Origin of the sequence: Streptomyces sp. NPDC058373, from assembly GCF_042723275.1 — a bacterium.
GTDB lineage: Bacteria > Actinomycetota > Actinomycetes > Streptomycetales > Streptomycetaceae > Streptomyces.
The window spans coordinates 57,672-114,541 of sequence record NZ_JBHXJE010000015.1; the positions used below are offsets into that span (position 1 = coordinate 57,672).

Annotated in this window: 44 protein-coding genes, 1 tRNA gene and 2 pseudogenes (1 of these 47 only partly in view); 21 read left to right on the forward strand and 26 right to left on the reverse strand. The window is 73.8% G+C overall.

The features are described from left to right. Positions 1-51: 51 nt before the first annotated feature. Positions 52-672 (reverse strand): hypothetical protein, encoded by a 621-nt coding sequence (locus ACFWMZ_RS12045; protein ID WP_383176814.1) that lies wholly within the window; start codon positions 670-672, stop codon positions 52-54. A 379-nt stretch (positions 673-1,051) separates the two neighbouring features. Between ACFWMZ_RS12045 and ACFWMZ_RS12050 the strand changes: the two genes are divergently transcribed. Then, complete coding sequence (locus ACFWMZ_RS12050) at positions 1,052-2,263, forward strand: CapA family protein (RefSeq protein ID WP_383201141.1); 1,212 nt, start codon at positions 1,052-1,054, stop codon at positions 2,261-2,263. A gap of 423 nt (positions 2,264-2,686) precedes the next feature. Beyond that, positions 2,687-2,762: transfer RNA gene (locus ACFWMZ_RS12055), tRNA-Arg, on the forward strand. 64 nt (positions 2,763-2,826) lie between these two features. On the opposite strand, the pseudogene ACFWMZ_RS12060 reads toward ACFWMZ_RS12055, so the two are convergent. After that, positions 2,827-2,946: pseudogene (locus ACFWMZ_RS12060) on the reverse strand (XRE family transcriptional regulator); the annotation flags it as partial. 100 nt (positions 2,947-3,046) lie between these two features. On the opposite strand from ACFWMZ_RS12060, the gene ACFWMZ_RS12065 reads away from it, so the two are divergent. Further along, a complete protein-coding gene (locus ACFWMZ_RS12065) occupies positions 3,047-3,406 on the forward strand; it encodes a hypothetical protein (RefSeq protein WP_383201144.1) in 360 nt (119 codons plus the stop codon). 25 nt (positions 3,407-3,431) lie between these two features. On the opposite strand, the gene ACFWMZ_RS12070 is transcribed toward ACFWMZ_RS12065, so the two are convergent. The 7 genes from ACFWMZ_RS12070 to ACFWMZ_RS12100 form a co-directional block, all read right to left on the reverse strand. Then, positions 3,432-3,698 (reverse strand): SCO5918 family protein, encoded by a 267-nt coding sequence (locus tag ACFWMZ_RS12070; protein ID WP_383176676.1) that lies wholly within the window; start codon positions 3,696-3,698, stop codon positions 3,432-3,434. Between the two features lie 53 nt (positions 3,699-3,751). Then, complete coding sequence (locus tag ACFWMZ_RS12075; protein ID WP_383201147.1) at positions 3,752-5,179, reverse strand: DEAD/DEAH box helicase; 1,428 nt, start codon at positions 5,177-5,179, stop codon at positions 3,752-3,754. A 284-nt stretch (positions 5,180-5,463) separates the two neighbouring features. After that, positions 5,464-5,667, reverse strand: a complete 204-nt coding sequence (locus ACFWMZ_RS12080; protein ID WP_383176670.1) for a cold-shock protein — start codon at positions 5,665-5,667, stop codon at positions 5,464-5,466. 865 nt (positions 5,668-6,532) lie between these two features. Next, positions 6,533-8,488 (reverse strand): glycogen debranching N-terminal domain-containing protein, encoded by a 1,956-nt coding sequence (locus ACFWMZ_RS12085; RefSeq protein WP_383201150.1) that lies wholly within the window; start codon positions 8,486-8,488, stop codon positions 6,533-6,535. After that, positions 8,485-9,912 (reverse strand): hypothetical protein, encoded by a 1,428-nt coding sequence (locus ACFWMZ_RS12090; protein ID WP_383201153.1) that lies wholly within the window; start codon positions 9,910-9,912, stop codon positions 8,485-8,487. The genes ACFWMZ_RS12085 and ACFWMZ_RS12090 overlap by 4 nt, the downstream gene beginning before the upstream one ends. Then, positions 9,909-10,709: a sugar phosphate isomerase/epimerase family protein gene (locus ACFWMZ_RS12095; RefSeq protein ID WP_383176664.1), complete on the reverse strand. Its 801-nt coding sequence runs from the start codon at positions 10,707-10,709 to the stop codon at positions 9,909-9,911. Before ACFWMZ_RS12095 ends, ACFWMZ_RS12090 begins: the two co-directional genes overlap by 4 nt. Before the next feature lie 127 nt (positions 10,710-10,836). After that, positions 10,837-11,883, reverse strand: a complete 1,047-nt coding sequence (locus ACFWMZ_RS12100) for a zinc-binding alcohol dehydrogenase (RefSeq protein WP_383201156.1) — start codon at positions 11,881-11,883, stop codon at positions 10,837-10,839. A 144-nt stretch (positions 11,884-12,027) separates the two neighbouring features. Between ACFWMZ_RS12100 and ACFWMZ_RS12105 the strand changes: the two genes are divergently transcribed. The 5 genes from ACFWMZ_RS12105 (at position 12,028) to ACFWMZ_RS12125 (ending at position 17,806) form a co-directional block, all read left to right on the forward strand. Continuing rightward, complete coding sequence (locus ACFWMZ_RS12105; protein WP_383176658.1) at positions 12,028-13,434, forward strand: ABC transporter substrate-binding protein; 1,407 nt, start codon at positions 12,028-12,030, stop codon at positions 13,432-13,434. Positions 13,435-13,667: 233 nt separating this feature from the next. Further along, on the forward strand, positions 13,668-14,648 hold the full coding sequence (locus tag ACFWMZ_RS12110; RefSeq protein ID WP_383201159.1) for a carbohydrate ABC transporter permease: 981 nt from the start codon (positions 13,668-13,670) through the stop codon (positions 14,646-14,648). Further along, positions 14,645-15,529 (forward strand): carbohydrate ABC transporter permease, encoded by an 885-nt coding sequence (locus tag ACFWMZ_RS12115; protein ID WP_383176652.1) that lies wholly within the window; start codon positions 14,645-14,647, stop codon positions 15,527-15,529. The genes ACFWMZ_RS12110 and ACFWMZ_RS12115 overlap by 4 nt, the downstream gene beginning before the upstream one ends. 122 nt (positions 15,530-15,651) lie before the next feature. After that, on the forward strand, positions 15,652-16,878 hold the full coding sequence (locus tag ACFWMZ_RS12120; protein WP_383201162.1) for an ROK family protein: 1,227 nt from the start codon (positions 15,652-15,654) through the stop codon (positions 16,876-16,878). 16 nt (positions 16,879-16,894) lie between these two features. Next, positions 16,895-17,806, forward strand: coding sequence for a Gfo/Idh/MocA family protein (locus tag ACFWMZ_RS12125; protein WP_383176642.1), 912 nt, complete (start codon positions 16,895-16,897; stop codon positions 17,804-17,806). 202 nt (positions 17,807-18,008) lie between these two features. On the opposite strand, the gene ACFWMZ_RS12130 is transcribed toward ACFWMZ_RS12125, so the two are convergent. Continuing rightward, on the reverse strand, positions 18,009-18,932 hold the full coding sequence (locus tag ACFWMZ_RS12130; protein ID WP_383201165.1) for a DUF2690 domain-containing protein: 924 nt from the start codon (positions 18,930-18,932) through the stop codon (positions 18,009-18,011). Further along, a complete protein-coding gene (locus ACFWMZ_RS12135; RefSeq protein WP_383201167.1) occupies positions 18,929-19,954 on the reverse strand; it encodes a peptidoglycan-binding protein in 1,026 nt (341 codons plus the stop codon). The genes ACFWMZ_RS12130 and ACFWMZ_RS12135 overlap by 4 nt, the downstream gene beginning before the upstream one ends. Before the next feature lie 325 nt (positions 19,955-20,279). On the opposite strand from ACFWMZ_RS12135, the gene ACFWMZ_RS12140 reads away from it, so the two are divergent. From ACFWMZ_RS12140 to ACFWMZ_RS12160, 5 genes are all read left to right on the forward strand, one after another. Next, positions 20,280-20,681, forward strand: a complete 402-nt coding sequence (locus tag ACFWMZ_RS12140; RefSeq protein ID WP_383176633.1) for a peptidoglycan-binding protein — start codon at positions 20,280-20,282, stop codon at positions 20,679-20,681. 499 nt (positions 20,682-21,180) lie between these two features. Next, a complete protein-coding gene (locus tag ACFWMZ_RS12145) occupies positions 21,181-22,731 on the forward strand; it encodes an alpha/beta fold hydrolase (RefSeq protein WP_383201170.1) in 1,551 nt (516 codons plus the stop codon). A gap of 139 nt (positions 22,732-22,870) precedes the next feature. After that, positions 22,871-24,967 (forward strand): NB-ARC domain-containing protein, encoded by a 2,097-nt coding sequence (locus ACFWMZ_RS12150; protein WP_383201173.1) that lies wholly within the window; start codon positions 22,871-22,873, stop codon positions 24,965-24,967. 3 nt (positions 24,968-24,970) lie between these two features. Then, positions 24,971-26,722 carry a hypothetical protein gene (locus ACFWMZ_RS12155; RefSeq protein WP_383201176.1) on the forward strand — a complete coding sequence of 584 codons (1,752 nt, stop codon included), beginning with the start codon at positions 24,971-24,973 and terminating at the stop codon, positions 26,720-26,722. 675 nt (positions 26,723-27,397) lie between these two features. Continuing rightward, on the forward strand, positions 27,398-28,978 hold the full coding sequence (locus tag ACFWMZ_RS12160; RefSeq protein WP_383201179.1) for an FUSC family protein: 1,581 nt from the start codon (positions 27,398-27,400) through the stop codon (positions 28,976-28,978). A 19-nt stretch (positions 28,979-28,997) separates the two neighbouring features. Here ACFWMZ_RS12160 and ACFWMZ_RS12165 read toward each other — a convergent pair whose 3' ends face one another. The 3 genes from ACFWMZ_RS12165 to ACFWMZ_RS12175 form a co-directional block, all read right to left on the reverse strand. After that, the gene (locus tag ACFWMZ_RS12165; protein ID WP_383201182.1) at positions 28,998-29,657 is read right to left on the reverse strand and encodes a GntR family transcriptional regulator; all 660 of its coding nucleotides are present in this window, start codon (positions 29,655-29,657) and stop codon (positions 28,998-29,000) included. Positions 29,658-29,747: 90 nt separating this feature from the next. After that, the gene (locus tag ACFWMZ_RS12170) at positions 29,748-30,626 is read right to left on the reverse strand and encodes an ABC transporter permease (protein ID WP_383201186.1); all 879 of its coding nucleotides are present in this window, start codon (positions 30,624-30,626) and stop codon (positions 29,748-29,750) included. Then, the gene (locus ACFWMZ_RS12175; RefSeq protein ID WP_383201189.1) at positions 30,623-33,286 is read right to left on the reverse strand and encodes a CocE/NonD family hydrolase; all 2,664 of its coding nucleotides are present in this window, start codon (positions 33,284-33,286) and stop codon (positions 30,623-30,625) included. Before ACFWMZ_RS12175 ends, ACFWMZ_RS12170 begins: the two co-directional genes overlap by 4 nt. A 116-nt stretch (positions 33,287-33,402) precedes the next feature. Here ACFWMZ_RS12175 and ACFWMZ_RS12180 point away from each other — a divergent pair, with 116 nt between their 5' ends. After that, positions 33,403-33,846: a GNAT family N-acetyltransferase gene (locus ACFWMZ_RS12180; RefSeq protein WP_383177220.1), complete on the forward strand. Its 444-nt coding sequence runs from the start codon at positions 33,403-33,405 to the stop codon at positions 33,844-33,846. A 9-nt stretch (positions 33,847-33,855) separates the two neighbouring features. Here the strand turns inward: ACFWMZ_RS12180 and tgmC are convergent, their stop codons facing one another. From tgmC to ACFWMZ_RS12195, 3 genes are read right to left on the reverse strand one after another with little or no spacing between them, the layout of a single operon-like run. Further along, positions 33,856-35,052 carry an ATP-grasp peptide maturase system methyltransferase gene (gene tgmC, locus ACFWMZ_RS12185; RefSeq protein WP_383177217.1) on the reverse strand — a complete coding sequence of 399 codons (1,197 nt, stop codon included), beginning with the start codon at positions 35,050-35,052 and terminating at the stop codon, positions 33,856-33,858. Then, positions 35,052-36,035 carry an ATP-grasp ribosomal peptide maturase gene (tgmB, locus tag ACFWMZ_RS12190; protein ID WP_383177214.1) on the reverse strand — a complete coding sequence of 328 codons (984 nt, stop codon included), beginning with the start codon at positions 36,033-36,035 and terminating at the stop codon, positions 35,052-35,054. Before tgmB ends, tgmC begins: the two co-directional genes overlap by 1 nt. 4 nt (positions 36,036-36,039) lie before the next feature. Beyond that, on the reverse strand, positions 36,040-36,306 hold the full coding sequence (locus ACFWMZ_RS12195; protein ID WP_383177211.1) for a putative ATP-grasp-modified RiPP: 267 nt from the start codon (positions 36,304-36,306) through the stop codon (positions 36,040-36,042). A 157-nt stretch (positions 36,307-36,463) separates the two neighbouring features. Between ACFWMZ_RS12195 and ACFWMZ_RS12200 the strand changes: the two genes are divergently transcribed. Both ACFWMZ_RS12200 and ACFWMZ_RS12205 read left to right on the forward strand, forming a co-directional pair. Further along, positions 36,464-37,831, forward strand: a complete 1,368-nt coding sequence (locus tag ACFWMZ_RS12200) for a Tat pathway signal protein (protein WP_383201192.1) — start codon at positions 36,464-36,466, stop codon at positions 37,829-37,831. A gap of 13 nt (positions 37,832-37,844) precedes the next feature. Next, a complete protein-coding gene (locus ACFWMZ_RS12205) occupies positions 37,845-38,129 on the forward strand; it encodes a DUF6087 family protein (protein WP_383177204.1) in 285 nt (94 codons plus the stop codon). A 7-nt stretch (positions 38,130-38,136) separates the two neighbouring features. Here the strand turns inward: ACFWMZ_RS12205 and ACFWMZ_RS12210 are convergent. The 6 genes and pseudogenes from ACFWMZ_RS12210 to iolC form a co-directional block, all read right to left on the reverse strand. Continuing rightward, a pseudogene (locus tag ACFWMZ_RS12210) lies at positions 38,137-38,753 on the reverse strand (nucleotidyltransferase family protein). A gap of 73 nt (positions 38,754-38,826) precedes the next feature. After that, positions 38,827-40,326, reverse strand: coding sequence for a CoA-acylating methylmalonate-semialdehyde dehydrogenase (locus ACFWMZ_RS12215; RefSeq protein WP_383177199.1), 1,500 nt, complete (start codon positions 40,324-40,326; stop codon positions 38,827-38,829). A gap of 14 nt (positions 40,327-40,340) precedes the next feature. Further along, positions 40,341-42,227, reverse strand: coding sequence for a 3D-(3,5/4)-trihydroxycyclohexane-1,2-dione acylhydrolase (decyclizing) (iolD, locus tag ACFWMZ_RS12220; RefSeq protein WP_383177196.1), 1,887 nt, complete (start codon positions 42,225-42,227; stop codon positions 40,341-40,343). Next, positions 42,224-43,081, reverse strand: a complete 858-nt coding sequence (gene iolB / locus ACFWMZ_RS12225) for a 5-deoxy-glucuronate isomerase (protein WP_383201195.1) — start codon at positions 43,079-43,081, stop codon at positions 42,224-42,226. The genes iolD and iolB overlap by 4 nt, the downstream gene beginning before the upstream one ends. Next, complete coding sequence (locus ACFWMZ_RS12230) at positions 43,078-44,061, reverse strand: deoxyribose-phosphate aldolase (protein ID WP_383177190.1); 984 nt, start codon at positions 44,059-44,061, stop codon at positions 43,078-43,080. Before ACFWMZ_RS12230 ends, iolB begins: the two co-directional genes overlap by 4 nt. Further along, positions 44,058-44,996: a 5-dehydro-2-deoxygluconokinase gene (gene iolC, locus ACFWMZ_RS12235; protein WP_383201213.1), complete on the reverse strand. Its 939-nt coding sequence runs from the start codon at positions 44,994-44,996 to the stop codon at positions 44,058-44,060. Before iolC ends, ACFWMZ_RS12230 begins: the two co-directional genes overlap by 4 nt. A 281-nt stretch (positions 44,997-45,277) precedes the next feature. On the opposite strand from iolC, the gene ACFWMZ_RS12240 reads away from it, so the two are divergent. Beyond that, positions 45,278-46,219, forward strand: a complete 942-nt coding sequence (locus ACFWMZ_RS12240; RefSeq protein WP_383177187.1) for a sugar phosphate isomerase/epimerase family protein — start codon at positions 45,278-45,280, stop codon at positions 46,217-46,219. Positions 46,220-46,410: 191 nt separating this feature from the next. Then, positions 46,411-46,602 carry a helix-turn-helix transcriptional regulator gene (locus tag ACFWMZ_RS12245; protein WP_383177184.1) on the forward strand — a complete coding sequence of 64 codons (192 nt, stop codon included), beginning with the start codon at positions 46,411-46,413 and terminating at the stop codon, positions 46,600-46,602. Between the two features lie 138 nt (positions 46,603-46,740). Here the strand turns inward: ACFWMZ_RS12245 and ACFWMZ_RS12250 are convergent, their stop codons facing one another. After that, entirely contained in the window at positions 46,741-47,823 is a 1,083-nt protein-coding gene (locus tag ACFWMZ_RS12250; protein ID WP_383177181.1) for a zinc-dependent alcohol dehydrogenase family protein, read from the reverse strand. A gap of 253 nt (positions 47,824-48,076) precedes the next feature. Between ACFWMZ_RS12250 and ACFWMZ_RS12255 the strand changes: the two genes are divergently transcribed. Then, complete coding sequence (locus tag ACFWMZ_RS12255) at positions 48,077-48,385, forward strand: heavy-metal-associated domain-containing protein (RefSeq protein ID WP_383201198.1); 309 nt, start codon at positions 48,077-48,079, stop codon at positions 48,383-48,385. Between the two features lie 118 nt (positions 48,386-48,503). Continuing rightward, a complete protein-coding gene (locus ACFWMZ_RS12260; RefSeq protein WP_383201201.1) occupies positions 48,504-50,804 on the forward strand; it encodes a heavy metal translocating P-type ATPase in 2,301 nt (766 codons plus the stop codon). 635 nt (positions 50,805-51,439) lie between these two features. On the opposite strand, the gene ACFWMZ_RS12265 is transcribed toward ACFWMZ_RS12260, so the two are convergent. Together ACFWMZ_RS12265 and ACFWMZ_RS12270 are read right to left on the reverse strand one after the other, a co-directional pair. After that, positions 51,440-52,729 carry a citrate synthase gene (locus tag ACFWMZ_RS12265; RefSeq protein ID WP_383177172.1) on the reverse strand — a complete coding sequence of 430 codons (1,290 nt, stop codon included), beginning with the start codon at positions 52,727-52,729 and terminating at the stop codon, positions 51,440-51,442. 198 nt (positions 52,730-52,927) lie between these two features. After that, positions 52,928-55,183: an ATP-dependent RecD-like DNA helicase gene (locus tag ACFWMZ_RS12270; protein WP_383201204.1), complete on the reverse strand. Its 2,256-nt coding sequence runs from the start codon at positions 55,181-55,183 to the stop codon at positions 52,928-52,930. A gap of 476 nt (positions 55,184-55,659) precedes the next feature. Here ACFWMZ_RS12270 and ACFWMZ_RS12275 point away from each other — a divergent pair, with 476 nt between their 5' ends. Continuing rightward, positions 55,660-56,870, forward strand: the 5' portion of a protein-coding gene (locus ACFWMZ_RS12275) for a glycoside hydrolase family 3 protein (RefSeq protein ID WP_383177166.1). It continues 643 nt past the right edge of the window; 1,211 of the gene's 1,854 nt are visible here — the first part of the coding sequence; its start codon is at positions 55,660-55,662; the stop codon falls past the right edge of the window.

Sequence of the window (56,870 nt, forward strand, 5' to 3'; positions counted from 1 at the left end):
CGTCGAGGAGCGCGGACCCGGTCCCGTCGGCCCGCCGCCGCGGGCGCGACCTCAGGCGTTCTTGAACGTCCAGATGTACGGGGCGGAGTCGCTGTCGACCGACCACTGGACGGTCAGCTCCTTCGCGGCCTCCGGCACCATGAAGGTGTCGCAGATGACGTGGCTCTCGCCGGCCTTCCAGTCCTTGATGTCGGAGTCGGACTCGCAGCCGGGGGCGTCGTCGGAGGCACCGATCAGGATCGTGCCGCGCGCGCCGTCGGCGTACACCTCGATCTCGTCGCCGACGTCCGGGTAGTCCGCCACCGGACCGCCGTCCTTGAGGGTGAACTCGACGTGTGCCACGGCCGGCACCAGGCCCTTGGCCTTCGCCGGGTCGGAGACGAGCTCCTCGGTGTCCTTGGCGGTGCCGACGTCGACCTTCTTGGCGACGATCTCGTACGTGACCTTGGCGTCGCCCTCCTCGAACTCACTGGTGGCCTTCTCGCCGGCCCCCAGCTCGCGGGTCTGCTCCTCCTTCTCCTTCTCCTTGTCCCGCTCCTGCGAGACCGACCCGCCCTTGTCGGTGGTGGCGGCCGCGCCGTCATCCCCGTCGGACCCGCCGCATCCGGTGAGGGCCAGCGCCAGCACGGCGGTGGGGGCGGCTGAGCGCAGCCACAGCTTCTTCTTCGACACGTACAACTCCCTGATAGGCACGGACTGCCACCCCCGCCGCGGCCACTCCCGGAGCACCCGGCGCCTGATTTCGCGCGGCACGCCCGCTTTGTACGGGACAGTCGGCGCACGAGACGTGACGGGGCGTGAACGGGCAGCCCGCACACCCTAGGCAGCCGGTGGACGCGATATGTCCGGCTCCCGCGAGAAGCGCACGACACCTCGACCGAATCCCCTCGGTCCGGGGGCTTCTACGGGAGCGCGTCCCCACTCCCACTCGGAGCGGTCCGCGGGTGACGCCACTGCTCCGTTGCGACGAGCCGCCGCCACCGGACGCGTGAATGCGGCCGGATCATCACATGAATGCGGATGTCACGCCCCCACACGTACGGAGCCGGCCATGCCCCCGCCCTTCCTTCGCCACCCCACCGCCGCCCTCACCGCCACCCTCGCCGCCTGCGCCCTCGCGGCCGGGTGCGCGGCGCCCGAGCCCGCGCCACCCGCGCCCACCCGGGGGGCCGCCGCTCCCCCGGCGCCGGAGCCGCGGCGGTTCACCCTGGTCGCGACCGGCGACATCCTCGCCCACGACGCGGTGATCCGGCAGGCGGCCGCCGACGCCTCGGGCGTGCCCGACCGGGACACGGGACCGGACCCGTTCGCGCCGGAGAACGACGGGCGGTACGACTTCGGGCCGATGCTGGCGGGCGCCCGCGACATCACCGGCGGCGCCGACCTGGCCGTCTGCCACCTGGAGACCATCGTCGGTGAGGACGGCGGGCCGTTCACCGGGTACCCCCTGTTCAAGACGCCGCCGCACGTCGCCCGGGCGATCCGCGGCGCCGGGTACGACACCTGCTCGACCGCCTCCAACCACTCCATGGACGACGGCGAGGAGGGCGTCCGCAGAACCCTGGACGCGCTGGACCGGGCCGACGTGGCACACACCGGCTCGGCCCGCTCGGCGGAGGACCGCGCCCGGCCCCTCCTGCTGCGTGCCGGGGACGCCCGGGTCGCCCACCTCTCCTACGTCCACTGGACCAACAAGGAGATCCCGCCCGGCAGATCCTTCCTCGTCAACGAACTCGACCCGGACCAGGTCGTCGCCGACGCCCGCGCGGCCCGCGCCGCCGGGGCCGACGTGGTGGTGGTCAGCGCGCACTGGGGCACCGAGTGGCAGGAGGCCCCCGACCGGCAGCAGCTCTCCTTGGCCCGGCGGCTCACCGCCTCCCGCACCAAGGGCCGCCGCGACATCGACCTCGTCCTCGGCACCCACGCCCACGTCCCGCAGGCGTACGAGAAGGTCAACGGCGCGTGGGTGGTGTACGGCATGGGCGACCAGGTCGCCGGGAAGATGACCGACCCGCGCGGCCAGCTCGGCTCCGCCGCCCGCTTCACCTTCACCGCGCCCCGGAAGGCGGGGGCCGCCTGGGAGGCGACCTCGGCGGAGTTCGTCCCGCACCGGATGGCCAACGACCCGCTGCGCCTGGTCAACCTCGCCCGCGCCACCGAGGCCGCCGCCCCCGACCCCGAGGACACCGCCGCCCTGGCGGCCGTCCGCAAGGCCGTGCTGGGCCGGGGCGCCGACCGCGACGGCCTGCGGATGGGGCGCTGAGGCTTCCCGCCGGGGGCTGCCCGGGTTCCGTACGGGGTGAGTCGCGGCGGCCGGCCGGGCATCCCGTACGGCATGGCGCCTTTCGCCCGAACCGGGGCGATCGTCGGCCGAGTTGACCTGATCGCCCGCCGTTTCCGATCATTCTCCGGACCGGAGCCCGACATCCGGCGCACGATTCGCCCCGTATGGCGGGAAAAGGGCAGAGATCCAGGTGACGCGGGTATAACGAGTGCACAACACCCGCCGCACAAGCCGCCAAAAGAACTGCGCGATCGCCACTCACCTGCGATTATCGCTGTGCTTCACCGAACCTCCACATCATGCCACGCGCGTGAAGCAACCGGGCCAGGCCGACCGGAGCCCTATCCTTGTGCCCGGCCGCACGCCCCCCGGACCACCCGGTGTCCGGGGCACACCGCACCGGCCCCCGTAGCTCAGTGGATAGAGCAGGCGCCTTCTAAGCGCTTGGCCGCAGGTTCGAGTCCTGCCGGGGGCGCCAGCGCCGCCACACCGAACGGGCGGCGTTCCAGGCGGGTCGGCTCGATCGCTCCCCCGCCTCATCCTCACCCGCGGGTGCCCTGGGCGTCGCAGTCGCCGCCCTCGCGCTGATGGCCGCGGCGGGCGTCGCGGTCGAAGATACCGAGGATCCCGCAGGGTCCGCCCGCGGCACCGAGGAGCCTGGGAGGGCGACGGCTTCTCCGCGGCGGCCCGTGGGCCGGTCAGGCCCTCCGCGGGCAAGCGTCGCTGCTCAGGGCGGGCGGTCGGGTATTAGGATCGGGTTTCATGTCGAAGACTGACGCACTGCTCGTTGACGTCGCCGCGCTGGTGGAGTCCGGGCGCAGCAACCAGATGTCTCTGACCGTGGTCACCGGAGGGGCCGTCGTCACGGGCCGGCTGGCCCCCGAAGCCGTGTGGCGCCAGCGGGTCTCGGAGGTTCTGGCGGACTCGGCCCAACTGGGCGAGTTCTCCACCATTTTCACGGCCGGGCCGCGCCAGGAAGGGCCTCCGACCCATCTCCACTTCCATGTGGCCCGCATCCTCCAGGGCACCGTGGGAATCCCGGAGACGGGCGGCATGTACCGCGTGGCGATCGAGGACGTCAGCGCCTGGACGGTGGGCGACTTCAGCTACTCCGACCACTGACCCGCGCCGCCCCCGGCCTGCGGCGTCACCCCGGGACGCCGGCGGGCGCGGCGTCCCGGGGGACGAGGCGGCAGGTGAAGCCGAGCCGGGCCATCGCCCGGAGGACTTCACCGGCGCTGAAGTCGCGGCGGTCCTGGCGCGTGAGGACCTGTCCGACCTGCTTCGCGGGGTAGCTGCGGCGCCCGATGATCACGGACTCACCGGTGACCGGCTCGGGCTTGACGCCCCGCATCGACTCCAGGACACCGCTTCGGGTGAGGTCGAACGGGAAGCGGGCGATGACACAGCGCATGAGGCCTCACAAGGTAAGGGGGAAGGGACAGCCGTGCGGGGGTGCGGTCCCGGTCAGGCCGCGGTGTCGAAGGCGGGGCGGCGGGCGGCCCCGCGCCGGGTGCGGGCGGGGGCGCCGCGCCTGCGCCGTTCGGTGACCGGCGCGGTGATCGTGACGGGGATGCCGGAGGGTGCCTGCGCGCCGGTGATGCGGTGGAGTGCCGCGTCGTCGGAGCGGAGCTGGGTGGTCTCGGGGACGATGCCCGCGGCCGCCATGAGGCGGGTCATGTCGCGGCGCTGAGGGGGCGTGACCAGCGTGACGACGCTGCCCGACTCGCCGGCCCTGGCGGTACGGCCGCCGCGGTGGAGGTAGTCCTTGTGGTCGGTCGGCGGGTCGACGTTGACGACGAGGTCGAGGTGGTCGACGTGGATGCCGCGGGCCGCGACGTTGGTCGCCACCAGCACGGTGACGTGCCCGGTCTTGAACTGGGTCAGGGTCCGGGTGCGCTGCGGCTGCGACTTCCCGCCGTGCAGGGCGGCGGCCCGCACCCCGTTCTCCAGCAGCTCCCGGGTCAGCCGGTCGACGGCGTGCTTGGTGTCCAGGAACATGATCACGCGGCCGTCGCGCGCGGCGATCCGCGTCGTCGTCCGCTGCTTGTCGGCTCCGTGGACGTGCAGGACGTGGTGGTCCATCGTGGTGACCGCGCCCGCCGACGGGTCGACGGAGTGGACGACCGGGTCGGTGAGGTAGCGGCGGACCAGCAGGTCGACGTTGCGGTCGAGGGTGGCGGAGAACAGCATCCGCTGGCCCTCGGGGCGTACCTGGTCCAAGAGCGCGGTGACCTGCGGCATGAAGCCCATGTCGGCCATCTGGTCGGCCTCGTCGAGGACAGTGGTCGCGACCTGGTCCAGCCGGCAGTCACCGCGGTCGATGAGGTCCTTGAGCCGGCCCGGCGTGGCCACGACCACCTCGGCGCCGCTCCGCAGCGCTCCGGCCTGCCGGCCGATGGGCATACCGCCGACGACGGTGGCCAGGCGCAGCCGCACCGAGCGGGCGTACGGGGCGAGCGCGTCCGTCACCTGCTGGGCCAGCTCGCGGGTGGGGACGAGGATCAGGGCGAGCGGCTGGCGGGGCTCGGCGCGCTTGCCCTCGGTGCGGGCCAGCAGGGCCAGGCCGAAGGCGAGGGTCTTGCCGGAGCCGGTGCGGCCGCGTCCGAGGACGTCGCGGCCCGCCAGGGTGTTCGGCAGGGTCGCGCCCTGGATCGGGAACGGGACGCTCACTCCCTGCGCGGTGAGCGCCGCCAGCAGCGGCGCGGGCAGGGCGAGGTCGGCGAAGGCCTCGACGGCGGGCAGGGCGGGGGTGACCGTCTTCGGCGGGGCGAACTCCCCCTGGGGCGCCGCGGGACGTCGGCCTCCCGAGCGGCGCGGGGCGCCGGACCGGGTCGGCGCGGACCCGCCGGTGCGGCTGCGGAAAGAGCGGTGGTTCGTACGTACGGGGTTCATGTGGAACCTTCCTTGACACGGCACGCGTCAAGGAGGTCCGGCGCCGGTGAGCGGCGGGGAACATCGCGAGAACGAGCCGAAGAGAATGCGGTGGAAAACCGTGCGGTGGAGATGCGGCGGGAGCGGGGAATATCGCGGGGATTTCCCCGGCGGATACCGTCCGCGAAATGTGCCGCGGTCATGTGCGGCGGAATGGCGGCGCCGTCACGCGAAGAGGGGAAAAGCGGAGCTGGGGCCCGCACCCCGAGGGATGCGGGCCCCAGCTACGACGTGCGCGCAGGTGGTCAGACCGGAACGATGTTCTCGGCCGTCGGGCCTTTCTGGCCCTGCGCGATGTCAAAGGTGACCTTCTGGCCTTCGAGAAGTTCGCGGAAACCCTGGTCGGCGATGTTCGAGAAGTGGGCGAACACGTCGGCGCCGCCACCGTCCTGCTCGATGAAACCGAAACCCTTGGCCGCGTGGAACCACTTCACCGTGCCGGATGCCATGTCATGTCTCCTTCGGGGCAGTACGCCGGGGCCCGAGAGGCACGGGCGCCGGGTCGCCGCAATGAGCCCCGCCCGGAGAACGACCGGAAATACCGAACGTGTGCGGCTGCTGGAAATACCGGCGAAAGCACTTCACGTTCCGGGAACCACGACTGCAACTGAGATCGACAGTAGCACGCCCTCACGCCATGCGTACGAAACGGAATTCTCGCCCGTTCGCTGCGGTAAAAACATTCCGCGCACCGGGCGCCAAAGCTTCCTTCGGCGGCCGTAGATATGGGTTCTGCCGCACGGGAACATGTGGAGGGGCCCTGGCGCCATTGGCACCAGGGCCCCGAAGGAACTGCTACACCATCTGCCGACCTTCGTACCGCGTCGGCCTTCTGTGTCCGCGTGCCCGTCCGCGAGGGGACGGGGAGTGCGGGGATCGCGGATGTATGACCGGAGACCACCTGCCTGTCGATGTCCTGCGGTACCCGGGCTCCGTACTGCCGCCCAGGCGATCCTGATGGCGTTCAATCCCTCCGTTCTTCCCTCGGTGTGCACTGCCCGTCGGGCAGTTCCTGCGTACTGCACTCGCTGAACTGCACTTGCTGCACTGCTGGTGGCGGCCCCTGATCACCGCGGGCCACCCGGTCCGGTCGTCAGTCCCGTCGCCGTCCTACGACAACCCTGGCTTCGGAACTCCACCACCGGACCGTCCTGCGTACTGCTGGTCCTGCTGGTACCGCTGCCCGGCAGTTCGTCTCTGCCGGGCCTTGCTCGATCTCGGCTACGACAGAAACCTTAACCACACCGGCCAGCAATGTCTACTTCGGCGGGGACAGGTTTCCGCGTGTCGGGCGAGGAGACTGTCGCCCGGCCGTCATCCCTGGCCGACCTCCCGCAGGCTCGCCAGCAGGGCCAGCGGTGTGGCGGCCGCCCAGGCCTGCGGACTGCACGCGTGCGGGTAGGGGACCGGGCGTGGGTGTTCGGCGCGGGAGTAGCCGGCGAGGACTTCCGGGAGGCGGCCCGCGTGGTGGGCGGCCGTCTCGGTGAGGGCGGCGGTGAGGGCGCGCAGCTCGTCGCGGAGGCCGTGGCGGGCGAGGCCGAGGGCGATGACGGCGTTGTCGTGCGGCCAGGCGCTGCCGCGGTGGTAGGAGAGCGGGTGGTAGCAGGGCTGGCCGGCGGCGAGGGTGCGGATGGCCCAGCCGGTGAAGAAGTCGGGCTCCAGCAGGCGTTGGCCGACGCGCCGGGCGCGCGGGGTGTCGAGGATGCCGGACCACAGGAGGTGGCCCGCGTCCGAGGCGAGCGCGTCGACCTGGCGGCCCGCGCCGTCGAGGGCGAGCGCGGGGAAGTCGGTCTCGGTCATCCAGAAGTCGCGGGCGAAGCGGGCGCGCAGCGCGGCGGCCTCGGCCTCCAGGCGGTCGGCGTAGGCGGGGTCGGACCAGTGGGCGCGGGCGAGGCGGGCGGTGCGGAGCAGCGCGTCGTAGGCGTAGCCCTGGGCCTCGGCGACCGCGATCGGGCCTTCGGCCTGGGTGCCGTCGCGGAAGCAGATGGCCCCGGCGGAGTCCTTCCAGTTCTGGTTGACCAGGCCGTCGGGGTCGGGCTGGTAGACGAGGTAGCCGCCGTCGGCCAGGCCGCCGTCGCGGAACATCCACTCCACGGCGGCGCGGGCGTGCTCCTCCAGGGCCTGGGCGAGTTCCGGCTCGCCGGTGGTCTCGGTGCAGGTGCCGAGAAGGACCAGGAAGAGGGGGGTCGCGTCGATCGAGCCGTAGTAACGGCCGTACGGGACCTGGCGGAAGTGGGCGAGTTCGCCGTGCCGCACCTCGTGGACGATGCGGCCGGGCTGCTCGCCGCGCTCGGGGTCGTAGGAGGTGCCCTGGGTGGCGGCGAGGGCGCGCAGGGTCGCGGCGGCCGGGGCCGAGCGGTACGGCAGGGTGAAGAGCGAGGTCAGGAGCGAGTCGCGGCCGAAGAGGGTGAGGAACCACGGCACTCCGGCGCCGGGTACGGAGACCTCCTCGCCGTCCGGGCCGGTGGCCGGGACCCGCAGGCGGGCGAGGTCGGCGAGGCCCTGGCGGCAGGCGTCGGCGAGGCCCGCGGGCCCGTCGGCGGGCACGGTCGGCGGGGCCTGGCCGAGGAAGTCCGCCGCTTCCGCGCGGACCTGGGCGGCGGCGGAGGCGGGGTCGGTCACCGGCGCCGGCGCCGGGGCGTCGTGCGGGCGGGCCTCGACGCGGAGCAGCAGTTCGGCCTCGCCGTGGGCGGGGAGGGGGAGGTTCCAGGTGAGCCGGTGGGCTCCGGAGCCGGTCGGCTCGACCGATCCCGGGGCCGGGGAGGCGGAGACCACCGTCTGCGACTCCCAGGCCTCGCGGGTGTAGGTGAAGCGCGCTCCGGTGGGCTCGGCGTGGGCCGTGCGGCGGGCGCCCTCCTTGGGGTATCGCCGGTGGTCGGAGCGGAGTTCGAACTGGTCGGCGAAGTCCGCGTCGGCGAGGAGGGCGAGCCGTGCGGTCCGGGGCTCCGGCTGGTTGTTGACCAGGCGGAGCCGCTCCGTCAGGACGCCGGAGGCGACGGCGAGTTCGCGGACGACGGTGTAGGCCGGGGGCTCGTCGCGGGTGCCGGGCGGGGTCAGCACACAGGTCGCCGTGGCCTCCTCCTCCTGGAGGGGGACGAGGACCAGCGGGACACGGTCGTCGACGGTCAGCTCCCAGCGGCTCAGGTGCCGGGCGTCCCGGCGGAAGAGGCCGTCCGGGGTGCTGCCGCCGCGTCCCGTCAGGCCGCCGTCGGGGCCGAGGACGGCGAAGGTCCCGGCGTGTACCAGTGTGGTGTCGGCGGTGGGGCTCACGCCGGGTTCCTCTCTCGTGTGCCGGGTGCGGCGCCGCGCGGCGCGGGGAGGGGCGCGGCGTCCTGCGGGTCGGTCCGCCGGGCCGCGAGCAGGTCGAGGGTGAGCGCCGCCGTCCACCCGAAGGAGCGCGTCCCGCGCGCCTCCCCGGTCCGCGGGTCGACGTACTCGGCGAAGCCGCTGGCGCCCGCCGCGCGCAGCATGGCCGTGCGCAGCCGGTCGGCGTCGGCGGGCCGGCCGTGGCCGCGGAGTCCGCGCTCCACCAGCCAGTTGATGTTGAACCAGGCCGGGCCGCGCCAGTAGCGGGACGGGTCGAAGGAGGGCCCGCGCAGGTCGTAGGAGGGGACGAGGGGGAGGTCGCCGAGGCGGAAGCTGTCGCCGCGGGCGGTGTCCACCAGGGCGTCGGTGATGTGGGCGGGCAGGCCGGGCACGACGAGCGGAACGAGTCCGGCGGCGCTGCGTTCCGCGATGAGCCGGTCGGAGACGAGGTCGCGGCAGAGGAAGAGGCCGTCCTCGGCGGACCACAGGCGGCTCACCAGCGTCCCGGTGAGCCGGGCGGCGCGTTCCTCGTGCGGGGCCGGGTCGCCGCCGGTGGCCTCGGTGATGTGGGCGAGGGCGTGCTCGGAGGCGATGAGCAGCGCGTTGAAGCAGGGGTCCTCGACGGCGAAGGCGTGCGGCCCGGTGTCCTGGTAGCCCGCGTCGCGGTAGTCGGTGGCGAGGCGGACGTACCGGCCGTAGTCGAGGTCGGTGGGGCGCTCGGCCGAGTGGCCGTGGTCCAGGTCGGCGCGGCGGTAGGTCCCGGTGGGGACCGGCTCGACGCGGGCCAGGGGCCCGTCCCAGGCGGGGCTGTTGTCCATGCCGGGCTCCCAGGGGTGGAGCACGGCGGCGAGTCCGGCGCCGCCCAGGTCGCGGGGGCCGGTGAGGTAGTCGTGCCAGGCGGCGAGGCGCGGGCGCAGCCGCTCCAGGAAGCCGCGGGCGCGGGAGGTGGCGGGGTCGGCGGTGTGCGTCAGCCAGGCGGCGAGCGCGTGCACCGGCGGCTGCACGATGCCGGAGGTCTCGATGGCGGCGGGGGCTCCCGCCTGGGCGCCCGCGCGGGAGGAGCGCCAGAAGTCGGGGCTCGGGAAGTAGGCGTCGAGCGGCACGGCCGGGTTGAAGACGATGTGCGGGATGCGTCCGTCGCCCCACTGGGCGGCGGTCAGGGTCTCCAGTTCGCGCTGGGCGCGGCGTGCCGAGAGGTGGCGCAGGCCGATGGCGATGAAGGCCGAGTCCCAGCTCCACTGGTGCGGGTAGAGGCCGTGCGAGGGGACCGTCGAGTCACCGCGCCAGTTGTCGAGCAGGACCCGTGCCGCACCGCGCCGCAGGGTCAGGTCCGCGGCGTCGGTGGGCACGGGAGTGGTGGGCACCGCGGTACCGAGCAGCGTCGTCACGCGCCGGACCTCCGCAGGAAGCCGGGGATCGAGCGGACCGCGTCGAGGGGGTCGCCGTCCAGGCGGCATTCGGCGGCGAGGTAGCCGTCGAAGCCGATGGTGTGCAGCGCCCCGAGCCAGGCCGGCCAGTCGAGGTGGCCGGCGCCGGGCTGGAAGCGGTTGGAGTCGCTGACCTGGGCGTGGCCGATGAACGGCGCGGCGGCGAGGATGGCGGCGGCGGGGTCGCTCTCCTCGATGTTCATGTGGTAGCTGTCGATGCCGATGCGGACCGAGTCCAGGCCGACGGCGCCGATGAGTTCGGCGGCCTGCTCCAGCCGGTTGACCATGTGGTCCTCGTACCGGTTGAGCGGCTCCAGGTACAGGCTGACGCCCTCCTTGCGGGCGTGCTCGCCCAGTTCGGTGAGGCCGGCCAGCAGCACCTCGCGGTCCTGTTCGGCGGAGCGCGGCGGCTCGAAGGGCGGCAGGCGGCGGGAGAACATGCCGTACGAGGCCGGGGTCTGGACGCCGAGCGCGCCGATCTCGGCGGCGACGGAGAGCTGGGACTTCATCTGCTCCAGCGCGTCGCGGCGCAGGTCGTCGTCGAAGGCGGCGAAGAAGTGCAGCATCTCGACGCAGACGGTCGGCATCACCACGCCGTCGGCCACCGCCCGCTTCAGCTCGGGCAGCCGGTCGCGGAAGCGGAAGTCGCCCTGGGAACGCAGCTCGACGGCGTCGAACCCGGCCTCCTGCGCGAAGGCCCATTTCTCCTGAAGGCTCTCTCCGGGGAGGAGTTGTTCCTGGCAGGCGGTCTTCATCATGGCTGCGGACCTTTCGTGCGGGGCGCCGGGCGTGCGTCGCGTGGGGGTGAGGTGTGGGGCGGCGGGCCGTCGTACCGGGCCGGAGACCGTACGGACCCGGAGGCGGTACGGCGGCGGCCGGACGGGCTCAGAAGCTGAGGACGACCTGGAGCGCCTCGGCCGGGCGCTCGTCGAGCAGGACGTACGCCTCGGCGGCCTGGTCGACCGGGACGACATGGCTGACCAGGGACGAGACGTCGACGCGGCCTTCGGCGACCAGCGAGAGGAAGGTCTGCTGAAGCCGTTCGACCGTCCACCGTCCGGCGAGCTGCGGCGGGACCCCGCCGATCTGCGAGCAGACGAGCTGCACCCGGTTGTGGTGGAACTCGTCGCCGAGGCGCAGCCCGGCGCCGTCGCCCTGGTAGAAGCCGGAAGCGACGACCCGGCCGCCGACGGTGACCGAGCGCAGGGCCTCGTGGAGGGCGGGGTAGACCCCGCTGATCTCGATGGCGACGTCCGCCCCGGCGCCGCCGGTGGACGCGCGGACGCGCTCGGCGACGTCGTCGGTCCGGGCGTTGAGGGTGTGGGTGGCGCCGTAGGCGCGGGCGGTGGTGAGGCGGCCGTCGAGGGCGTCGACGGCGGTGACGCGGGCGCCGTTGAGCTGGGCGAGCCGGGTGGTGAGCAGGCCGATGACGCCCTGCCCGAAGACCGCGACGTCCTCGCCGAGGTGGATGTCGGCGGCCAGCACCGCGTTGTACGCGATGGCGCCGACCCGGGCGAAGGCCCCGGCGAGCGGCTCCAGTCCGGCCGGGAGGGTGTGCCCGAGCATCCGCTCGACCGGCACGATCCCCTCGCTGCGGTGCCCCCAGATCCCCCAGACCAGGTCGCCCTCGGCGGGCACGCCCGGCTGCCCGGCCGACTCCGGCGACACCTCGGTGACTTCACCGACCTCGGAGTAGCCCCAGCCGGCCACCGGGTACTCGATGCCCGCCGCACCGTCGCGGAAGAGCCGCGCATCGGCGTCCCAGGTGCGGGTCAGGTACGGGTTGGTGCCCCGGTAGGCGGTGAGCTCCGTGCCCGCCGATATCCCGCTGTAGTGGGTGCGGACCCGCAGGTGGCCGGGAGGGAGTGCGGCGCTCTCGTGCGGGGCGACTTCGACCTGTCGGGGGCCGGTGAACTGGACGACGCTTTCCACGGAATGGCTCCGGAGGTGAGGGGGTGGGGGGCGAGGGGTGATCACTGACTTCGGTCGAAGATATCTCAGAGTTATGTCTTGTCAAGCAGCAAAAGTGGTGCTGAGATGCAGTCACGATCAACGTAAGTGGGGTGAGGAAACAGCATGGTGAAAAAGGCCCGAGGGACGCGGGCGGCTCTCGCCGGGCTCGCCGCGACCCTCGTCGCCGGGCTGCTCGCCGGATGCGGGAGCGAGTCGGCCGACGAGGCGCGATCCGACAACCGGATCACGGTCTGGACCCAGGAGAACCTGCCACCGCGGATGGCGGCGACCAAGAAGGTCGTGCACCGCTTCGAGCAGGAGTCCGGCGTCAAGGTCGACCTGGTCGGCGTGGACGAGTCGCAGCTCCCGCAACTGATCATGTCGGCGGCTGCCGCCGGGAAACTGCCCGACGTCATCGGCGCCGTGCCCATGGGCCAGGTCTGGCAGATGTACGGCAACGGGCTGCTCGACACCAAGGTGGCGAAGCAGATCGTCGACGACCTCGACCCGGGGACCTTCCAGCCCAACGCGCTGTCGCTCACCGCCGACGGTGCGACCCGGCTGGCCGTCCCCTCCGACGCCTGGCTCCAGCTCCTCGTCTACCGCAAGGACCTCTTCGAGGAGGCCGGGCTGGAGCCCCCGGCCAGTTACGCCGGTGCGCTCAAGGCCGCCGCCGAGCTGGACCGGGGCGACCGGGACGGCATCTCGCTCGCCACCGACCCCTCCGACGTCTTCACCCAGCAGAGCTTCGAGTCCCTGGCCCTGGCCAACGGCTGCCGGCTGGTCGACGACGCGGGCGATGTCGCGCTGGAGTCCCCGGCCTGCCAGACCGCTTTCCGCGCCTACGACTCCCTCGCCCGCGAGCACGGCGCCCCCGGCACCCAGAGCGTCGACACCACCCGGGCCACCTACTTCTCCGGCCGCTCCGCGATGATGGTCTGGTCGTCCTTCCTCCTGGACGAGCTGGCCGGGCTGCGCTCCGACGCGCTCCCGAGCTGCCCCGAGTGCAAGAAGGACCCGGACTTCCTCGCCGACAACACCGGCGTCGTCCCGGCGATGCAGGGCCCCGACGGCAAGGAGCCCGCGCAGTTCGGCGAGATCACCTCCTGGGCGGTCACCCGGACCGCCGAGACCGGGGCCTCCCGGAAGTTCATCGCGTACATGATGGGCGAGGGGTACGCCGAGTGGTTCGGCATGGCCCCCGAGGGGAAGATCCCGGTCCGCAACGGCACCCCGAAGGACCCGAACGCCTTCCGCACCGCCTGGCGCGACGCCGACATGGGCCTCGACAAGCGGCGCTCGCTCCAGGGCGCCTTCCCGGACGGCCTGGCCGACCAGCTCCTCGACGGGGTCGGCGGCATCAAGCGCTGGGGCCTGGCCGAAGGGCAGGGCACCCTGGTCGGCGCCACCAACGGCGAACTCCCCGTCGCCAAGGCCATCGGCGCCATGACCAGCGGCCAGCGCACCCCGCGCGAGGCGGCCGAGGACGCCGCCGACGAGGTGGCCGCACTCCAGAAGTCCCTCCAGTAACGCCACCCGCCCGGCGCCCGGCCACCGGCGCCCCGGGCGCGCGACGGCCGCACCGGACGCGTACCGCCCACCGGAACGCGTACCGCACGCGTCCGGCACCTGACACCGGCGTCCGGCGCGGCCATTCCCGGCCCCGCCACGGACGGCCGCCCACGGCCCGGCCCCACCCGCCCGGCCCCGACCGGCTCCCCTCATCCCGGCGCCCCCCGCCGCACCCCACGAGGTACCCATCCATGCGTACGCCCCCACCCGGCGCGACCGAGCGCCGCACCCCACCGAAATCCGCCGCCGCCCGGGAGAACCGCGCCGGGCTGGCCTTCGTCAGCCCCACCTTCCTCGTGGTGCTGGTGGTGGTGATCCTGCCGATCCTGTGGACGGTCCTGCTCGCCTTCCAGAACGCCAAGCTGGTCGACATCCAGGAGAACGGCCTCCTCGGCCGCTGGACGCTGGACAACTTCGCGCAGGTCTTCGGCTCGCCCGGCTTCTGGAGCAGCCTCGGCACCACCCTCGTCTACACCGTCGGCGCCACCGCGGGCTCCGTCGTCCTCGGTCTCGTCGCCGCCCTCGCCCTGCGCAAGCCCTTCCGCGGCCGCGGAATCCTGCGTGCCGCGATGCTCCTCCCGTACGTCGCGCCGGTCGTCGCCGTCGCCTTCGTCTGGGAGATCGCGCTCAGCCCGCAGTACGGCTTCGTCAACGAATGGGGCCGCGCGCTCTTCGGCTGGGACGACCCGATCGCCTTCCTCTCCACCCGTTCGTACGAAGTGGGCTTCCTCGGGCTGCACTTCGACATCCCGCTGGCGCTTCTCACCGTGATCGCCTTCGAGGCGTGGCGGTACTTCCCCTTCGCCTTCCTCTTCATGCTTGCCCGGCTCCAGGCCGTCCCGGACTCGCTGGAGGAGGCCGCGCTGGTGGACGGGGCGACACCCACCCAGCGGTTCCGGCACATCATGCTGCCGCAGCTCATGCCGGTCATCGCGCTGCTGGGCGTGCTCCGCTTCATCATGACGTTCAACAAGTTCGACGACGTCTACCTGCTGACCGGCGGAGGATCCGGCACCGATGTCGTCGCCGTCCGCGTCTACGACTTCCTCACCTCGCGCTTCGACGTCGGCGCGGCCTCGGCCCAGGCCCTGGTGCTGGCGGTCGTACTGATGGTCCTGCTGGGCGTCTACTTCAAGTTCTTCGCCAAGAAGGTGCAGGAGGAGTCCGCATGAGCCGCGCGTCCCGCATGACCCGTACGCAGTTCGAGGAAGGGCTCTTCGGGGTCCTGCGCTGGGTGGTGATCGCCTTCCTGGTGCTCATCACGGTCGTGCCCTTCTACTACATGCTCCTGCTGTCGGTGAAGCCGATCGACGCCCTGCTGCTCGACCCCGGGCGGCTGTGGATATCGGCGAAGGAGTTCACCTTCGCCACCTACGAGAACGTCCTCAAGCCAGCCTCCGAGGGCGGTCAGGGCTTCCTCTCCCTGCTGCTCAACTCGACGCTGGTCGCCATCGCGACCGTGCTGCTGACGCTGGCGGCCGCCGTCCCCGGGGCGTACGCGGTCAGCCGGCTGAAGTTCTTCGGCGGGCGGCAGGTCAGCGTGGTCTTCCTGGCGGTGTACCTCTTCCCGGCGACCCTGCTCGCCGTCCCGCTCTTCGTGATGTTCGCCAAGATGGGGCTCTCCGGCAGCCTGGTCGGCCTCGCCGTCGTCTACATCGCGCAGACCGTGCCGGTCTCGATCTACATGCTGAAGAACTACTTCGTCACCATCCCGCACAGCATCGAGGAGGCCGCCGCCATCGACGGCGCCTCGCGGCTCCAGACGGTCCGCAAGATCATCCTGCCGCTGGCCCTGCCCACGCTCATGGCGACCGGCCTCTACGTCTTCATGATCGCCTGGAACGAGTTCCTCTTCGCCCTCCTCTTCCTCGCCGCCGACCCCGACAAGTGGACGGTCTCCCTCGGACTCCAGCAGCTCGCGGGCGGCATCGAGGTCTCCAAGACCGTCCTCATGGCAGGATCGGTGGTCCTCACCCTGCCCGTCGTCGCCCTCTTCTTCGCCGCCGAACGGCTGCTGACCGAAGGGCTGACGGCCGGGGCGGACAAGGGCTGAGGCCGCCCGGGGGCACCCCCGGGACACAGGGCCGCCCCCGGCCGGAAACATGGAGCAGGCAGGGTGGGCGGTGACATGCCGGGGCGAGGCCCGGCCACGACGGGACAGGACGGAAGACGCTGATGGCGGGAAACCAGGCGAGCGCCGGGCACCTGCTGCGACTCATCCGCAGCGGCGCGGCCACGACGCGGGGAGAGCTCCAGGAAGCCACCGGCCTCTCCCGCTCCACCGTCGGCCACCGGCTCGACCAGCTCTTCCGCGCGGGCTGGCTGCGCGGGGTCACCGGCACCTCCACCGGCGGACGCCCCTCCGCCCGGCTGGAGTTCGATACCGACCACGCCGTGGTGCTGGTGGCCGACCTGGAGACGCGGCACGGCCGCGCCGCCGTGGCCGACCTCTCCGGACGGGTGCTGGCCGAGCACAGCGGGGACCTGGTGATAGCGGACGGGCCCGACACCGTCCTGGAACGCCTCGCCCGCTGGTTCGGCGCGCTCCTCGACCGGACCGGCCTGCGACCGGAACGGGTCTGCGGCGTCGGCCTCTCCGTCCCCGGCCCGGTCGACTGGGAGCGGGCCCGGCTCGTCCAGCCGCCGATCATGCCCGGCTGGGACAGCTACGCGCTCCGCGAGCGGTTCCGCGAGTTCTACGCCGAGCACGTCGGGGCCGGACACGAGAGCGGCCCGCTCCCGGTCTTCGTCGACAACGACGCCAACCTCATGGCCCTCGGCGAGCAGCGCACCCACCACCCCGACTGCCGGGCCTTCGTCTTCGTCAAGGCGTCCACGGGCATCGGCGCCGGTGTCGTGGTCGACGGCGAGGTGTACCGGGGCATCGACGGCGGCGCCGGCGACATCGGCCACATCCGGCTGCACGACCGGCCCGACGTGGTCTGCATGTGCGGCTCCCCCGGCTGCCTGGCGGCGGTCGCCAGCGGCGGGGCCATCGCCGGGCAGCTCACCGAGGCGGGCGTGCCGACCGCCTCCGGCTTCGACGTGCGCGCCCACCTCACGGCGGGGCAGCCGGACGCCGTACGCCTCACGCGGCGGGCCGGGCAGCGCGTCGGCGAGGTCCTCGTCACCGTCGTGACCCTGCTCAACCCCGGCGTCCTCGTCCTCGGCGGCGACCTCGCCAGCACCCCGTTCCTGACCGGGGTGCGCGAACTGCTCTACCAGCGCGCCATGCCGCGCACCACCGCCAACCTCCAGGTCCTCACCTCGGACCTCGGCGACCGCGCCGGACTCGTCGGCGCCGCCTCCATGGTGGTGGACCACCTCTACGCACCCGACCGGGCCGACGCGCGGCTCGCCGCCCTCAGCCGTACCGGCGCGCTCGCGGCCGTCCCCCAGTAGCACCCCGGAGAGCACCATGCACGACTCGGTACCCACCGCCCCCGCCCAGAACCACCCTCCGGTCCGGGTCGGACTCGTCGGCGCGGGCCCGTGGGCGCGCACCATGCACGCCCGGATCCTCGCGGCCGGGCCCGAGACCACCCTCACCGCCGTCTGGGCGCGCAGGCCCGAGGCGGCGGCCGAGGTGGCGGCGGCCCACGGCGCCAAGGCGGCCGGTTCCTTCGAGGAGTTGCTCGACTCCTGCGAGGCGGTGGCCTTCGCCGTGCCCCCGGCGGTCCAGGCGCCGCTGGCCGTCCGCGCGGCGGCGGCCGGGCGGGCGCTGCTGCTGGAGAAGCCGCTCGGCGCGGATCTGGTGGCGGCCCGGAGCGTGGCGGAGGCAGTCGCGGAGCACGGCGTCGTCTCCCAACTGGTGCTCACCAAGCGCTACCACCCGGCGACCCAGGCCTTCCTGGCCCGCGCCGCCGCCCACGACACCACCGGCGCCCGCTCCTGCTACCTGCACGGCGCCTTCCTCGAAGGCGACCAGGCAACCACCTGGCGGCTGGAGCACGGGGCACTGCTCGACCTCGGCCCGCACCTCCTCGACCTGCTCGACGCGGCCGTCGCGCCGATCGTCTCGGTCAGCGCCGCGGGGGATCCGCGTCGCTGGACCGAGCTGACCTGCACGCACGAGAACGGGGCGGTCAGCCAGGCCTCCCTCTCCGGGGCCGTGCGCCTGCCGCGGGCCCGGACGCGTGTGGAGCTCTTCGGGGAGCAGGGGGAGTTGGTGTACGACACCGCGGGGATCGATCACGAGGAGTGCTGGCCGGTGCTGCGGGCCGCGTTCGCGGCGGCGGTGCGCAGCGGGGTCACCACCGCTCCGGATGCCGCGCGGGGGCTGCGTCTTCAGGAACTCCTTGACCAGGCGGGCAGGTCGCTGCGCGGCTGACGGGGGGCTCTCCGGCCTGGTGGTTGCGTGGGGCCGCTGTCACAGATGGCCTCAAGCGCCGGCCGGGCTTGGTCGGGCCTCAGACGCCGGCCGGGCTTGGTCGGGCCTCAGACGCCGGCCGGGCCGGAGGTTGCCTGCCGGGCCTGGGGGTGTCCGCCACGCTGGAGGTTGCCTGCCGAGGTGGTTCGGGGTCCGGGGTCGGTCACGGTTCGAAGCAGTGGCGTTTGTCGCTGTCGGCGCGGACCAGGCAGGCTGTCATTCCCTCGGGGCCGCCCGCGAGCATGGGGGTGGAGAGGTAGTCGAGGGCGTCGTACTTGTCGACGACCTCGGCCGACTGGCTCTCCCGGTCCGGGCCGGTGATCTCGATGCGGTCGCCGACCGCGCCGAACCGGATACGGACCCAACTCGCCCGGCAGGACGGGCTGTAGCGGATCTCGACCGCCGTCTGTTCACCGAACCCCTGCTCCGCCACGGTCCGCAGCCCGCTACCGGAGATGCCGCACCCCTGCGCCTGCGAGGACTTGCCCCGGCACTCCCGGCCCACGCAGCCGGGCCAGAGCGACTCGGCCTCCGGGTCCTCCCGCGCCCCGCCGAGCAGCAACGCCCCCGCCACCATGGCGGCCGCCGCCAGCGCCCCGGCCCCGGCGAGCGCCACGCGGCGGCGCCGGGAGTGGGGGACGCGGGCGGGCGCGGCTGCGGTGGGCCCGGCCGGGGAGGCGGACGGCTCGTCGGGCGGGGACACGGGGGTCTGACGCGTGGCGGGCGGGGCGACACCGTCCCGCCTGTCCCCCGGGCCGGGCTCCGCCTCTTCCCGGGGCGCCGGGACCACCGGCTCGGCGGGCTCGCCGGGCTGGGGCGGCGCCGCCTCCGGCTGCGGGTGGCGCCGGGAGAGCTCGGCCAGTTCCCGCAGGGCGAGGAGCCGGGCCGGGGGCTCGTCGGCGAGGGCGCAGAGTTCGCGGACCAGCTCGGGCGGCGGGATCTTGGTGCCGCCGAGGTAGCGCTGCCAGGACGACTTGCTGGCGGTGGTGCGGGCGGCCAGCCCGGCCAGGCTCAGCCCGGTGGAGGCGCGCAGGGCGGCGAGTTCGCGGGCGAGGTGGGCGCATTCCAGGGGCAGCTCGCCGGTCACCGTCGCAGCGCTTCCCAGGTGTGCGGTCCCATGATCCCGTCGACGACGAGGCCCTCCTTGTCCTGGAGCCGTTTCACGGCGCGTTCGGTGGCGGCCCCGTAGGCGCCGTCGACGCCGCCGATGCGGTAACCGCGGTGCTCCAGCAGGCACTGCGCCTCGACCACGTCCCAGCTGGTGGTGATCTGCTGGAGCAGGGCCTCCGTGGTCTCGCTGCGCCCGGCGTAGAGCCGGCCCTCGAAGCGGTGGATGTCGCAGGCGTAGGTGCGGCCGGGCTCGAAGGCGAACTCCTCGACCGCGACCCGGCGGTGCTCCTCCTCGCTGGTCCCGGCGGTGCCCCGGCCCGGCAGAATCAGCGTGAGGACGACGGCCAGCACCCCGGCGACCACGACGAGCGCGGCTCCGGCGGCCAGCAGGGTACGGCGGGCGGAGCGCGACCGGGCCGGCTTCGCCGCGGTGGCCGGGGCGCCGATGACCACGGGCCGGCCGCTGTCGGGCCCGGCTGCGGGGTCGGCCTGCTCGGCGGCGGGATCCGGGGCGTCGGAGCCCAGGGCGGCCACACCGCCGGTGTCTGCCTCGGGCACGCCTGCGGTTCGGGACGCGGCGCCGGCGGGCCGGGGGGCGGGCTCCTCCGCCGCGCCCCTGGCCTCGTCCCGTTCTGCCGCGCTGTTCGTGGAGTTGGCGGGAGCGGCGGGGTCGGCGGAGTCCGTGCCCGGCTCCGGGCCCGCTGCCGGGGCGGCGTCCTTGGCCGGTGGTTGCGCCGTCCAGGTCTGGGCGGCGAGGGTGTGCAGGGCGAGCATGCGGTCGGGGTCGGCGCCCGACAGTACGGCCAGCTCGGTGACCGCCTCGGCGGGCGGCAGCTTTCGGCCGTTCAGATAGCGCTCCCAGGAAGAACGGCTGTAACTCGTTCTCGTGGCCAAAGCCGTGAAACTGAGCCCGGTGGCGTCCTTGAGCCTCCTCATCCGGTCGACCAGCCGTCTGGCCTGCGGATCGAGGTGCTCCGGCAGCGTCTTCCACGGCGGCATGCTCTGCGTCCTCCCCCAAGTACCCCGGCTCCGGTGGACCCCAACATGCTCTCCTGGGCGGGAAAACTCCCTGGTCAGAGCCTGGGACGACCCAGAATACCGCCAAGTCGCCCAGCCGGGTGGCGGTGATCGGCCACGCCCGGGAGGCTGGAGCCCGTCACACCGCGCCGCCCGGCGCCCCACGGTCCCCTCGCGGACCGGCGGCCCGGGCAGCCGCGAGGACCGCGCCACCAGCGCCTTCCGGGCCGGCACGGGGGACCGGCCCGGAGGCCCCGGTGGCGCCTTCCCGTGCCGGGACGTCCCGGCCCGACGACAGGGGGACCCCATGCGCAGCCGTCAGCTCGTTCGTTCCGTCGCCGCCGGAGTGGTCGCCGCCGCCGCACTGGCGCTGCTGCCCGCGGCCAAGGCGGCCGCCGCGCCCGTACCGGTCGCCGCCGACACCTGCCGCGGGGTCAGCACCGTGGGCCTGTACTGCGGCTACCACACCGGGAGCACCTTCGCCCAGCGCGGCAGCAACGGCGCCCATGTGAAGGAGATCCAGGCGCTCATCAACGAGACGACCATCTGGCCGAAGCAGACCGGCAAGCGGCTCGTCGTCGACGGTGATTTCGGTCCGACGACCGAGTCCGCCGTCTTCTGGTTCCAGTGGTACTACGGGAGCGAGGCCCTGTCGGACGGGATGGTCGGGCCGAAGACGTGGGAGATGTTGCGTTACGGCAAGCGGTGAGCCGCGCGGGGCCGCGGCTTGGCCTCAGGCGCCGGCCGGGCTGTAAGGGTGGGCTCGCCGTCCCGGGCCTTACGGTCAGGGGCCTCAAGCGCCGGCCGGGCTGAGGGATGGGTGCGCGCCGTGCCGGCCCGGCGGTCAGTGGCCTCAAGCGCCGGCCGGGCTGAGGGTGGGTAAGGCGCGCGCCGTCCCGACCCGACGGTCACAGATGGCCTCAAACGCCGGCCGGGCTGAGGAATGGGCGCGCGCCGTTCCCACCCGGCGGTCAGTGGCCTCAAGCGCCGGCCGGGCTGAAGGGTGTCGCGCAGACAGCCGCCGACGCCTGCCGGGCTGGAGGGGGGCGCGTGTTGTGCCCGATCGGCGGTCGGGGTCGGGGTGGGTGGGACGTGCGGTCGGTAGGTGGGGGCACTCGGTTGGCGTAGGGGTGGGGCGCGTCGTGGGGTGGGGGCGGGTGGGGTGTCTATCGTCGGGCTGGCTTTGGTCGTCCATGGGTGGAGTTGTGGTGGGTGGGAGAGGGTTCAGCGGGGTGCGGCTGCTGGTGGGGGTGGTTCTCGCGGGGGTGGTGGCGGGTGGGTGTTCCGGGGGCGGGGCGCGTCCGGTGGCGGTCGGGGTGGAAGGCGGGGCCGTCGGGGAGTTGGCCTGGCGCGAATGCCCGGTGCCGAGTGAGGCCGAGGCGCAGGTGTGGGGTGCGGCGGAGCACCGTCCGGCGTACGCGCTCCACGCGGAGCGGCTGCGGTGCGGCACGCTGACGGTGCCGGTGGACTGGGCGGAGCCGGACGGGCGGCGGTTCGGTCTGGCGGTGGCGGTGCTGCCGTCCACCGGTGGCGGCCGTGCCGGGCCGCTGGCGCTCAACCCGGGCGGGCCCGGCGTCTCCGGGCGGCTGATGCCGGTGGGCGTCGCGGGCGGCGGGGCGCGCGGCCTGCTGGACCGGTACGACCTGGTCGGTCTCGACGTGCGCGGCACCGGACGCTCCCGGCCCGCCGCCTGCCCCGCCGCCGAGTCCCTGGACGCCGGTCCGCAGGCCGCCGTGCCCGCGCGTGACGCCGCCCGCGCCTACTGGGACCGGCTGTCCCGCGCCCACGCCGCGTGCGCGGAGGCCGACCCGGCCTGGGTCGCCTCGCTGACCACCGCCGACGCCGCCCGCGACCTGGAGGCGCTGCGTGCGGCGCTGGGCGCGCCCCGGCTGCACTACTACGGGGTGTCGTGGGGGACGAGTCTCGGCGTCACGTACCGGACGCTCTTCCCCGGGCGGTCCGGCCGGATGCTGCTGGAGTCGGTGGTGGCACCGGACCCGGATCTGCGCGGGCTGCTGGACGGGGTGACGCGCGCCCGCGAGGAGCGGTTCGCGCGGTTCACCGGGTGGATCGCCGCCCGCTCCGGCCGCTACCGGCTCGGCGCCACCGCCGAGGAGGTACGCGAGCGGCTGCTGGCCCTGCGGGAGCGGCTGACGGCGCGGCCGCTGCGGGCGGCCGGGGGGACGTACGGACGGGTCGAGGCCGACCAGTACCTGGACGCCGAGCCGTCCGACCGGGCGGGAGCGGCGGCCGCGCTGGCGGCGCTGGCCCGGGGCCGGGCGCCGGGCGGGGGCGGCGACGGGAAGGCGCGGGCCGGCGCGCCGCCGCTGGTGGCGCCGTTCGCCGGGACGGTGATGATCTGCTCGCAGGTGACCCGCGCGCGGTCGTTCGCCGAGCAGTGGGAGGCGTACGGCGAGCGGCGGACCGCCTACCCGGTGCTGGGGGCCTCCCGGCCGATGTTCCCGGGCAGCGGGGAGGTGCCGGGGACCAGTACCTGCGCCGGCCTGCCCGCCCCTGACCGGGCGCCGGTCGTGCCGGGGCGGAGCGGGGGGCCGCTGCTGCTCGTCGCCCACCGGGACGAGGTGGTGACGCCGCTGCCGTGGGCCCGGGCGATGCGGGCCCGGACCGGGGGGTCGCTGCTGGTGGTGGCCGACGGGGAGCACGGCACGCTGGCGGACGGGGGGTGCGCGGGGCGCGTCACGGCGTTCTTCACCGCGCCGGAGGAGGCACCCGTGCGGGACGCGGTGTGTGAGCCCTGACCCGGAGAGGCCTGTGCGGCAACTCCCCCCGCCCGCACCGGGGCAGCGCCTAGGGTGAGCTTGGCGAAACGGACGGCGGGGAGGGGTTTCTGTGGTGGACGGGGACGGGCCGGGCGGCGGGGCCGTGGCGAGGAACACGATGTCCGGCGGGACCGTCGTCGGCGCGCTGGTGCAGGCCCAGCGCATCGACTCGCTCGTGATGGAGGCCCCTGCGCCGTACTGGCCGCCGCGCCAACTCCCGCGCCCGCTGCCGGGGTTCGTCAACCGGACCCGGGAGCGTGCGACGCTGCGGCAGCTGGCCGAGGCGGCCGCCGGCCAGGGCGTACGTACGGTCGTGGTGACCGGGCTCGGCGGCGTGGGCAAGACCCAGCTGATCGCCCACTGCGTCCGCAGCGACCTGGACGCCCTCTTCCCGGACGGCCAGTTGTACGTGGACCTCGCCGACGTCCGCCGGGACGGTGCCGTGGACGTGGCGGGGGTGCTCGGCGACTGGCTGCACGCCTTCGGGGTGCCGTACGCCCATCAGCCCGCCGGACTGGGGGCCCGCGCCGACCTGTTCCGCACGGTGACCACGGGCAGGCGGGTCCTGGTGGTGGTCGACAACGTCCGGCAGGCGCCGGAGGTCCGTGCCCTCACCCCCGGCGACGGACTCCAGGTGGCGACGAGCCGTACCATGCTGCCCGCGTTGCGGATGGACGGCGCGGTGCAGCTCGTCGTCGACCCGCTGGACGAACGGGAGGCCATCGGGATCGTCCGCGGCTGGCCGGTGGCGCAGGGCGAGGAGCCGGCCGCCGCCGAACTGGTCCGGCGGTGCGGCGGGGTGCCGCTGGCGCTGCGCGCGGTCGGCGAGTGGCTGGTCCGGCGACCCCAGTTGGGGCTGGACGACGCGGTGCGCTCGCTGGCGCCGGGGTCCGCCGGGCCGTGGGGTCCGGCGGAGGGTACGGACGGCACGGCTTCGGCCGACGAAGGGACGGTGGACGTGATGGAGCAGGTCTTCGACTCGGTGCTGCGGCAGCTCCCCGACCACACGCGGGCCCTGTACCGCTTCCTGGGCGCGCTGCCCGGCACCACCTTCCCCGCCGCGCTCCCCCGCGCGGCCGGGCTCCCCCGGGCCGACGACGCCCTCGGCGACCTGCTGACCAGCCACCTCGTCGTCCCGGCCGGACCAGAGCGGGACGGCGCTACCCCGGCCGGGCCTCCGCACCGGTTCCGGATGCACGACCTGGCCCGCGCGCACGCCGCCGCCGAGGCCGCCGCGCTGCCCGAGGAGGCGGCCCGGTCCCTGCTCCGCACCGTCACCGACTTCTACACCGAGGCGGCGTCGCACGCCGACCGGGCGCTCGGCAGCCGCTTCCGCCTGCAGGCCGCGCCCACCCGTTCGCTGACCGAACTCGGTTTCCCCGAGGGCGCGTTCAGCGGCAAGGGGCAGGCGCTCGACTGGCTCGACGCGGAGCGCGGCAACTTCCTCGCGGTGCTGCGGGCCGCCTCCCGCGACGGGCTGCACGACGCGGTCTGGCGGCTCTGCGAGTCGCTCTGGCCGCTCTTCCACAACCGGGCCCGTCACGCCGACTCCCTGGAGGCGCACCCGCTGGGCATCGAGGCGGCCCGCTGGGAGAACCGGCCCGACGCCGAGATCCGGATGCGCAACCAGTTGGCCCGGGCCCACCGCGCCCTCGGCGACCTGGACCGGGCGGCCGCCGAACTGAGCGCCGGGGAGCCTCTGCTGGAGCTCACCGAGGACGCCCGGCTGCGCGGCATGCTGTGGGAGACCGGCGGCCTGGTCGCGCTCGGCCAGGGCCGCCCGGCCGACGCCCGCGCCCTGTTCACCTCCTCGCTCGCCGCCAACACCGAGTGCGGCGACCGGCACGGCATGGTCGTGCAGAACTACCACCTGGCCGACGCCGTACGGGCCTGCGGCGACCACGGCGAGGCCCGGCGCCTGCTGGACGGGGCGCTGCGGCTGGCCCGGGAGACCGGGGACGTGTCGATGATCCCCCGGCTGACGCTGATGACGGCCCGGGTGCACGCGGACGCCGGAGCGGTGGAGCAGGCCCTCGTGGCCGCCACCGACGCCGTGGAGCAGGCCAACGGGCAGCGGCTGCTGGCCAAGGTCCGCGAGGGGCTGGAACTGCTCAAGGAACTCGCCGGGCGGTCCGGGGACACCGCGCTCGCCGAGAGCTGCGAGCGCCGCCTGGCGGAGCTGCGGGGGCCGGGCGACCGGGGCGGGGGTGCGTGATCCGTGGGGTTCCGCCTGCCCGGCCGGTCCGGGGCGCGCCGTCCCGGGCGCCCGCTCCGCGGCGAGCGCGGCTCCGGCCGTGACCGCTGGGACACCTGGGAGGCGCCCAAGGCGCACGTCCTGTGCGTGGCCCGCACCCTGACCTCGGCGACGCGGCTGCTGGACGTGCTGCCGCTGCTGCGCCGCGAGGACGGCATCGAGACGTACTACACCGTCAACCCGGGGTCGGCCTTCGCGGAAGGGCTGCACGCCTACTTCACCTCGCTCGGCGTCGGCGACCGGCTGCTGAGCTGGCCGGAGGCGACCCGGCGCTCCTTCGACCTGGCGGTGGCGTGCACCGTCAACAACTCGATGCGGCAGCTCGACGCGCCGCTGGTGGTGCTGCCGCACGGCGCCGGGTACAACCGGCTCGTCACCGAGGCCACCGGCGACGCCACGGCGCCCGCCGGACTCTCGCGCCGGGAGCTGACCTGGCGCGGCAAGGTCGTCCCGGCGGCGATCGGGGTGTCGCACTCGGAGCAGCTGGGGCGGCTCGCCGGGTCCTGCCCGGAGGCGGTGGAGCGGGCCGCCGTCGTCGGCGACATCTGCCTGGACCGCATCCGCCGCAGCCTGCCGCTGCGCGACCGCTACCGCGCGCTGCTCGGCGCGGTCGACGGACGCCGGCTGGTGGTCCTGCACTCCACCTGGTCCAGCCACTCGCTGCTCGGCACCCACCCGGAGCTGCCGCTGGAGCTGGTCACCTCGCTGCCCGCGGACGAGTACGCGGTCGCCGCCGTCCTGCACCCCAACGTGTGGGCGCGGCACAGCAGGCGCGGGGTGCTGGAGCGGCTGGAGCGGGCGATGGACGCGGGGCTGCTGGTCGTCCCGCCCGAGGAGGGGTGGCGGGCCGCGGTCGTCGCCGGGGACTGGGTGGTCGGGGACCACGGGAGCACCTCGCTGTACTCGGCGGCGCTCGACCGGACGGTGCTGCTCGCCGCGACCGGTCTGGACGAGCTGGACGCCGCCTCCCCCACGGCCGACTTCGCCCGCCGGGCGCCGCGTCTGGACGTCGCCGGGGACCTGTACGAACAGCTGCTGCGCGCGGACGCCGCGCACGACCCGGAGCGGCTGGGCCCGGTGGTGGAGAGCCAGTGGGAGGCGCCGGACAAGTCGGCGGCGCTGACCCAGGAGCTGCTGTACGGGCTGCTCGCCGCCGCCGGGATCGGGACGCCCGCCGCGACCCCGGAGCCGGAGCCCGTCCCCGATCCGCGGCCGCTCGCGCACCGGGCGCCGACCGCCTTCGACGTGACCGGGCGGGTCGGCCCGGACGGGGTGGTGGAGGTACGGCGGCATCCGCTGGCCCCGCGCCACGAGACGGAGCCGCGCGGGTTCTACGCGGTGACCGACGAGGAGACCCATCCGCTCTGGCCGCAGAGCGCCGACGTGCTGGCGCGGACCCTGGTGGACGCGGCGACGGCGCCGACCGAGTGGGCCGAGGAGGCGTTCCGGCGGCTGCCGGGACTGAGCGTGGCGGTGGCCGCGCTCGACACCGACCGGTGTCTGGTGCGGGTGCGGGACGGGCGGGTGTGGGAGGCCGCGGCGGAGCGGCCCTGGGGGGCCGCTCGGGCGCGGCTCGATCCTGTGGTGCTCGGCTGTGCCGTGCATCTGCTGGGCTCCGCCCCGGAGCGGGGTGGGGAGCTGGGGGCGCCGATGGTGGTTCGTACCGGGCGGCATGTGTGCCGGGTTGTCTTTCGGGCTGCGCCCGGGGGTGGATGACGCCCCCCCTCGGGCCTCAGGGGGGCCGGAGCAGGGGGGCAGGCGGGTTGGCGGGGTCTTCGGGTGCGCGAAACCTTCGGGCAATGTGTTTGGCACCTGTTGCATCTATCCTTGTATGCATACGTCCCGGTCGGTGCTGCCCGGGGTGGTGTGGCCTCAAGCGCCGGCCGGGCTGTAGGTGCCGCGGTGGGCTGGGGTGGTCGGTCGTGACTCCGGTCGTCCCCGTCCGTCACTGATGGCCTCGAACGCCGGCCGGGCTGAGATGTGGCTGGGCCGAGATGCGGCCGGCCGCGACGGCCGGGCTGAGATGTGGCCGGGCTGAGATGTGGCGGGTTGCCGTTGGAGGCGGCGAATGGTGACCGCTCGCCGGTGGAACCCGGAGAAGGGTGGCCGACCGTCGGCAGAGCCCCGAGCAAGGGGCTGCCCGCCCGTGGAGGCCCGGCCAGATGCTGGCCGAGTACCCATGACGGTCCGGGCTGCCCGCCGTCCCGTCGTCCGTCGTCCGAAAGGAACCGTATGAGCACGCGCAGCGCCCTGTTCTCCCGTGGTTTCGCTCTTCGTGGGGCGGTGCCGGGGTGGCTGGGGCGGTCGCTGCGGGCTGCTCGGGCGCCGTTTCCTCGGGCCGCCGCTGTGCGGGGGGCGCTCGCTGTCTCGGTTCCGCTGATGGTGGGGCTGATGGTGGGGCAGCCCGTGGCGGGGGTGGCCGTGGGGCTCGGGGGGCTGTGGGCGGTGGGGCAGGACAGCGCCGCTCCGTACAAGGCGCGGGCGTTGCGGATCGCGGCGCTCGGAGGGTCGGCGGCGGTCGGGCTGCTGGCGGGGGCGACGGCGCTGCGGCACGGGGACATCGCGGTGATCGCGGCGCTGCTGGCGGCGGCGGGGCTGGTGTCGGGGTGGGTGAGTGTCGGGGGGCCGCTCGCCTCGGTCGCCGGGATGCACCTGCTGCTCGGGGCGACCGTCGGTACCGGCATCCCGGTGCCCGGGCCCTGGTGGGCGGGGCCGCTGGAGCTGCTGGGCGGCGCCCTGTTCGCCCTCGCGCTGACCTGCCTGCCCTGGCTGTGGCGGCGCAACAGCCCGGAGCGGGAGGCGGTCATCGCCGTCTTCGACGCGGCCGAGCAGGCGCTGTCGCGGGCGGGCACCTCGGGGGCGACCGAGGCGCGGGCGCGGATGACGCTGGCCCTCAACACCGCCCAGGACCTGCTGGCGGTGCACAGTTCCCGCAAGCACGCCGAACGGCCGACCCACATCGGCGGGCTGATCGTGGCGTTCCGGGCCGCCGTCCATCTGGTCGAGGCGGCCACCGCGCTGGTCGTGGAGGGCCGCCCGCTGCCCCCGGCGGTGGTCCGGGTGCCGTCGCTGCTGGCCGCCCGCGTGGTCCCGCCGGTCCGCGGCGGGCGTCCGGCGCCGGCCGAGGCGGCGGAGGAGCTGGAGCCGCCGTTCACCGCCGACACCCCCGCGCTGCGGGCGCTGGCCGAGGTGTACCGGGCGCCGGGCCACGCCCTGACCCTGCTGCCCGACCCGCCCGCGTACGAGGGGCCGCGCCTCGCGGAGCGGCTGCGGTTCGCGCTGCTGCTGGGCGGCTGCACGCTGGTCGCGGTGGTCGTGGCCCACCTGCTGCACGGGCCGCGCGGCTACTGGCTGCCGATGACCGTGGCCTTCCTCTACAAGCCGGATCTGGGGCCGGTCTTCGGGCGGGCCCTCAACCGCTGCCTGGGCACGGTGGCCGGGGTCGGCATGGTGGCGCTGGTGGCGTGGCTGGTGGCCGAGCAGTGGGCACTGACCCTGGTGGCGGCGGCCTTCGGGGCGGTGATGGCGGCGGGCGTGCGCTACCACTACGCGCTCTCCACCTTCGGCCTGACCGTGATCGTCTTCGTCTTCATCGACTTCCTCGGCGACGACCGGCAGCTGCTGCCCTCCCGGGTGCTGGAGACGGTGATCGCGGCCGCGCTGGTCCTCACCGCCCACTTCCTGACCCGCCCCGACTCGTGGCGGGTCCGGGCCGAGCTGCGCGTCGCCGCCGCCGACCGGGCCTGGCGCCGCTACGACCGGCGGGCGCCCACCGCCTCCCCCGACGAGCGGCACCAGCTGCGCCGTACCGCCTACCGCCGCCTCGCCGAGGCCCGCCAGGCCCTGGACACGGCGGGCGCCGAACCCCACCGGGACCCGGACCGCTTCCCGGTGCTGGAGCGCCGGGTGGCCCGCGCCGAGCAGGGCTGCGACGCGATCACGGCGTACGTGGTGGCGGGCGGGCGGAGCTGAGCGGAAGCTCCCCCGCCGCTCAGGCGACCCGGTCCGGGAGGCCCAGCCCTTCGCCGTCGACCCCGGCGCGGCGCAGGATGGAGCCGATGTGCCGGTGCAGCAGCTCCTTGGCGCCGGGCGCGTCGCCGCTCTGGAGGGCGCGGGCCAGTGCCAGGTGCTCGGCGGTGTCCTCGGCGACCTCTTGGCGGCCGGCGAGCGCGGCCGCGGTGAACCGCTGGTGCTGGTGCCAGAGCGTCTCGAAGAGCCCGGTGACGGTGCGGTTGTCCGCGGCGGCGACCAGCGCCGCGTGGTAGGCGCGCCCGGCGTCGCGGGCCTCGCGCGGGGTCGCGGCGGGCCCGCAGAGCGCGGCCAGGCCGTCGCCGACCCGGCGCAGGGCCTCGGGGCCGCGTGCGGCGAGGGCGTCCAGCGCGAAGCTCTCCAGGAGGAGGCGGGCCTGCATGATGTCGCGCCCCTCGCCGATGGAGACGGGCACGACGAGGGCGCCGCGCTTCGGGTACAGCTCCAGGAAGCCGTCGGAGCGCAACCGGAGGAACGCCTCGCGGACCGGGGTGCGGGAGATGCCCAGCTCGGTGGCGACCTGCCCTTCCGAGAGGAGTTCACCGCTGTCGTAGGTGCCGTCGAGGATGAGTTCCTTCACGTGCTCGTAGGCCCGCTCGGCGGTCGGTGTCGCTTGTCCCATGCGGCCATTATCGAGGCGGGGAACGCGACGGCCGCCCGCTCCCCCGGTTGCCGGGGAGGCGGACGGCCGAGACGCCGCGGTCCTGCCGTCTCAGGACACGATGTCCTTGCGCGCGAAGCCCCGGAAGGCCAGCGCGAAGAGGACGAGGGCGTAGCTGACGGAGACCGAGGCGCCCTGGAGCATGCCGGACCAGGCGATCTCCGGCTGGAGGGCGTCGGCCCAGGCGAACTGCCAGTGGGCGGGGAGGAAGGCGCGCCAGTCGCCGAGGGCGGTGACGGCGTCCAGGACGTTGCCGACGATGGTCAGGCCGACCGCGCCGCCGACCGCGCCCAGCGGGGCGTCGGTGCGGGTGGAGAGCCAGAACGCCAGACCGGCGGTGACCAGCTGCGACACGTACACGTACGCCACCACCAGGAGCAGGCGGCCCAGGGCCTCGCCCGCCGGGAGGGAACCGCCGGTGGGGATCTGGAGGGGCCCCCAGCCGTAGGCGAGGCCGCCGACGAGCAGGCCGACCAGGGGCAGCAGCACCATCGCGGCGGCGCTGAAGGCCAGCGCGACGACGAGCTTGCTCCACAGCAGGCGGGCGCGGGGGACGGGGGCGGCCAGCAGGTACCTGAGTGAGGACCAGCCGGCCTCGCTCGCCACCGTGTCGCCGCAGAACAGGGCGACCGGGACCACCAGCAGGAACCCGGCGGAGACGAAGAGGCAGACCGCCGCGAAGTTGAGCCCGGAGGCGGTGGCGGTGTCCATCAGGTTGACCCGGCCGCGCTGCTCGGGTTCGCCGCCGATGGCGAAGGCGGCGACCATGACGAACGGCAGCAGTCCGAGGACGGCCGCCATCACCTGGGTTCGGCGGCGGCGCAGCTGGCGTACCGCCTCGACGCGCAGCGGCAGGGTCCGGCCGGGCCGGTAGCCGGGTGCGGTCGGGTCGGTGCGGGCGGGGTCGGTGAGGGTGCCGGGGGTGCTCATCCGGTACCTCCGATCAGGGTGAGGAAGGCGTCCTCCAGGCGGCGGTGCGGCATGACCGAGGTCACCGGCACGCCGAGGCGGACGAGTTCGACGACGAGCTGGTCGGCGCCGATGCCGTCGAGCCGGACGAGGAGCCCGTTCTCGGTGGGGTCGACGGCGGCGACGCCCGCCAGCGCCGCGACCTTGTCGGCGAGCGGCGCGTCGACGGGGGCGGCCAGCCCGACGTGCAGGGTGTCGCCGCTGCCGACGATCTCGGCGACCGGCCCGGCCTGCACCAGTTGCCCCTGGTCCATGACGACCAGGTGGGTGCAGGTCTGCTCGACCTCGGCGAGCAGGTGGCTGGAGACGATGACGGTGCGCCCGGCCGAGGCGTACCTGATCATCACCTCGCGCATCTCTCGGATCTGGGGCGGGTCGAGCCCGTTGGTGGGCTCGTCCAGGATCAGCAGGTCGGGCAGGCCCAGCATGGCCTGGGCGATGGCGAGCCGCTGCCGCATGCCCTGCGAGTAGGTGCGCACCGCGCGCTCCAGGGCACCGCCGAGCCCCGCGATCTCCAGGGCCTGGTCGAGGTGGGCGTCCTCGGCCGGGCGGCCGGTGGCCTGCCAGTACAGGTCGAGGTTGGCGCGGCCGCTGAGGTGCGGCAGGAAGCCGGCGCCCTCGACGAAGGCGCCGACCCGGGAGAGGACGGGCGCGCCGGGCCGGATGGCCTGGCCGAAGACGCGGATCTCGCCCTCGTCGGGCCGGATGAGGCCCATCAGCATCCGCAGGGTGGTGGTCTTCCCGGCGCCGTTGGGGCCGAGGAGGCCGAGCACCTGCCCGCGTTCGACGCCGAAGGAGAGGTCGCGTACGGCGTACCGGTCGGCGGACCCGGCGTACTTCTTGCTGAGGCCGGTGATCCTGAGCGGTACGCCGGTCAGCTCCGGGTCGGCCGGGGGCGCGGTGGTGCGGCGGCGGCCGAGGAGGAGCAGCCCGGCGGCGACGGCGGCCGCGCCGAGCGGCAGCGCCCAGATCCAGGCGGGCAGCGGGGTCGCGGCGGTGCGGACGGCGGGGGCCGTCGGCACGTTCAGGGGGCCTTCGGCGGCGATCCGGTAGGTGGCCGGTTCGGCGGGTGAGGCGTAGCCGAGGTCGGTGGCGGAGAGGACGACGCGCAGCGAGTGGCCCTGGCGGACCTCGTGGTCGATCGCCGGGAGCTTCAGGGTGAGGGTGCGGCCCTGGTCGGCGCCGGTGACCCGGATCGGGGAGACCAGCTGGGCCGGGAGCACCTGGCTCCTGCCGCCGGGGGCCACGTCGTAGACCTTGCCGAAGAGGACGGCGTCCTCCGTGTCGGCGGAGACCTTGACGCGGACCGTCGGGGAGCCGGTGATCCGCAGGTCCTTCGTCAGCGGCGCGGAGTCGAAGCGGGCGTGCTGGCCGGGGAAGTCGAAGGAGACGCCGACGCCGAGGGAGGAGAGCTGGGCGATGGAGCTGCCCTGGTCGGCGCTCTCGCCGCCGCCCGGTCCGCCGCCGCCGAGTCCGGGCAGGGTGGAGACGGAGGGCGGGACGGCCCCGGCCGGGTTGTCGACCTTCTGCTCGCGGCCGGCCAGCGGGATGCGCCGGGGGTCGTGGGCGAGGCCGGGATAGCTGTCGCCGCCGGCGCCGCGGAGCTGGGCGGCGCCGTTGGTGGAGTCGACGCCGCCGGTGCGGGTGACGCGGAAGGCGGGCCCGGTGTCGGCGTTCTCGTCCTGCTTGAGGTAGCGGTCGAACCAGTCGGTGACGCGCTGTTCGACGCGGGCCGCCTCGGGGTTGCCGCCGTCGTGGCCGCCGGCCATCCAGTCGACGGCGACGGGCTGGCCGTTCTTCTTCAGCGCCTGGACGGCCTGGTCGGTGTGGGAGAGCGGGAAGAGGGAGTCCTGCTGTCCCTGCACGAAGAGGGCGGGCACCTTGATGCGGTCGGCGACCGCCTTCGGGCTGCGGGTGGCGAGCAGTTCGCGGGCCTTCGCGTCGGGCTTCCCGGAGACGGCGACGCGGTTGTACATGGCGCACAGTTCGTCCTCGAACCGCTCGCAACCGCCGCCTGTGGACAGGAACATGCCGGTCCACAGCTTCTTGAAGACGCCGTTCGGGAAGAGCGCCTCGGGCAGGTCCCACCAGGTGATGAGCGGGGCGATGGCGTCGACCCGCTCGTCGTGGCCGGCGGTGAGCAGGGAGACGGCGCCGCCGTAGGAGGCGCCGGTCATGCCGACGCGCGGGTCGCCGTCGCCGTCGAGCTGGACCTCGGGCTGTTCGGCGAGCCAGTCGATGAGCTTGGAGGCGTCGGCCACCTCGCCCTTCGGGTCGTTGAGCCCGATCTTGCCGTTCGACTTCCCGAAGCCGCGCGCGGTCCAGGTGAGGACGGCGTACCCGTCCTGGGCCAGCTTCTGCGCCTGGGCGCGCAGGTCGGTCTTGGTGCTGCCGAAGCCGTGGGCGAGCAGCACGGCGGGGCGGCGGCCGTCGCCGCCCGCGGTGAAGTAGGAGGTGTCGATCCGGACGCCGCTCCCGGTCCTGAGTATCTGGTCCTGCCGCTTCACCCCGCCGTCGTCGGCCGCCGACGCGGAGCCCGCCGGGACGAGCAGAGCGGCCAGGACACCCGCCGAGGCGAGGGCTGCCCTCCACCGGGGCGGTCCGTGCTTGTTGAGACGCATGGACCCACGGTACGGGCGCGCGAAGGGTGCTCTGTGCCCCCTCCAGGTGGACCCTGACGTGCTGCGCGAGGCGTATACCCGCGTGCCGCGTACCGCATCCGTGGTAGTCCGTACCCATGACCTCGACCTCGCCCGCCCCGCCGCCCGCGCCGGAGATCCGCCCTGCTCGCAGCGTTGCCGAACTGATCGCCGCCGAGGGCCTGTTCGACGCTCCGGTCCGCCCGGCGCACGCCCTGGACTTCCTCGAACGTGAGGGGCATCACCTGCTGCTCGCGTATGCCGGCGAGGAGGCTGTGGGGTTCGTCTCGGGCGTGGAGACGGCCCATCCCGACAAAGGCGCCGAAATGCTCCTCTACGAGCTGGGGGTGGCCCCGGCCCACCGTCACCGGGGCATCGGCCGCTCCCTGATCGAGGCCCTGACCCGCGTCGCCCGCGACCGCGGCTGCCACGGCATGTGGGTCGGCGTCGAGACCGGCAACACGGCCGCCCTGGCCGCCTACCGGTCGGCGGGTGCGGTGAACGAGGGGCGGTTCGCGATGCTGGGGTGGGAGTTCGGGTGAGCGGGCTACTCACAGCCTCGGCAGCGGCAGAGCGGGCAGCTGCGGATGCCGCACATGCTGGCCTCCGTCGTCCACGTGCAGGGTGAACGTCTCCGGTCCGGGCCGCCCGGCCTCGTCGTACGCGCACAGCAGGTCCTCGACACGCTCCCACAGCCGCACTGGGCCACCCTCGCGCACCTCCCACCTGTCGCCGACTGGGGTGAGCGTGGCGGCGGAGCCGGTGACGACGTCGACCAGATACACGATGTCACCGACGGTCGTCATCTGTGCGTCAGGTACGGCGCATTGAGCGAGGAAACGCAGGTGGAACGCTTCCTCGGTTGCGGCAGTGATCCTCTCCGGACTTTGCCGCGCCGTCCGGGCGGTCCGAGGAAGCCCTGCGGCCCAGTGGGCAGGATTGCCAAACACCGGTGCTGCATGCGCTCGGGCCGACATGAACGACACCGTGCCGCCCAACAGCTTGCCTTCAGCGGTGCCGTCGCCCTTCACCGTAAGCAGGACTCGGGCGTATCCGTAGAGCCACCCCGAGAGGGTCAGCAGAATCTTCCCGCTCGGCCGAGTCTGCGCGAGCAGGGCAGGTGGTACAGCACGGAAGGAACACGCGGCCACAACGCGGTCGAACTTGGCCTCGGGCCAGTATCCGTACAGGCCGTCCGCCACAGCGAGGGTGGGGGTGTAACCGCAGGCGAACAGTGCACTTGCCGCCTGCTCCAGCCGACGCGGGTCGACCTCGATCGAGGTCACGTCGGCGGGGTCGAGGCGTTCACAGGCCAGCGCAGTGGAGTAGCCGGTACCCGTGCCGATCTCCAGCACGGTGTGCCCCTCAGCCACCTCCGCGTCGGCCCACATCTGTACGGCAAGGGAGGGCAGTGTGGAGGACGAGGTGGGCGCCCCACCGTGCCGCGGGGAGGGGTCACTCCAGTCAGGTTCGTCACTGTCGAACTGCGTGATGAGGGTGGTGTCGGAGTACGCAGCGGCCAGCCACCTGCCGTAGTCGAGCCTGGGTGTGACGGGCTCCCATACGGTCAAGCCTTGCCGGTCACGCTCGTCAGCGGGCAGGTAGAAGCCCGGCACAAACCGGTGTCTCGGCACCCGCTCAACAGCGGCCTGCCAACCGGGGGCGGTGAGGATGCCGTCGTTGGCTAGGGCCTCCACCATCGCATGGCGCAGATGAGGGGCATCGGTCTCCTGGTCGGCGGGCAGCATTACGCTCCGGCTCCTTCCGTGCTTGTGCTCAGGATTTCGGCAAACGCATGGGCAATGGCGTCGGCGTCGGGCAGCCAGCCCCACTGCCCGTTGGGATTGCATTCGATGAACACCCAGTCCTCCAGACGGTCGCCCTCACCGATCAGGGCGAAGTCGAAGCAACCGAAGACCAGACCGAACGCGGCAAGGTAACTGTGTAGCGCGGTCTCGACGGGCGTGGGGACGCGGATCGGGGCGTGCCGGAGCTTGTCCCAATCGCCGCGGCGCCAGTCCAGGGCGCCGTCTGGAGCGGCGATTTGCTGTGCGAACACCCGCCGTCCGACGACGGTGACGCGCACGTCTCCAACCTTGGGGACTTCCGCCTGGAACAGGTGGGCCGTCACGGCAAGCGTGCCGTCGAGAGCGCCTGGATCCACGCGCTGAGCCCAGATCGCACCAGTGTGCCCGTCCTGGTCGCGAGGCAGGCCGCGAAACGTCTTGTAAATCATGGACCCGTGATCCGCGGCGAATGCGCGGACATCTTCAATGTCATTGGTGACTAGTGTCGGCGGGATGGCCAGGCCCAACTGGGGCGCGAGCTGAAGTTGTGCGGGCTTGAAGTCCGCCGCCGTGACCGCGCCGGGGTGATTGACGTATACGGCGCAGTGCAGGTGGTTCAGGACGCCGCCGAGGCCGTGCCTGGCCTCGGCGGTAGCGAAGTCCCTCTGCTGGGCCGGCAGATGCTGATAGCGGACGGCGTACGGGGTGGGGCGGCGGTAGTACACCGCCGCCACCTCCCCCAGTTCCACCTCCCGACTGCCGGTGACCAGCCGTCCGGCCCAAGCCTGCGATCCGGCGCCGATACGTGCGCCGAACACAAGACCATGGCCGATGTCAGCCGGATCGACACGTACGACCGGCACCCTGCGCTCGTTCAGCGCGGCGATGACCCAGTCCGCGGTGACGTCTTCCAGCGCGGTGACAACCAGGACGGTGGAAGCCATCGGGTCAGTCCGACTCGTAATCGGTGGTGTGGTCGTCCTGCGTCTGCGGCTGCGGGGCCTGCCCGTCTCCCCCGCCGGACATCGAAGCGGTGCCGGTGGTCCTGCTCGTGCCGTGCTTACCCATCTCCACCACCCGGCCGACGGAGTCGGTGTAGACGGCGGTCTGCGTCGAGGCGTCGAGCGTTACCGTCGCATACGACGGCGGGCCGACCGGCAGCCGGTCGGTGATCAGTTTCATCGCCCACGGCGCCTGGGGGGCAATCGTCTCCATGCGAGTCCTCCTTCTTTGACGTCAGGCGGATGGCCGGGCAGCCACCCGCCCGAGCAGAATCCCCCCGTGGCCAGGGCAATCGCCAGTACCGTGGAGGTCGCGAAACGTGGCGAAAAGGCCACGCTCTGCGACAGAGGTTGAGGAGGATGCGACAGCGATGACCGGCAGATCGAAGAACCAGCACCTCGCCCTGTGGATCGCCGCCACCGGCCTGTCCCACGGCGAGATCGCCAGACGAATCGCCGCAGCGGCAAAAGCCGAAGGCCACCGGCAGATCGCCCCGGACACCACTCGGATTCGCCGCTGGGTCGACGGCGAACGCCCCCGCCCGCCGGTGCCCTCTTTGCTCGCCGGGGTGATTTCCGATGCGGTCGGCCAATCGCTCACACCGGGTGACCTCGGCCTCACCACCGCGGGGCCCACACTCGACAGCATCCAGCTCCCCCTGCTGACCGAGGCAGCCGCACGCACCCTTGCCGGATGGACGCAGATGGACCTCTTCATAGACCGCCGCGACACCCTCAAACTCGCCCTCGGGGCCCCACTCATCCTCGCCGCCGAGCGCATGTTGGGTGGCACCGCCCGCCGGCTGACCCGCACCACCCGGGGCTTCGACGCCGACACCACGGCTGCGCTGGAAGAAGTCACGGCTTTCTTCACCAAGGCTGATGCGTCCAAAGGCGGCGGCCTGTACCGCTCCGCGATCGTCGCCCAGCTTGCCGAAGTCGCTCGCCGCATCGAGGAGGGGGTACCCCTTTCCCTGAAAGCCCGGGTCTTCGCAGCCACCGCCGATCTCGCGGCGCTCGCGGGGTGGGTCAGCCACGACTGCGGCCGCTACCCGACCGCACAGCGGTACTGGTCGTATGGAATCTATGCCGCCTCTGAGGCCGCACAGCCGGACCGTGGGGTAGAGATCGTCACCCGCATGTCCCACCAGATGATCTATCTGGGACATCCAGCCGATGCCTTGGGTCTGCTCGGGGTCGCCGCCAAGAAGGCGACCATGCCCGCGACCCGGGCGTTGGTCGCCTCCCAGACCGGTCGGGTGCATGCGGCCCTCGGCGATGAGCGAAACGCCGGGCGGCACCTCGGCACCGCTGACGAACTGGTCGCCCAGGGCCTGGGCGATTCGCCCGCGTGGGTGGACTACTTCGACGGCGCCGAACATGCCGGAGCCCGCGCGGTCTCCGCCCGCGACCTCGCCGGGCTCCTTGGTAAGGAACAGCCCGCCAGCGCCCACTTCTCCAACGCACTCCGGCTGCGCAGAGACGGATTCGACAGGGTGAAGGTTATGGACCGTATCGGTCTGGCCGCTGCCCTGTTCGCTGAGGGAGAGCCGGAGCTTGGGGCCGCCGCAGCCCACCACGCACTGGACGACGCCATCCGCATCGACTCCACACTCGTGACATCTCGCCTTAACACCCTGCTGAGCGCGGCCGGACGCTACCGAACCGGAACGGTGAACGAGGTCCGCGCCCGCGTAGCCGATCTCGCAGCGACCCGCCCAACTCCAGTCGCCGCCTGAGACCATCGGGACCATGGGCAAGCACTCCCGACCCGGGCCGCCGAACCAGCCGTCCCGCGCCGTGCCGAGCGTCAGCGCCGATGACCGGCTCGCGGCATACGACAAGCGGCGCCGACCGCCGATGGACGTCCACCGTCGGCACCGCCCGTTGCACGGCGGTGGCAGCCACCTGCGCCCCGATGAGCCGAGGGCGCTGGAGGAGTGGAACGGGTTCTGGTACGAGCCCGTGGGCACCGCCGCGAACCTGGCGCAGGCTCAGCGGTGGGTGAACGACAGCGGTGAGGCCTCGACTAGGTGAGACGTCGTCAGCGAGTCTCACCCCGCGTGGCCTCCGGCCAAGGAATCACCCTCAACTCCGGCCACGCCCCCCGCCACCGGGCCGCCTTCGTCTCGTAGACCTCGCGGGGTGCGAGGACCGGGTTGGGGCGGAGGGTCAGGGCGAAGACGTCGGCGAGGCCGTGCGGGGCGTAGACGCGCCAACGGCCGCCGGGTTCGAGGCGGACGCCGAGGCAGCAGGTGGTGGCGGCGAAGGTGTCGATGGCCGCCTCGGTGGAGAGGTGCGGCGGGCAGGGGGTGCCGAACTTCCCCTCGTACCAGAGGTGGACGCGGGCCTCGTTGCGGATCTCGACCTCGGCGGGGATGCCGGCGAACGCCTCGCGGCCGGCCTGGACGGCTCGGTCCTCGGCCTCCCAGGAGAGGTCGCCGGCGTCGAAGTAGAAGAGTCGTAGTCCTTGATGCCCTGTTCGGGCGGGCGACCGGTGGTGACGTTCCAGACGGTCTGGAAGAGGCAGCCCGCTGTCAGGTACCAGCCGGGCAGCGCGAGGCCGACGGCACGGCCGAGGACGGCGAGCAGGGTCGGGTTGCGGCTCAGAGTGGCGCGCAGGGCGGCGAGTTGTTCGTCGAGAGGGAGTCGGCTGATCACCGTGCGGGTGTACCACGCCCCGGCGCTCGGGGGGAGGCGCCGGGGCGTGGTGGGGTGTGGTGCGGGGCGGGCCTCAGTGGTTGCGGGGGAAGCCCAGGTCGACGCCGGCGGGGGCGTCGGCCGGGTCGGGCCAGCGGGTGGTGACGACCTTGCCGCGGGTGTAGAAGTGCGTGCCGTCGTTGCCGTAGATGTGGTGGTCGCCGAAGAGGGAGTCCTTCCAGCCGCCGAAGGAGTGGTAGCCGACGGGGACCGGGATCGGGACGTTGACGCCGACCATGCCCGCCTCGACCTCCAGCTGGAAGCGGCGGGCGGCGCCGCCGTCGCGGGTGAAGACGGCGGTGCCGTTGCCGTACGGCGAGGCGTTGATGAGGGCGAGGCCCTCCTCGTAGGTCTCGGCGCGCAGGACGCACAGGACGGGGCCGAAGATCTCGTCGCGGTAGGCGTCGGAGTCGGTGGAGACCTTGTCGAGGAGGGAGAGGCCGATCCAGTGGCCCTTCTCGTACCCCTCGACGGTGAAGCCGGTGCCGTCGAGGACGACCTCGGCGCCCTGGGCGGCGGCGCCCGCCACGTACCCGGCGACCTTGTCGCGGTGGGCGGCGGTGATGAGCGGGCCCATCTCGGAGGCGGGGTCGTTCCCGGGGCCGATGGTGATCTTCTCGGCGCGCTCCTTGATCTTGGCGACCAGCTCGTCGCCGACCGCGCCGACGGCGACGACGGCGGAGACGGCCATGCACCGCTCGCCCGCCGAGCCGTACGCGGCGGAGACGGCGGCGTCGGCCGCGGCGTCCAGGTCGGCGTCGGGGAGGACCAGCATGTGGTTCTTGGCGCCGCCGAGGGCCTGGACGCGCTTGCCGTGGGCGGTGGCGGTGGCGTGGATGTGGCGGGCGATCGGGGTGGAGCCGACGAAGGAGACGGCGGCGACGTCCGGGTGCTCCAGGAGGCGGTCGACGGCCGGCTTGTCGCCGTTGACGACGTTGAGGACGCCGTCGGGCAGGCCGGCCTCGCTGAAGAGCTCGGCCAGCCGCAGCGCGGCCGAGGGGTCCTTCTCGCTGGGCTTGAGGACGAAGGTGTTGCCGCAGGCGATGGCGAGGGGGAACATCCACATCGGCACCATGGCCGGGAAGTTGAAGGGCGTGATGCCCGCGACCACGCCGAGCGGCTGGCGGATGGAGGCGACGTCGACGCGGCTGGCGACCTGGGTGGAGAGCTCGCCCTTGAGCTGCACGGTGATGCCGCAGGCCAGGTCGACGATCTCCAGGCCGCGGGCGACCTCGCCGAGGGCGTCGTCGTGGACCTTGCCGTGCTCGGCGGTGATGAGCCGGGCGATCTCGTCGCGGTGCTGGTCGAGCAGGGCACGGAACTTGAACATGACCGAGGTGCGCTGGGCCAGCGAGGAGGTGCCCCAGCTCGCGTAGGCGGCCTTGGCGGCGGCGACGGCGGCGTCCACCTCGTCGGCGGAGGCCAGGGCGACCTGGGTGGTGACCTCGCCGGTGGCGGGGTCGGTGACGGGGCCGTGGTCGCCCGACACGCCGTCGACGGCCTGGCCGCCGATCCAGTGGTTCACGGTCTTCATGCGGGGACGCTCCTTCACAGATGACGGCGCCGGGCTGCGACGTTCCGGTCGTACTCCTTCCGGGCGCGGGCCGCCTCCTCGCGGTGCGCGGTCCGGGCCACGGGAACATCCCACCACGCCTGCGCGGGCGGCGGGCTGGACACTGTGTCGGGCGTTTCGGTCCGCACGTAGACACCCGTGGGCACGGTGGCGGCCCGCACCTCGGCGAGGGCCTCCCGCAGCTCGGCGACGGTCTCCGCGCGGAGCATCCGCACGCCGAGGGAGGCGGCGTTGGCGGCGAGGTCGAGCGGCAGCGGCTCCCCGTCCAGGAGCCCGTCCGGGCCCGGCATCCGGTAGGCGGTGCCGAACCCCTCGGCGCCGACCGTGTGGGAGAGGCCGCCGATGGAGGCGTAGCCGTGGTTGTCGACCAGGACGAGCTTGAGCGGCAGCGACTCCTGGACGGCGGTGGCCAGTTCGGTCGGGTTCATCAGGTACGTGCCGTCGCCGACCAGTGCCCAGACGGGCCGGCCGGGGGCGGCGAGGAGGACGCCGAGGGCGCCGGGGATCTCGTAGCCCATGCAGGAGTAGCCGTACTCGACGTGGTACTGGTCCGCCGAGCGGGCCCGCCACAGGCGGTGCAGGTCGCCGGGGAGCGAGCCGGCGGCGTTGACCAGGATGTCGTCGCCGGTGACCAGGGCGCCGAGGGCGCCGAGGAGCTGGGTCTGGGTGGGGCGGGCGGCCGGGTCGGGGGCGGCGAAGGCGGCGGTGACGCGCGCCTCCCAGACGGCCTTGGCGGCGGTGTACGCGTCGATGTGCGCGGCCGGGAGGCGGTGGCCTTCGAGGAGCCCGGTGAGGGCGGTGAGCCCTTCGCGGGCGTCGCCGACGACCGCGTGCGCGGCGAGTTTGTGGGCGTCGGCCGGGTCGAGGTTGAGGTGGGCGAAGCGGACGCCGTCGGCGGCGAAGAGGGTGCCGGAGGCGGTGGTGAAGTCGGTGAGGCGGGTACCGACGGCGAGGACGAGGTCGGCGGTGCGGGCCAGGTCGTCGGCGGTGGCGGTGCCGGTGTGGCCGATCGCGCCGACGTCCTGCGGGTGGTCGTGGGGCAGCGCGCCCTTCCCGGCCTGGGTGGCGGCGACGGGGATGCCGGTGGCGCGGGCGAAGGCGTCCAGCGCGGCCTCGGCCCCGGCGTGCCGGACCCCGCCGCCCGCGACGACGAGGGGGCGGCGGGCGGCCCGCAGCAGTTCGGCCGCCTCGGTCAGGGAGGCGGTGTCGGGGGCGGGGCGGCGGACGTGCCAGGTCCGCTCGGCGAAGAACTCCTCGGGCCAGTCGTACGCCTCGGCCTGCACGTCCTGCGGCAGGGCGAGGGTGACGGCGCCGGTGGCGGCGGGGTCGGTGAGGACCCGCATCGCGGTCAGGGCGGCGGGGATCAGCGCCTCGGGGCGGGTGACGCGGTCGAAGTGGCGGGAGACGGGCCGCAGGCAGTCGTTGACGGTGAGGTCCCCGGCGTAGGGGACTTCGAGCTGCTGGAGGACGGGGTCGGCGGGGCGGGCGGCGAAGGTGTCGCCGGGGAGCAGCAGGACGGGCAGCCGGTTGACGGTGGCGAGGGCGGCGCCGGTGACGAGGTTGGTGGCGCCGGGCCCGATGGAGGTGGTGACGGCGTGGGTGGCGAGGCGGCGGCGCTGCCGGGCGAAGCCGGTGGCGGCGTGCACCATGGCCTGCTCGTTGCGGCCCTGGTGGAAGCGGAGTTCGCCGGTGCCCTCGGGCCGGTCGGCGGTGTGCTCGGCGAGCGCCTGTCCGATCCCGGCGACGTTGCCGTGGCCGAAGATGCCCCAGACGGCGGGGATCAGCCGCTGCCGCTCGCCGTCCCGCTCGCTGTACTGGACGGAGAGGAAGCGGATCAGTGCCTGGGCGGTGGTCAGCCTCACCGGTAGCCCTCCGTGTGGTCGGGGTGGAAGGTGATCCGCCACTCGCGGCCGGGGCCGGGGCCCGCCATGACGTTGAGGTAGTAGAGCGGGTGGCCGGGCGGGGCGACGGACGGGCCGTGCCAGCCGTCGGGGACGAGGACCGCCTCGCCGTCGCGGACCTCGGCGAGGAGGTCGGCGCCGCCGGGCCGGGACGGCGCCACCCGGTGGAAGGCCGGGGCGGGCCCGTCGACGGCGAACCAGTAGATCTCCTCCAGCTCGCTCTCCTGACCCGGCCGGTGCTCGTCGTGCTTGTGCGGCGGGTACGAGGACCAGTGCCCCGGCGGGGTGACGACCTCGACGGCGATCAGCCGGTCGCAGGCGAAGGTGTCGGCGGCGGCGAAGTTCCGCACCTGCCGCGCGCAGACCCCGCTCCCCCGCTCCTCCACGGGTACCTCCGGCGCCGGGCCGCGGCGGGCGGGGAGTCGGCGCCCGCACCTCGCTCCTGCCAGAGCGAACCGGCCTGCGGCGCCGGAGGTGATCTCGACGCGGGCGTCCCGGGGGACGTACGCGAAGTCGGTGGGTCCGGCGAACACGTCCGGGCGGCCGTGGAGGGCGAACTCCGCCTCTTCCTCACCGGCCCGTGCCTCGTCCGGGAGTACGCGGAGGGCGCAGCCGCCGGAAAGCGGGAGCACGATCCACTCGGCGTCGCCGGTGTCGAAGGTGTGCGAGGCGCCGGGGCCGAGTTCCAGGACGTGCAGGGCGGTGTGGCGCAGGCCCTGGGCGGGCCCGGCGGAGAGCCGGTACGGGCCGGCGGGCGAGGTGGCGTCAGGGCGCAGGTGGAGCGGGTGCGGGCCGTTCGGCGGTGTCGTCGTCATGGCCCTTCCCCTACCCCGCGCGGCGCCGGAAGGCCGCGTGACCGGCCGGTCAGGGCGCGGGTCCCCCCGTCCCGGCCGTCTCCGTGGACGAGGGCGGCGGCGGTGTCGACGGCCCCGGCCACGTCCCCGTCGGGCGGGTAGAGCAGGGCTCGTCCGGCGACCAGGCCGCGCACCGTGGGCAGCGCCAGCGCCTGGCGCCACCGCTCGTAGGTGGCCTCCTCCTCGGCAGCTCCGCCGACCGGCCCGCCGAGCAGGACGGCGGGCAGCGTGGAGGCGGCCATCACCCGCGCCATGTCGTCCGGGTCCTCGGTGACCGGCACCTTGAGCCAGGTGTACGCGGAGGTGCCGCCGAGGCCGGAGGCGACGGCGAGGGAGGTGGTGACGGCGGCGGCGTCCAGGTCGGTCCGCAGCTTCCCCCCGACCCGGCGGCAGAGGAACGGCTCGACGAAGACCGGGAGCCGCAGCGCGGCCATGGCGTCGACGGCGCGGGCCGCCGCGTGCAGGGTGGTGAGCGAGCCGGGGTCGTCGTAGTCGAGGCGGAGCAGGAGTTTCCCGGCGTCGTAGCGGGAGCGGGCGAGGTCCTCGGGGCGGAAGCCGGTGAAGCGGTCGTCCAGTTCGAAGGCGGCCCCGGCGAGGCCGCCGCGGTTCATCGAGCCGATGACGGCCTTGCCCTCCAGCGCGCCGAGCAGCAGCAGGTCGTCCAGGACGTCGGCGCTGGCCAGCACCCCGTCGACGCCGGGGCGGGAGAGGCCGAGCCGCAGCCGGGCGAGGAGTTGGGCGCGGTCGGCCATGGCGCGGTCGCCGCCGCCCGCGCCGAGGGCGCCGCGCGCAGGATGGTCGGCGGCGAGGATCAGCAGCCGCCCGTCCCGCCCCAGCAGGGGCCTGCGGACGCGGCGCGCGGCGGCCTCGGCGATCGCCTCGGGGTGGTGGGCCCGCAGCCGGGCGAGGACGGCCGGGTCGACGGCGTGGGCGGCGCTCACGCGGTGCCGCCGAGGAGCGCGTCGATCTCGTCGGCGCGGGGCATCGCGGAGGAGCAGGCGAGGCGGCCCGCGACGAGGGCCCCGGCGGCGTTGGCGTACCGGATGGTGGTCGCGAGCGGCCAGCCGGCGAGCAGGCCGTGGCAGAGGGCGCCGCCGAAGGCGTCCCCGGCGCCGAGGCCGTTGACCACCTCGACGGGGACGGGCGGCAGGGTGACGCGGGCGCCGTCGCGGTGGGCGGCGAGGACCCCTTCGGGCCCCTGCTTGACGACGGCGAGGGTGACCCCGGCGGCGAGCAGCGCGTCGGCGGCGGCGTCCGGGTCGCGGTGGCCGGTGGCCTCGGCGCACTCGGCGATGTTGCCGACGGCGACGGTGGCGTGGGCGAGGGCGGCGGCGTAGTGGGCGCGGGCGTGCGGGCGCTCGGCCTCGTCCCAGAGCATGGGCCGCCAGTCGAGGTCGAGGACGGTGTGGGCGGCGCGGCGCCGGTGCGCCAGGGCGGTGAGGGTGGCGGTGCGGCTGGGCTCGGCGCTCAGGCCGGTGCCGGTGGCCCACAGGACGCGGGCGGCGCGGATCGCGTCGAGGTCGAGGGAGCCGGCGGTGATCCGCAGGTCGGGGGCTTCGGGCCGCCGGTAGAAGTAGAGCGGGAAGTCGTCCGGCGGGAAGATCTCGCAGAAGGTGACGGGTGTGGGCAGCTCCGGCACGGGCTCCACCCAGCGCGCGTCGACACCGAACGCCTTCAGCTCGGCCCGCAGGTAGTCGCCGAACGGGTCGTCACCGGTACGGCTGACGAGGGCGGTACGCCGTCCCAGCCGGGCCGCCGCGACGGCGACGTTGGCGGGCGAGCCGCCGAGGAACTTCCCGAAGGTGTCCACGTCGGCGAGGGGCACGCCGGTGCGCAGCGGATAGAGGTCGACGCCGAGGCGCCCCAGGGCGATCAGGTCGTACCCCGCGTCGTATGGCGGACCGGGTGGCTCCCCGGTCCCGTGTCCCGGCTGTGGGCCCGTCACGGTCTCCCCCTCGCTGCGTCGTTGCGGCGGCGGTCCGCCCCGGACGGTACGGACCCGGGGCGTGCCCAGGTCTAGTCGGCGGCGCCGAACCCTGTCAACATTTTGTCCGGACATTCGGACCAACGCCCGTGCCCCGGCCGGGGCAGGCTGGGGGAAAGCACGGCGGACGGCACCCGCACCGTCCCGGACGGCGACCGGAAGGCGTACATCTGATGCACCGTACGAACGAGCCCCAGCCCCCGACCGGCACCGGCGCCCCGGCCTCCCGGCTGCGGATCGGGTCGGCCCCCGACTCGTGGGGCGTGTGGTTCCCGGACGACCGCCGGCAGGTGGGGTGGTCCCGCTTCCTGGACGAGGTGGCCGAGGCCGGGTACGCCTGGATCGAGCTGGGCCCCTACGGCTACCTCCCCACCGACCCGGTACGCCTGCGCGACGAGACGGCCCGGCGCGGCCTGAGCGTGTCGGCGGGCACCGTCTTCACCGGGCTGCACCGGGGCGAGGCGGTCTGGGAGGAGACCTGGGCGCACGTGGCCGAGGTCGCGGAGCTGACCCGGGAGGCGGGCGCCGGGTACCTGGTGGCGATCCCCGCCTTCTGGCGGGACGACAAGACCGGCGAGGTGCTGGAGGACCGCGAGCTGACCCCGGCCGCCTGGCGCGACCTGGCCCGGCTGACGGAGCGTCTGGCCCGCCGGGTCCGCGAGGAGTACGGGCTGCGCACGGTGCTCCACCCGCACGCGGACACCCATGTGGACACCGAGGAGCACGTCGTCCGCCTCCTCGACACCACCGACCCCGGCCTGGTCGAACTCTGCCTGGACACCGGCCACTACGCCTACTGCGGCGGTGACAGCGTCCGCCTGATCGAGACCTACGGCGAACGGCTCGGCTACCTCCACCTCAAGCAGGTCGACCCCGAGGTGCTGGCGCGGGTGCGCGCGGAGGACCTGCCGTTCGGCCCGGCGGTGGCGCGGGGCGTGATGTGCGAGCCGCCGCTCGGCGTGCCCGCGCTGGAGCCGGTGCTGGCGGCGGCGAAGCCGCTCGGCGTCGACCTCTTCGCCATCGTCGAACAGGACATGTACCCGTGCCCGCCGGACCGCCCGCTGCCGGTGGCGCGGCGCACCCGGGCGCTGCTGGAGTCGTACCTGGACGGGTGAGCGCCCATCCCCGTCCGGGGTGCGGAAGTGTCCCGGTCCCGCCACACCCTTGTCACGGTCGCTTCACGGCGCCGCCCGCGCTCCCGGGCGCGCGCGGCCCGCCGCTCCAGGGTGGTGATCACCGAGAGCGCCCCTGGCACCTCGGCGGCGCGACGGTGCGCCCCCACGGGGCGCGGACGGGAGGTGTCCACGTGGGCGACCGGGACCTGTGGTCGTACCGGGAGATCGCCGCGCACATCCGGGTCCAGCCCGACACCGTGCGCTCCTACCGCAAGAACGGCCAACTCCCCCCACCGGACGTGACCCGCGACGGAAAGCCCTACTGGCACGCCGACACGGTCCGCCGCTGGGTGGCCAACCGGCCGCGGAACAGGGGGAAGTAGGCACCGGAGCGCCTGTGGGGCAGAGCCCAGCCCGGCCGACTCCAGCCCGGCCGGGCGAGGGTTGGCGGGCCGAAGGGCGGCCAGGCCGAAGGGCCCCAGCCTGAAACGGACCCAGCCTGGAACGGCAGACCCGCAGGGCTACCCCCAGGGCTCGATCACCGTGATCCCCGCCCCTGGCGCCACCCCCAGCGCGGCCAGCGCGTCGGGCGCCTCCTCAAGCGGCCGTACGGCGGTGACGAGGAGGTCGGGGCGGAGGGTGCCGGCGGCGACCTGGGCGAGGAGGGGCGGGTAGGCGTGGGCGGCCATGCCGTGGCTGCCGAGGAGTTCCAGTTCGTGGGCGATGACGCGGTCCATGGGGAGGACGGGGCGGCCGGTGGCGGGCGGGAGCAGGCCCACCTGGACGTGGCGGCCCCGGCGGCGCAGCCCCTCGACGGAGGCGACACAGGTGGCGGGTGAGCCGAGGGCGTCGAGGGAGAGGTGGGCGCCGCCGCCGGTGAGTTCGCGGACGGCGGCGGCGACCTCCCCGCCGGAGCCGGGGCGTACGGCGCCGTCGGCCGGGACGATCCCCACCCGGGCGTCGAGGCAGACCTCGGCGCCGAAGCGGCGGGCCAGTTCCAGGGCGTCGGGCGACACGTCGACGGCGACGACGCGGGCCCCGGCGGCGGCCGCGATCATCACGGCGGAGAGGCCGACCCCGCCGCAGCCGTGCACGGCGACCCACTCGCCGGGGGCGACGCGGCCCTGGGCGGTGACGGCGCGGTGGGCGGTGGCGAAGCGGCAGCCGAGTCCGGCGGCGGTCGGGTGGGCGAGGTCGTCGGGGAGGGCGACGAGATTGGTGTCGGCGTGGTCCAGGGCGACGTACTCGGCGAAGGAGCCGTGGTGGGTGAAGCCGGGCTGGGTCTGGTTCTCGCAGACCTGGTGGTCGTCCTGGGCGCAGGCGGGGCAGGTGCCGCAGGCGCAGACGAACGGCACGGTGACGCGGTCCCCGGCGTGGAAGCGGGTGACGCGGGAGCCGGTCGCGGCGACGGTGCCGGACAGCTCGTGGCCCGGGACGTGCGGCAGCGCGATGTCCGGGTCGTGGCCCTGCCAGCCGTGCCAGTCGCTGCGGCAGACGCCGGTGGCCTCGACGCGGACGACCACCCCTTCGGGTGAGGGCGCGGGGTCGGGCAGCTTCCGCACCTCGGGGCGCTCGCCGAACCGTTCGAAGACCACTGCGCGCATCCGATCACCCTTCGTCCTGGCGGCCCCGGGGCGGGCCACGCGGCTCACTGTGCCGTCCGGGAGGTGGATTCATACCCCCTAGGGGTATAGTCTGGACTCAGAGCCGGCCTTCCCGGGCGCACCTCAGGACCCGTCTGCCCGGAAGCCCCCGGCCCGCACGCCCGCCTCACCGGCACCACGCGCACCACCGCTGCACCATCCTGGACATCACGACCATCTCCGCCCGACCGGGGCGGCCCCTCAGGAGGACACCATGACCAGCGACACCCAGGCCCAGACGCAGGCGCAGACCGCCGGCTCCTGCTGCTCCGGCTCCTCCGCCTCCGCCGGCGGCTGCGCCGAGGCGGGCGCCGTCACCACGGTCTACACGGTCACCGGCATGACCTGCGGCCACTGCGAGGGCGCCGTCTCCGAGGAAGTCTCCGCCCTGCCCGGCATCTCCTCCGTCACCGCCGAGGCCGCCACCGGCAAGGTCACCGTCGTCTCCGCCGCCCCGCTCGACGAGGAGGCCGTCCGCGCCGCCGTCGACGAGGCCGGTTACGAGCTGACCGGCCGCGCCTGACCCCGGCGCGCACGACGCCCCGCCCCGGCACCGCGCCCGGGCGGGGCCGCACCATGGAAGGACCGGGCCCGCCCGGCGTCCGCCACTCCCCCAGCCCCGTACCGGAGACCGCCAGACCATGACCACCAGCACGGCCCCCGAGCAGCCGGCAGCATCCGGGACCACCGAGGTCGAGCTCAGCGTCGGCGGCATGACCTGCGCCTCCTGCGCGGCCCGGGTGGAGAAGAAGCTCAACCGCATGCCGGGCGTCACCGCCACCGTCAACTACGCCACCGAGAAGGCGAAGGTGGCCTACGAGCCGGGGGACGACCTCGGCGTCGCCGACCTGATCGCCACCGTGGTCCGCACCGGCTACACCGCCGAGGAGATCCGCCCGCCGGAGCCCGAGCCGGCCGCCCCGGACACCCCCGGGGGTGACGGCGGGCAAGAGGCCGCCGGCGCCCCCGGGGACGCCGAGACCGAGGCCCTGCGGCAGCGGTTCACCGTCTCCGCGCTCCTCGCCGCCCCGGTGGTACTGCTGTCGATGATCCCGGCGCTCCAGTTCGACCACTGGCAGTGGCTCTGCCTGACGCTGACCGCGCCGGTCGTGGTCTGGGGCGGCCTGCCCTTCCACCGGGCCGCCTGGACCAACCTGCGGCACGGCGCGACCACCATGGACACCCTCGTCTCGGTCGGCACCCTCGCCGCCTTCGGCTGGTCGCTGTGGGCGCTCTTCCTCGGCCACGCCGGGACGACCGGCATGCGGCACGGCTTCGACCTGACGGCCTCCCGCGCCGACGCCTCCTCGATGATCTACCTGGAGGTGGCGGCGGGCGTCATCACCTTCCTCCTGCTGGGCCGCTGGCTGGAGGCCCGGGCCAAGCGGAAGGCGGGCGCCGCCCTGCGCGCCCTGCTGGAGCTGGGGGCGCGCGAGGCCACCGTCCTGCGGGACGGGCGCGAGGTGCGGGTCCCGGTGGCGCGGCTGGTGGCCGGCGACCGGTTCACGGTCCGCCCCGGCGAGACGATCGCCACCGACGGCACGGTCCTGGAGGGCGTCTCGGCCGTCGACACCTCCCTGCTGACCGGCGAGTCGGTACCGGTGGACGTGGGCCCCGGCGACCAGGTCACCGGCGCCACCGTCAACACCGGCGGCCGCCTCACCGTCGAGGCCACCCGGATCGGCGCCGACACCCAGCTGGCCCGGATGGCGCGGCTGGTCGAGGACGCCCAGAACGGCAAGGCGGCCGTGCAGCGGCTCGCCGACCGGGTCTCGGCGGTCTTCGTGCCGGTCGTCCTGGTCATCGCCGTGGGCACCCTGGCCGGGTGGCTGGCGGCCACCGGGGACACCACCGCCGCGTTCACCGCCGCCGTCGCCGTCCTGATCATCGCCTGCCCCTGCGCGCTCGGCCTCGCCACACCCACCGCCCTGCTGGTCGGCACCGGGCGCGGCGCCCAGCTCGGCATCCTCATCCGGGGCCCGGAGGTGCTGGAGAGCACCCGCCGCGTCGACACCGTCGTCCTCGACAAGACCGGCACCCTCACCACCGGCCGCATGGAGCTGACCGGGACCCTGCCCGCCTCCGGCACCGGCGAGGCCGAACTGCTGCGCCTCGCGGGCGCCCTGGAGCACGCGTCCGAGCACCCGGTCGCCCGCGCCGTGGCCCGGGCCGCCGAGGAGCGCCACGGCCCGCTCCCGCCCGTCTCCGACTTCACCAGCACCTCCGGGCTGGGTGTACGCGGCACCGTCGAGGGCCACCAGGCCGTCACCGGGCGCCCCCGGCTGCTGGCCGAGGCGGGCATGCCGCTCACCCCGGAGCTGGAACAGGGGCTGGCCGAGGCCGAGGCGCGGGGGCGGACCGTGGTGGCGGTCGGCTGGGACGGGGCCGCACGCGGCCTGCTGACCCTCGCCGACGCGCTGCGCGGGACCAGCGCCGAGGCCGTCCGCGACCTGCGCGCGCTCGGGCTCACGCCCGTCCTGCTGACCGGGGACAACGCCGCCGTGGCCGCCGAGGTGGCCCGTACCGTCGGCATCGACCGCGTCGTGGCCGGGGTGCTCCCGGAGGGCAAGGTGGCGGAGGTCGAGCGGCTGCGCGCCGAAGGCCGTACGGTGGCGATGGTGGGCGACGGCGTCAACGACGCGGCGGCGCTCGCCACCGCCGACCTGGGGCTCGCCATGGGCACCGGGACGGACGCGGCGATCGAGGCCGGGGACCTCACCCTCGTCCGCGGCGACCTGCGCGCGGCGGCCGACGCGATCCGGCTCTCCCGCCGCACCCTGGCCACCATCAAGGGCAACCTCTTCTGGGCCTTCGGCTACAACGTGGCGGCGCTCCCGCTGGCCGCCGCCGGACTGCTGAACCCGATGATCGCGGGGGCCGCGATGGCCTTCTCCTCGGTCTTCGTCGTAACCAACAGTCTTCGCCTCAAGTCCTTCACATAGTTGACGCACTACCCTTACTCTTGGACCCCGAACCCTGGGGCTCTCGCAGCAGCATCAGGACATGCGAGAGACGCAGATCACACTCCCCGCGACGTAACCAAGTGGGGGGCTCGTGAGTCTAAGAAGGCGATACCGGAAATGTCTTGGGGGACGTCTCCGGAATCGGGAGGGCGTCTTGGGGGACGTCCTTCGACCGTGTAGGCCGGGGCACGTGCACCGGGGAGCTTTGAGCGGCCCTCCCGTACGTACGTGTCCTGGCAGACCGCACAGACGCCCGGCCGGATCCCGTGGGGGGAATCCGCTCGGGACACAGGAAAGCGCCCCGAGCATCAGCCCGTGGGGGGACTGGTGCCGGGGCGCTTTCTACGCTCTCGCGCCCATCTCCAGCCAACCCCGGCCGGTCCCGGCCCGGCTCGGCCAACTCCAGCCCGGCCGGCGCTTGAGGCCACCCACGTCGGCCCCGACGGGGTAAAGGTGCGCTGGAGAGTGCGGCCCACATCTGGCCGCCGTCAAGATGGCCTCAAACGCCGGCCGGGCTGAGGAGCTTCGCCCAGCCGAAAGCCCGCCCCTCCCCCACGGCGGCGGGGAAAAGACGGGCCAGGTGGGGCGCAGCCCCTACCGAGGCGGCAGCCTCGTCAGCGAGCCTCGACCGGGACGAAGTCGCGGAGGACCTCGCCGGTGTAGATCTGGCGCGGGCGCCCGATGCGCGATCCGGGCTCCTTGATCATCTCGGTCCACTGGGCGATCCACCCGGGGAGCCGGCCCAGCGCGAAGAGCACGGTGAACATCTCGGTCGGGAAGCCCATGGCGCGGTAGATCAGCCCGGTGTAGAAGTCCACGTTCGGGTAGAGGTTCCGCGAGACGAAGTAGTCGTCGGAGAGCGCGTGCTCCTCCAGCTTGAGCGCGATGTCCAGCAGCTCGTCGGACTTGCCGAGCGCCGAGAGGACATCGTGGGCCGCCGCCTTGATGATCTTCGCCCGCGGGTCGAAGCTCTTGTAGACGCGGTGGCCGAAGCCCATCAGCCGGACGCCGTCCTCCTTGTTCTTCACCTTGCGGATGAAGGAGTCGACGTCGCCGCCTTCGGCACGGATGCCTTCCAGCATCTCCAGCACCGACTGGTTGGCGCCGCCGTGCAGCGGGCCCCACAGCGCGGAGATGCCGGCGGAGATGGAGGCGAACATGTTGGCCTGCGAGGAGCCGACCAGGCGCACGGTCGACGTGGAGCAGTTCTGCTCGTGGTCGGCGTGCAGGATGAAGAGCTTGTCCAGCGCCGAGACGACGACCGGGTCGAGCTCGTACTCCTGGGCGGGGACCGAGAAGGTCATCCGCAGGAAGTTCTCGACGTAGCCCAGGTCGTTGCGCGGGTAGACGAAGGGCTGCCCGATCGACTTCTTGTAGGCGTAGGCCGCGATGGTCGGCAGCTTGGCCAGCAGACGGATCGTCGAGAGGTGGCGCTGCTCCTCGTCGAACGGGTTGTGGCTGTCCTGGTAGAACGTCGACAGCGCGCTGACCACGGACGACAGCATCGCCATCGGGTGGGCGTCACGCGGGAAGCCGTCGAAGAACCGCTTCACGTCCTCGTGGAGGAGCGTGTGCTGGGTGATCTCGTTCTTGAAGGCAGCCAGCTCGTCGACGGTCGGCAGCTCGCCGTTGATGAGCAGGTACGCCACCTCGGTGAAGGTGCCGCTCTCCGCCAGCTGCTCGATCGGGTACCCGCGATAGCGGAGGATGCCCTGCTCGCCGTCGAGATAGGTGATCCCGGATTTGTACGCCGCGGTGTTGCCATAGCCGCTGTCGAGGGTCACCAGACCCGTCTGGGCGCGAAGCTTCCCGATGTCGAAGCCCTTGTCGCCGACGGTGGAGTCGATCACCGGGTAGGTGTGCTCACTGTCGCCGAACCGCAGTACTACAGAGTTGTCGCTCACGTCTTTCCCTCACCGACGTAGTGCCTCATCTTCGAGGTGCCCTGACTGTCTCTACCATCCCCCATTTGGCTCAGGAGAGTGCACTCGGGGTCGACCCTTCGGCCCTTTGGCGGCACTCAGTGCCGCCAACCTGTTCATCCTGCCCCTCTCCCTCCGGTTCCGGAAGGGCTGCGTGACGTATCCCACCGATTTGATCGATCATTTCTGACCGAACGGCCGGTGCGCCGTCCCCGAGAGCAGCCGGTGATCCAGGGCGGTACACCTCCTGCCTGCGGAAACCGTACGCACAGCCTGGCCGATCGCCTTGCGCGAGCCCACCAGGACGACCAGCTTCTTGGCCCGGGTGACCGCGGTGTAGAGCAGGTTCCGCTGGAGCATCATCCAGGCGCCGGTGGTCACCGGCACCACCACGGCCGGGTACTCGCTGCCCTGTGAGCGGTGGATCGTCACGGCGTAGGCGTGGACCAACTCGTCCAGTTCGTCGAAGTCGTACGGGACCTCCTCGTCCTCGTCGGTGAGCACGGTCAGCCGCTGCTCCTCGGCGTTCAGGGCGGTGACGACGCCGACGGTGCCGTTGAAGACCCCGTTGAGCCCTTTGTCATAATTGTTACGGATCTGGGTCACTTTGTCCCCGACGCGGAAGACGCGGCCGCCGAACCGCTTCTCGGGCAGGTCGGGCCGGGCCGGGGTCATGGCCTGCTGGAGGAGGCCGTTCAGGGCGCCCGCGCCCGCCGGGCCGCGGTGCATGGGGGCCAGCACCTGGATGTCGCGGCGCGGGTCGAGGCCGAAGCGGGCCGGGACGCGCCGGGCGGCGACGTCGACGGTGAGGCGGCCGGTCTCCTCGGTGTCGTCCTCGACGAAGAGGAAGAAGTCGTCCAGGCCCTGGGTGAGCGGTGGGGTGCCGGCGTTGATGCGGTGGGCGTTGGTGACGACGCCGGAGCGCTGGGCCTGTCGGAAGATCCGGGTGAGGCGGACGGAGGGGATCGGGCCGCCGTCGGCGAGCAGGTCGCGCAGCACCTCGCCGGCGCCGACGCTCGGCAGCTGGTCGACGTCGCCGACGAAGAGCAGGTGGGCGCCGGGGGCGACGGCCTTGACCAGTTTGTTGGCGAGGAGCACGTCGAGCATGGACGCCTCGTCGACCACCACCAGGTCGGCGTCGAGGGGCCGTTCGCGATCGTAGGCGGCGTCCCCGCCGGGCCGCAGTTCCAGCAGGCGGTGGACGGTGGAGGCCTCGGCGCCGGTCAGTTCGGCGAGCCGCTTGGCGGCGCGGCCGGTGGGGGCGGCGAGGACCACCTTGGCGCCCTTGGCACGGGCCAGTTCGACCACCGAGCGGACGGTGAACGACTTCCCGCAGCCGGGCCCGCCGGTCAGCACGGCCGCCTTCTGGGTGAGGGCGAGCCGTACCGCGTCCCGCTGTTCGGGGGCGAGTTCGGTGCCGGTGCGGCCGGCGAGCCAGCCGAGCGCCTTCTCCCAGTCGACGCCCTGGAAGGCGGGCAGCCGGTCCACCGGGGCGTGCAGCAGCCGCAGGAGCTGGGCGGCGAGGGAGAGTTCGGCCCGGTGGAAGGGGACCAGGTAGACGGCGGTGACGGGTTGGCCGTCCGGCCCGGGGACCTTCTCGCGGACCACGCCCTCCTCGTCGCCGGCGAGTTCGGCGAGGCAGTCGATGACCAGGCCGGTGTCGACCTGGAGGAGTTTGACGGCGTCGGCGATGAGCCGGTCCTCGGGGAGGTAGACGTGGCCCTGGTCGCTGGACTGGGAGAGGGCGTACTGGAGGCCGGCCTTGACGCGGTCGGGGCTGTCGTGCGGGATGCCGACGGCCTGAGCGATGCGGTCGGCGGTGAGGAAGCCGATGCCCCAGACGTCGGCGGCGAGCCGGTAGGGCTGGTTGCGGACGACGGAGATGGAGGCGTCGCCGTACTTCTTGTAGATGCGCACGGCGATGGAGGTGGTGACGCCGACGCCCTGGAGGAAGACCATCACCTCCTTGATCGCCTTCTGCTCCTCCCAGGCGGCGGCGATCAGCTTGGTCCGCTTGGGGCCGAGCCCGGGTACCTCGACCAGCCGCTTCGCGTCGGTCTCGATGACGTCCAGGGTGTCGACGCCGAAGTGCTCGGTGATCCGGTCGGCGATGCGCGGGCCGATGCCCTTGATGAGGCCGGAGCCGAGGTAGCGCCGGATGCCCTGGACGGTGGCGGGGAGGACGGTCGTGTAGTTCTCCACCGTGAACTGCTTGCCGTACTGGGGGTGCGACCCCCACCGCCCCTCCATCCGCAGCGACTCCCCCGGCTGCGCCCCGAGCAGCGACCCGACCACGGTGAGCAGGTCGCCGCCGCGCCCGGTGTCGACCCGGGCGACGGTGTAGCCGTTCTCCTCATTGGCGTAGGTGATCCGTTCGAGGACGGCTTCCAGGACGGCGAGGGCGGGTCGGGGCCCGTTCTGGGAAGTGCTGGGCATGGCCCGACGGTACGCCGTACGGCGGAGCCGCGGGCCGGGTCCCCGGGAGCTCGCGGTGCGCGTTCTCGCGGTGGCCGCCGGGGGGACGAGGCGGGCCTCGGAAATTTCTCGCGACTCCTCGCGTTTTCCGCACAACCCTTGGTGAGGGGCGGCCGTCTTACGTGGCATCAGGACTTCCGGGGGGATTCCCGGGGGGGATTCAGGGAGTTCTGAGCTGGAGGGGGGGACCTCCGGGGGGAGACACGAGGGGCCCGGTCCGCGGACCGGGCCCCTCGAATGTTGTCCGCCCCCTGCCCCAGACGAGCCAAAGCCGGACAAGCGGCGCGGGCCTCCGGCGCAACACGCGCCCCTCCCCTTGACTGGCAGAAATCTTCGGGCTATCCGTGATTCCTGGCAGTTTCCTTCAGGGGCTGTCCGTCGAGGCGGCACGGGCAGCGCGCACCCGCCCGGCGCCCCTCCCATCGGAAGGAGCGCACGTGCACCACCGATCCCCCGGCACCTCCCGCCGCGCCGTGCTCGCCGCGGGCGCGGGAGCCGCCGCCGCGGCCACCGTCAGCACGACGGCCTCCGCCGTCGGCCCCCAGAGCGGCGCGAGCGGCGTCCGGCCCGCCGCGCGCAGACCCACCCGCAACCAGCTCAAGGCCCTGCTCGCCCGGATGAGCCTGGAGGAGAAGGTCGGCCAGCTCTTCGTGATGCGGGTCTACGGCCACTCCGCCACCGACCCGGACCAGGCGGACATCGACGCCAACCTCGAAGAACTCGGCGTCAGGGACGCCGCCGAGCTGATCGCCACGTACCACGTGGGCGGCATCATCTACTTCACCTGGGCGCGCAACACCCGCGACCCCCACCAGATCGCCGAGCTCTCCAACGGCATCCAGCGCGCCTCGCTCGGCCAAAAGAACGGCCTGCCCGTCCTCGTCTCCACCGACCAGGAGCACGGCATCGTCTGCCGGGTCGGCGCCCCCGCCACCCTGCTGCCGGGCGCGATGGCGCTGGGCGCGGGCGGCAGCCGCACCGACACCCGGCGGGCCGCGCACATCGCCGGCGCCGAACTGGCCGCCCTCGGCATCCTCCAGAACTACGCGCCCGACGCGGACGTCAACGTCAACCCGGCCAACCCGGTGATCGGCGTGCGCTCCTTCAGCTCCGACCCCGAGGCGGTGGCCGAGCTGGTGGCCGCGCAGGTGAAGGGGTACCAGGGGGCGGGGGTCGCCGCCTCGGCCAAGCACTTCCCGGGTCACGGCGACACCACCACCGACAGCCACGAGGCGCTGCCGACCATCCACCACACCCGCGAGGAGTGGGAGCGGCTGGACGCGCCGCCGTTCCGGGCGGCGATCGCGGCGGGGATCGACTCGATCATGACGGCGCACATCGTGGTGCCCTCCCTCGACCCGGCCGAGGATCCGGCGACGCTCTCCCGCCCGATCCTGACCGGCATCCTCCGCGAGGAGCTGGGGTACGACGGCGTGGTGATCACCGACTCCCTCGGCATGGAGGGGGTGCGCACCAAGTACGGCGACGACCGGGTGCCGGTCCTCGCGCTGCTCGCCGGGGTCGACCAGCTCCTCAACCCGCCGAGCATCAAGGTGGCGTACGACGCGGTGCTGGCGGCGGTGCGTGACGGCGAGCTGACCGAGGAGCGGATCGACGCCTCGGTGCTGCGCGTCCTCGAACTGAAGGC

What these genes read in the sequence shown, in the direction of transcription:
- ACFWMZ_RS12050 (WP_383201141.1), top strand. Translation starts at nt 1,052, where the DNA reads ATGCCCCCGCCCTTCCTTCGCCACCCCACCGCCGCCCTCACCGCCACC.
- ACFWMZ_RS12065 (WP_383201144.1), top strand. Translation starts at nt 3,047, where the DNA reads ATGTCGAAGACTGACGCACTGCTCGTTGACGTCGCCGCGCTGGTGGAG.
- ACFWMZ_RS12070 (WP_383176676.1), bottom strand. Translation starts at nt 3,698, where the DNA reads ATGCGCTGTGTCATCGCCCGCTTCCCGTTCGACCTCACCCGAAGCGGT.
- ACFWMZ_RS12075 (WP_383201147.1), bottom strand. Translation starts at nt 5,179, where the DNA reads ATGAACCCCGTACGTACGAACCACCGCTCTTTCCGCAGCCGCACCGGC.
- ACFWMZ_RS12080 (WP_383176670.1), bottom strand. Translation starts at nt 5,667, where the DNA reads ATGGCATCCGGCACGGTGAAGTGGTTCCACGCGGCCAAGGGTTTCGGT.
- ACFWMZ_RS12095 (WP_383176664.1), bottom strand. Translation starts at nt 10,709, where the DNA reads ATGATGAAGACCGCCTGCCAGGAACAACTCCTCCCCGGAGAGAGCCTT.
- ACFWMZ_RS12105 (WP_383176658.1), top strand. Translation starts at nt 12,028, where the DNA reads ATGGTGAAAAAGGCCCGAGGGACGCGGGCGGCTCTCGCCGGGCTCGCC.
- ACFWMZ_RS12110 (WP_383201159.1), top strand. Translation starts at nt 13,668, where the DNA reads ATGCGTACGCCCCCACCCGGCGCGACCGAGCGCCGCACCCCACCGAAA.
- ACFWMZ_RS12115 (WP_383176652.1), top strand. Translation starts at nt 14,645, where the DNA reads ATGAGCCGCGCGTCCCGCATGACCCGTACGCAGTTCGAGGAAGGGCTC.
- ACFWMZ_RS12120 (WP_383201162.1), top strand. Translation starts at nt 15,652, where the DNA reads ATGGCGGGAAACCAGGCGAGCGCCGGGCACCTGCTGCGACTCATCCGC.
- ACFWMZ_RS12125 (WP_383176642.1), top strand. Translation starts at nt 16,895, where the DNA reads ATGCACGACTCGGTACCCACCGCCCCCGCCCAGAACCACCCTCCGGTC.
- ACFWMZ_RS12135 (WP_383201167.1), bottom strand. Translation starts at nt 19,954, where the DNA reads ATGCCGCCGTGGAAGACGCTGCCGGAGCACCTCGATCCGCAGGCCAGA.
- ACFWMZ_RS12140 (WP_383176633.1), top strand. Translation starts at nt 20,280, where the DNA reads ATGCGCAGCCGTCAGCTCGTTCGTTCCGTCGCCGCCGGAGTGGTCGCC.
- ACFWMZ_RS12150 (WP_383201173.1), top strand. Translation starts at nt 22,871, where the DNA reads ATGTCCGGCGGGACCGTCGTCGGCGCGCTGGTGCAGGCCCAGCGCATC.
- ACFWMZ_RS12160 (WP_383201179.1), top strand. Translation starts at nt 27,398, where the DNA reads ATGGTGGGGCAGCCCGTGGCGGGGGTGGCCGTGGGGCTCGGGGGGCTG.
- ACFWMZ_RS12165 (WP_383201182.1), bottom strand. Translation starts at nt 29,657, where the DNA reads ATGGGACAAGCGACACCGACCGCCGAGCGGGCCTACGAGCACGTGAAG.
- ACFWMZ_RS12170 (WP_383201186.1), bottom strand. Translation starts at nt 30,626, where the DNA reads ATGAGCACCCCCGGCACCCTCACCGACCCCGCCCGCACCGACCCGACC.
- ACFWMZ_RS12175 (WP_383201189.1), bottom strand. Translation starts at nt 33,286, where the DNA reads ATGCGTCTCAACAAGCACGGACCGCCCCGGTGGAGGGCAGCCCTCGCC.
- ACFWMZ_RS12180 (WP_383177220.1), top strand. Translation starts at nt 33,403, where the DNA reads ATGACCTCGACCTCGCCCGCCCCGCCGCCCGCGCCGGAGATCCGCCCT.
- tgmC (WP_383177217.1), bottom strand. Translation starts at nt 35,052, where the DNA reads ATGCTGCCCGCCGACCAGGAGACCGATGCCCCTCATCTGCGCCATGCG.
- tgmB (WP_383177214.1), bottom strand. Translation starts at nt 36,035, where the DNA reads ATGGCTTCCACCGTCCTGGTTGTCACCGCGCTGGAAGACGTCACCGCG.
- ACFWMZ_RS12195 (WP_383177211.1), bottom strand. Translation starts at nt 36,306, where the DNA reads ATGGAGACGATTGCCCCCCAGGCGCCGTGGGCGATGAAACTGATCACC.
- ACFWMZ_RS12200 (WP_383201192.1), top strand. Translation starts at nt 36,464, where the DNA reads ATGACCGGCAGATCGAAGAACCAGCACCTCGCCCTGTGGATCGCCGCC.
- ACFWMZ_RS12205 (WP_383177204.1), top strand. Translation starts at nt 37,845, where the DNA reads ATGGGCAAGCACTCCCGACCCGGGCCGCCGAACCAGCCGTCCCGCGCC.
- ACFWMZ_RS12215 (WP_383177199.1), bottom strand. Translation starts at nt 40,326, where the DNA reads ATGAAGACCGTGAACCACTGGATCGGCGGCCAGGCCGTCGACGGCGTG.
- iolB (WP_383201195.1), bottom strand. Translation starts at nt 43,081, where the DNA reads ATGACGACGACACCGCCGAACGGCCCGCACCCGCTCCACCTGCGCCCT.
- ACFWMZ_RS12240 (WP_383177187.1), top strand. Translation starts at nt 45,278, where the DNA reads ATGCACCGTACGAACGAGCCCCAGCCCCCGACCGGCACCGGCGCCCCG.
- ACFWMZ_RS12250 (WP_383177181.1), bottom strand. Translation starts at nt 47,823, where the DNA reads ATGCGCGCAGTGGTCTTCGAACGGTTCGGCGAGCGCCCCGAGGTGCGG.
- ACFWMZ_RS12255 (WP_383201198.1), top strand. Translation starts at nt 48,077, where the DNA reads ATGACCAGCGACACCCAGGCCCAGACGCAGGCGCAGACCGCCGGCTCC.
- ACFWMZ_RS12260 (WP_383201201.1), top strand. Translation starts at nt 48,504, where the DNA reads ATGACCACCAGCACGGCCCCCGAGCAGCCGGCAGCATCCGGGACCACC.
- ACFWMZ_RS12270 (WP_383201204.1), bottom strand. Translation starts at nt 55,183, where the DNA reads ATGCCCAGCACTTCCCAGAACGGGCCCCGACCCGCCCTCGCCGTCCTG.